Here is a 55,313-nt window from a genome sequence, read left to right on the forward strand (position 1 = left end):
GTGATCGGGGCGGTCGGGTTCGAGCGCAAGGCCGTCGGCGATTACCTCGGGTCGGCGCTCGGGCGGACCGGTACCGACCTCGAAGCGCAGGTCGCTGCACTCGACGAGGCCTGCGAGCACGCCTACGTCCTCGTCGAGGGGACGTGGGCCGATCTGGAGGCCCACTGGCCGGGCGTCGCCGAGGCCTCGATCCGGGGATCGGCCGCCTCGGTCACGGCGCGGTTCGGCGTCCCGGTCGTCCCCTGCGGCGACCTGGAGCGGCTGGTCGACGTGGCGGTCCGGCTGGCGCGCAAGCACGCCGAGGCGCCGTCGGCGCGCCCGCTCCCGACCAGCGCCGTGCCGTCGCGGGCCGAACCGGTCGCAAAGCGGATGTACGGCTGCATCGACGGCGTGGGCCCGACGACCGCACAGGCGCTCTACGAGGCGTTCCCCACCGTCGAGTCGCTCGTCGCCGCCGACGAGTCCGAGTTGCTCGCTATCGAGGGGGTCGGCCCCACGCGTGCGGAGGCGATCCGGGTGGCGTTTCGCGAACCCGAGTGACCACCGCGCTCCGCCGGCCGGCATCGCGCCGGTGGGTGCTTTCGCTTGCAGGCCTCGGCCCCTTTCGGGCCGGTCCCCTATCGGAGATACCACCCGACGGCGGGGCCGGTCGGGACTTCTCTCACCGATGACGACAGCGTACGAACTCGCCGACCGAATCGATGAACTGTCCGGGATCGACGCCTCCGGCGACCGCCTGCTGACGGTCGCCGTGCCGCCCGACGAGCCGGTCGGCGCGGCGCTCGAACGCGTCGAGGAGGCCCACGCCGACGCCGAGTACCTCCACCCTGAGGAGACGGACGACGCCGCTCGCTCGACGCTGGAGCGGGCGCGACACCTGCTCCACCGCTACGAGGAGTCGGGGACGCCCGAGCGCGGCCTCGTCGTGTACGTCGGGACCGTCGATGGCGAAACCCGCGAGTGGGTCTTCGACGACCTCCCGACCCCGGTGGCCGAGTCCGTCTACCGGCTCGACAGGGACTTCGACACCGCGCCGCTGGAGCGGACGACCGGCGACTCGCGGACCGACGGCCTGCTCGTCGTCGAGCGCGGCGGCGCCGTCCTCGGCCGGCTCGACGGCGAGGCGATATCCGTCGTCGAGTCCATCGAGAGCGCGGTGATGGGCAAGACCCGCGCCGGCGGGCAGTCCGCCCAGCGGTTCGCCCGCGAGCGCGAGCGCCAGAAGGAGGAGTTCTTCGACGAGGTCGCCTCCGAGGCCGAACGGGCGTTTCTCGCCGACGCGGGCGGCGGCGACGGCAACGCGGCCGACGCCGCCGCCGACGGCGGAACGGCCACCGAGACCACAGACGGCGACGGTGGCAGCGCACTCGCCGTCGACGGCCTGCTCGTGGGCGGGACGGCCGTCACCGTCGACGACTTCCTGGAGGGCGACCACCTCGACTACCGGCTCGACGACGCGATCGTCGGCGGGCACTACGCCGTCGAGTACGCCGGCGAGCAGGGCCTCCACCAGCTGGTCGACCGCGCGAGCGACGAACTGGAGGCGGCCGCCGAGCGGCCGGCCCGCGAGGCGCTGGAGACGTTCTTCGACGCCCTCGGCGGGGACGACCCGGTCGTCTACGGGCCCGAGGAAACCACGGAGGCGCTCGACTACGGCGCCGTCGAGACGATGCTGTGCTCGGCGGCCCTCCCGGCGGAGGAGATCCGCGAGTGGGAAGCGCGCACCGAGGAAGAAGGCGGCGAGACCGTGGTCGTTCCCGACGAGTCCGACCGGGGAACCCGCTTCCGGGAGGCGTTCGGCGGTATCGGTGCGCTCCTCCGGTTCCCGATCGAGTGAGAACCGGCGAGCGGCGCCAGCGATAAGGGCTGCGGCCGAGAACGACGAGCGATGAGCGACGGCACGCCGGACTCGCCCTCCACGGAGTGGCCGGACTGTGATTCCGAGCAGATCCGCGTGATGCTCCTCGGCGTTTACCACATGGACAACCCGGGACTCGACGAGGTGAACGTCGAAGCCGACGACGTGCTCGCGCCCGACCGACAGGACGAGTTGCGCGACCTCGTCGACGGTCTCGCGGAGTGGCGACCCGACCGTGTTGCGGTCGAGCGCCCGTGGGACCGGACCGACGAAGTGAACGACCGCTACGCCGAGTACCGGTCGGGCGAACGGGAGTACGACTGCGAGGAGACGTTCCCCGCACCGCACCCCGACAGGAACGAGCCGGCCACGGAGTGTCGGAGCGAGGTCGTCCAGGTGGGGTTCCGGCTGGCCGACCGCCTGGACCACGACCGCGTGGCCGCCGTCGACGAGCACCCGCCGGAACCCGACCGCGACCCGTTCGCCGACCGCGAGATCGATTCGACGCGGAAGACCGCCGTCGACCTTCCCGACCCGACCGAGATGGAACGCGAGGAACGCGAACGGCTCGCCGCGTCGACGGTCTCCGAGTTCCTCGCGCGGCTCAACGGCGGGGACCTCTCCCGAGAGAACCACGCCCTCATGTTCGACCGCGGGGTCCGGGCGGCGGACGGGCCCTTCGGGAGCCCGGCCGCGCTCGCTTTCTGGTACGACCGCAACGTCAGGATGGTCCACCACCTCTGGCGGACGGCCGACGCGGACGACGAGCGGGTCCTGTTTCTCGTCGGTAGCGGCCACCTCCGCGCCCTCCGCCACCTGCTGACCGAGGCGCCGATGTTCTGTCCCGTGAGCCCGATCGAGTACCTGTGACCGGACGGCTGATCCGGAGCGGTGCGGTCACCACCCGAGTTTCGACTTGATCGCGTCGACGGGGCCGCCGCGTTCGAAGAGCCGCTCCACCTCGTCGTCGGTCAACTGGAAGTCGAAGACGTCGAAGTTCTCGCGGATGTGCTCCGGCGAGGACGACATCGGGATGGCCGAGACCATCGGCTGCTGGATCAGCCACCGGATGGCGACCTGTGCGGCCGTCTTGCCGACTCTCTCGCCGATCCGTTCGAGCATCGGGTCGTCGGTCAGGTCGCCGACCGCGAGCGGGCTGTAGGCGGTCAGCATCACGCCCTCGTCGACGCAGAGCGAGAGCAGGTCGTCGCGGCGCTTGCGGACGTGATACTCGACCTGGTTTGTCAGGATCGGCGCGTCCGACAGGTCCATCGCCTCGCGCAACTGCTCGACCGAGAAGTTCGAGACGCCGACGTGGCGGACGAACCCGTCGTCGCGGAGCTCGTTCATCGCGTCCAGCGTCTCCCCGTGGGGTACGTCGTCGTTCGGCGAGTGGACGAGCAGCAGGTCGACGTAGTCCGTGTCGAGGCGCTGGAGGCTCTCGCCCGTGGATTCGACGACGTCGTCGTAGGCCCGGTTGTCCCCCGAGAGTTTGGTCGTAACGAACACGTCCTCGCGGTCGACGTCGGAGGCGGCGAGCGCTTCCCCGACGGCGCGCTCGCTGCCGTAGCTCTGGGCGGTGTCGAGGTGCCGATAGCCCACGTCGAGCGCCGTCTCGACGGCGCGCCGGCGCTCCTCGTCGGTGTCCATCCGGGCAGTGCCGAACCCGACCGCCGGCACGTCGACGCCGTCGACTGTGACGTACTCCATGCCGCCGATTCGCCGACAGCACCCGAAAGCGTTCGGCCAGTGCTTGCAGGCCGGGAGAGACGCCCCCGACGGCGAAAAACGCCGTTAAGCGGGGTTCAGCCAGTACCGCAATATCGGAGCGAAGCGTTCAGTCGCGGGGTTCCCAGTCGGGATCGTCGGACAGGCGGGCGCGAGCGGCGTCGAGGCCGCCGGCGACGGTTTCGAAGAACAGTTCCCGGCCGACGGGGGTCCGGACGCGGACGAGGGCGGTGTGGTCGGCCACGTCGAAGACGGTCAGTTCCCACGGCGCGGTCACGCACTCCCACCGACTGGACGCCGTGGCGTCGACGCCCCGGGTGATACGCTCGCCCAGTTCCCAGCTGAGCCGCGTCGTTCGCTCCAGCGAGACGGGGACGGCGTCGGGGAGGCCTCCGTCCCCGCGCCCGACCGCCCCGTCGCGAGAGCACTGTGTGGACATATCACAGGGAACGGCACTCAGTATGAAAAATCATCCGACTTCGGTGCGCCAACCCATGCCGCGTTCGCGGCGGGGCGCGCGACGGCTGTGGCGCCGCAGTCTCGCGGATCTGACGCTCACTCCTCCCCGGACTCGTAGTGTTCGCCCGCGGCCTCGGGGATGCGGGTGCGGCCGACGAGCGCGAGCACGACGATGACCGCGACGAAGGGGATGGTCTGGACGAGCGCGTTGGGAACGCCGAGGATCTGACGGGTCTGGAGGCGAAGCTGGACGGCGTCGAGGCCGGCGAACAGCATCGTCGAGGCGAGCGCGCCGACGGGGTTGTAGTTGCCGAAGAGGTACGCGACGATGGCGATGAACCCCTTCCCGTTGACCATCGTCGGGCCGTTGCCGCTGAACTGGCCGATGTTGAACGCGAGCGCGGCGCCGCCGAACCCCGAGAGCACGCCCGAGAGGAGGACCGCGGCGTAGCGCACGCGGGAGACGGCGATCCCCGCGGTGTCGAGCGCGCGGGGGTTCTCGCCGGCGGCGCGGACCCACCGGCCGAAGGAGGTCCGGTTGAGCGTGTACCACGCGGCGGCGACGGCGACGAACATCAGGTACACCGGCGGCGCGGCGTCGAAGAGCGCGCCCAGCAGCGGGATATCGGCGAGGACCGGGACCGTCCACGTCCCGAACGTGTCGACGTTGTCGGTGTTCGGCCCGCCGTAGACCACCTGCGAGAGGAGCGGCGCCAGCCCGAGCGCGATGAGCCAGACGGCCAGCCCGGCGATGATCTGGTCGGCGCGGAACTCGATGCAGACCACGGCGAACAGCCCCGCGAGCGCCGTCGACGCGAGTACGCCGATCAGAAAGCCCGCCAGCGGCGAGCCGGTGACGTCCGTCCCGTAGATGGCGGCGAACGCCGAGATGATAAGCAGCCCCTCCAGCCCGATGTTGATGACGCCCGACTTCTCGGCGAAGATACCCCCGAGCGCGGCGAAGACGATGGGGACGGAGAGGCGGAGCGTCGCCGACAGCGTCGACGTCGAGACGATCACGCCAAACAGCCGGCCGACGGACGATTCGGGGGCGACCACCGCGGCGACCCCGAGCAGCGCCAGCAGCGCCACCGCCGCGAGCGCGACCAGCATGCGACCGGAGAGGCCGCTGACGCCTCCGGACGCCTCGTCCGCGCGCTCCCCGCTGGTCTCGACGCCGCCGTCAGGCAGGCGCTCGCTCCGGTCAGTCATCGGCGGCACCTCCCGGGGAGGCGGCGACGCCCGGTTCGTCGGGTTCGAGCCGGCGCCCGATCAACCGGAAGAACTCCGGCATGGCGACGAAGAGGATGATCAGCCCGCGGAGGACGCCGACCAGTTGCGGCGGCACGTCGGTCGCGAAGTCGACGACCGACGAGCCCGACTGGAGGACGCCGAACAGCAGCGCCGCGAACACCGCACCGATCGGGTTGTTCCCGGCGAGGATGGAGACGGTGATGCCGTCGAACCCGTAGGAGGGGACGCCGGTCTGGAACCGCCCGAGGATCATCAGCACGTACACCGCGCCGCCGATCCCCCCGAGCGCGCCCGACAGCGTCAGCGACGCGACGACCGTCTTGGCGGAGTCGACGCCGCCGTACTCGGCGGCCGCCGGCTGGAGCCCCGCCGTCCGGAGGTCAAACCCGAACGAGGTGTGTTCGAGCAGGTAGTAGACGCCGCCGACGACCGCCAGCGCCAGCGCCAGCGCGAACAGCGAGAAGTCGAGCCGGGGGTCGAATAGCACGGCGGGGAACCGGGCGTACTCGGGCAGCGACTCCGTCTGGATGGCCTGGCTCCCCGGGTCTTGGAAGTGGTCGCTCACGAGGTAGCGGACGACCAGTGCGGCGACGAAGTTCAGCATGATGGTCGTGATCACCTCGTTGGCGTCGGCGTAGGCCTTCAGCGCGCCGGGGATCGCGCCGTAGAATCCACCGCCGAGGGCGCCGGCCGCCAGCCCGAGCGGGACGAGGACGAGTGTCCCGACGGTCCCCGAGAACGCGGGGGCGGCCCACAGGACGGCGAGCGCGGAGGCGAGCGCGCCGACGACGAGCTGGCCCTGCGTCCCGATGTTGAAGATGCCCGCGCGGAAGGCGAGCGCGACCGACAGCCCGGTGAAGACGAGGATGGTCGTCTCGCGGAGCGTCACCGCGAACTGGGCGTTCAGCGGCGACCACCCGCTCGACAGCGGGTCGCCGAGCGCCCCGAGGAACAGCCGGTTCCAGACGGCGATCGGGTCGTAACAGAGCGTCACCTCACCGACCGCGAACACCGGCGACCGACAGGTCGCGAGCAGGCCGCCGACCAGCACGATGACCGTGCCGACGACGATCGACAGCGCGAGGGCTGCCACCGCGATGAGCGCCCGCTCGCCCGCCGAGGTGCCTGCCATCCCCACGGCGTAGTCCCGAGCGCGCTGGAGGACCGTGTCGGTCCGCGACCCGTCGTCCTCGGTCTCCTCGTCCGGATCGTCGCCGGCGGCGTCGCCGCTCATCGGCTCTCCTCCGCTCGCCGCTCGTCGGTTCGCTCCCCGCCGGCGCTCATCGCGGCCCCTCCCGCTCGACGCTCACGTCCGCGTCGGGACGCTCGCCGGCCATCAGCAGGCCGAGCTGTTCCTCGGTGACGGCGTCTGGGTCGACGACGTCCACGAACGACCCCTCGTAGATCACGGCGAGCCGGTCCGAAAGGGATTGAACCTCGTCGAGCTTCGAGGAGACGAGCAGGACCGCCCGGCCGTCGCTCCGGAGCTCGTTGATGCGATCGTGGATGAACTCGGTCGAGCCGACGTCGACGCCGCGGGTGGGGTGGGACGCGACGACCAGCTGCGGGTCGCGGGCGAACTCGCGGCCGACGACGAACTTCTGCTGGTTGCCGCCCGACAGCGACACCGCCCGGGCGTCCACGTCCGGCGGCCGGACGTCGTAGTCGGCGACGATCTCCTCGGCGTGCTCGCGGGCGGCGTCCCAGTCGATCCGCCCGTTCGACGCGTAGGAACGGGCGTGCTGACTGCCGAGCAGTCCGTTGCTCACCAGGTCGAAGTCCATCACCAGTCCGCTGGCCTGCCGGTCCTCGGGGACGTAGGCCATGCCCGCGTCGATGCGCTGGCGCCGGCTCCAGCCGGTGACGTCGCGCCCGCGGAAGCTGATCTCGCCGGCGTCCGCGGTGTGCAGGCCGGCGACTGCCTCGACGAGTTCGGCCTGTCCGTTGCCGTCGACGCCGGCGATGCCGAACACCTCGCCCTCGCGGACCGCCAGCGAGACGCCGTCGACCGCGCGGACGCCGCGGGCGTCTTCGACGACCAGATCGCGGACGTTGAGGACGGTCTCGCCGGGCGTCGCCGCCGACCGGTCGACGTCGAGCAGGACCTCGCGGCCGACCATCAGTTCGGCCAGCCGCTCGCGGGAGGCGTCGGCCGCGTCGACGGTGCCGACGTTCTCGCCGCCGCGGAGGACCGTGATCTCGTCGGCCGCGGTCATCGCTTCGCGGAGCTTGTGGGTGATGAAAATGATCGTCTTGCCCTGCTCGGTCAGCTCCGCGAACACGCGGAACAGGTCCTCGACCTCCTGCGGGGTGAGCACCGCCGTCGGTTCGTCGAGGATCAGCACGTCCGCGCCGCGGTACAGCGCCTTCAGGATCTCGACGCGCTGACGGACGCCGACGCCGACGTCTTCGATGCGGGCGTCGGGATCGACGTCGAACCCGTAGCGCTCCGAGAGTTCGACGACCTCCTCCCGGGCGCGCTCGCGGTCGACCGCGAGACCGAACCACCGCTCGGGCTCGTTGCCGAGCGTGATGTTCTCGGCGACCGTCATCGGGTCGACCAGCATGAAGTGCTGGTGGATCATCCCGACGCCGGCGTCGATGGCGTTCCGGGGGGAGTCGAACTGCCGGGGCCGGCCGTCGACGACGACGCGGCCCTCGTCGGGTTCGTAGAGGCCGTAGAGGACGTTCATCAGCGTGGTCTTGCCGGCGCCGTTCTCGCCGAGCAGCGCGTGGACGGTCCCGCGCTCGACTCGCAGGTCCACGTCGTCGTTGGCGACGACGCCGGGGAACCGCTTCGTGATCCCGTCGAGGTGGACCGCGTCGTCTGCTCGCTCCTCGTCGGTAGTCGCCGTCCGTTCGTCGGCAGTCGCCGCCCGTTCCTCGTCACTCGCGTCGACGGGGCCAGTCATCGGTGGATGGTGTCAGGGCTCTTCGGGGACGTCGATCTCGCCGTCGACGATGCCCTGGCGCGCCTCGGCGATCGCGTCTTTGACGTCCTGAGGGATCTCCGAGCCGAGTTGCTGGCCGTAGGCGACCTCGATGCCTTCGTCTTCCAGCGCGAGCGCGGTCGTCGACCCGCCCTCGAAGGTGTCGTCGACGACGGCCTCGATGGCCCGGTAGACGGCGGTGTCGACCCGTTTGACCATGCTCGCGAGGATCACGTCGCTGTAGGACTCGCGGGTCACCGACTGGTCGCGGTCGACGCCGATGGCGAACCTGCCCTGCTCCTGGGCGGCCTGGAAGACGCCGGTCCCCGTGTTGCCCGCGGCGTGGTAGACGATGTCGGCGCCGGACTCGTACATCGAGAGCGCCGCTTCCTTCCCGCCGGAGGGGTCGTCGAAGCCGCCGACGTAGGCCGTCTGCACGTCGACGTTCTCGTCTGCATGGGCGACGCCCGCCTCGTACCCCGCTTGGAACCGGCGGATCAGCGGCGACTCGACCCCGCCGACGAACCCGACGGTCGCGGAGTCGGCGGTCGTCGACCCCGCGCCGGCCGAGAGGTCCGTCGTCGTCAGCGCGCCCGCGAGGTGGCCGACGAGGAACGACCCCTCCTCCTCGGCGAAGACGTACGAGGCGACGTTGGTGGCGTCGACCGTCTCGTCGACGATCATGAACCGCTGGTCGGGGTACTCGTTGGCCGTCTCCGGCAGGGAGTCGGCCTGGAGGAAGCCGATGCAGCAGACCAGGTCGTAGTTCGGGTTGGTCTCCCGGGCGAACTGCCGTTGATAGTTCGAGAACTGCGTCGTCTCGTCGGGCTGGGCGTCGTCGTACTCGATGCCGAGTTCGTCGGCCGCCCGCTGGACGCCCGTCTCGGCCTGGTCGTTGAACGATCCGTCCCCGAGCCCGCCGGTCGCGTACACGACGCCGATGTTGGTTGTGCCGTCACCGCCGCCCCCTCCCCCGTCGCCGTCTGTTCCGTCGTCTGCGGTGCCGGCCGTTCCGTCGCCACCGTCACCGGTACACCCCGCGAGCGCGAGCGCTCCGGCAGTACCCACGCCCCTGATGAATCGCCGCCTGTCGAGGGACATGTCACAGCACAGGGCCGCGATAGGGGTAAAAATTGCGACGACCGATAGTTCAGACACACGGTTTTTCAGCGCAAGCGCCGCTCACAGTCCATCTCGCGGCCCGATCGCGGGTCGAGTTTAGGTCGGTCGTCGCTGGGGCTGGCGGACTGCGGGCACCAGACTCAAGCGCTGGGCGGTCGATCCGCCGGGTATGGACGTCATCAACGTCACCGAGGACGCGGACACGTTCACGTGCAACGCCTACCTCGCGCTCGGCGAGACGCCGACGCTCGTCGACGCGGGCGCGATGACCGGCGTCACCGAGGTCGTCGCCGACCACACCGACGACCTCGACCGGGTGGTCCTCACCCACCAGCACGGCGACCACGTCGCCCAGCTGGACGCCGTCCTCGACCGCTTCGACGCCGACCTGTACGCCTACGGCGACCATCCGCGGCGAACGCACGAACTCGCCGCCGGCGACCAGGTCGCCGTGGGCGAGGAGACCTGCGAAGTGGTGTACACGCCCGGCCACGCCGACGACCACGTCTCGCTGGTCTCGGCGTCGTCGCTCTTCTCGGGCGACGTGGTCGTCCACGACGACGGCGCGTTCGACGACGGGAGCTTCGGCCGGACGGACATGGAAGGGCAGTCGCGCGAGCGGCTCATCGAGTCGATCCGGGACCTGCTCGACCGGATGCCCGAGGGGGTCGAACACATGTACAGCGGTCACGGGAGCGTGTTCGACGGCGACGTGCGCGAAGTCATCGAGCGCGCGCTCGAACGCGCCGAGCGCCGGGAGCCGAAGTACCCCGACGAGTAATCCGCGACCGCCGAAGTGGACCGTTTCCGGTCGAACGCGCAGTTACTGACGAATCGTTTTCGGAGAACCGGCGCGGCCGCTCGGCGCGTAGAGAGCAGAGAGAAAGCGAGAGCCGAATCAGGCGTTGCGGCGCTCTTTGCTCTTGCGGCGGAGCTTCTTGTAGCCGCACTTGCGGCAGCGGGTGGCCTCGACGGAGTTGCGGGCGTTACAGCGCATGCAGATCTGCTTCTCGAGTTCTCGGCGTTCCGCGGGATCGAACTTGGGCATACCCGCCTTTCCTCGTCGCCGCGTTTAAGCGTTGCCTCTCCGGTCGGCGGCCGCCGGACCCGGGCCGGTCGGGCGCCGACGCCCGGGGAGTACCCCCGTTATAACTCGCTCGCGTTCGACTTGGGCGACATGAGCGAACTCTACGACCGCGTCGCCGACCTGCCGCTGACCGTCGAGGGCGTCGACTTCGACCGCCACGAGATGGACACCTCCGCCGGGTTCACACGCGTGACGACCGTCGTCGAACTCCGCGGCGACGGCGAGCGCGGCCGCGGCGAGGACGTGACCTACGACACCGAGGACCACGACCGACTACGGGACGCAGCAGCCGACGGCGCGCTCGACTGGGACCTGCCCGGCGAGTACACGTTCGACGAGTTCTCCGCGGCGCTGGACGACGTCGAACTGTTCCCCCAAGCCCCGGAGCGCGAGGCCTCGCGCCACTACCGGCGGTGGGCCGTCGAGAGCGCGGCGCTCGACCTCGCGCTGCGGCAGGCCGACGAGACGTTCGCAGCGGCGCTCGACCGCGAGTACGACCCCGTTCGGTTCGTCGTCTCGACGCGACTGGACACGGGAGGCGAGCCGTCGACCGACCGGATCCACGGGTGGCTCGACGTCGACCCGACGATGGAGTTCAAACTCGACCCGACGGCCGCGTGGACCCGCGACCTGATGGGCGACCTCGCGGCGACCGACAGCGTGCGCATCCTCGACCTCAAGAGCTATTACGAGGGAACCGAGGTGGACACCGACGCCGACCCCGAGCGTTACCGACAGGTGCTGGAGGCGTTCCCCGACGCCGTCGTCGAGGACGCGAAGTTCACCGACGAGACGCGGCCGGTCCTGTCGGGTCACGAGGACCGGCTCTCGTGGGACTACCCGATCACGGACGTCGAGAGCGTCGAAGCGCTGCCGATCGAACCGTCGTGGCTGAACGTCAAGCCCTCGCGGTTCGGGACGGTCGCGGATCTCCTCGACACGATCGAGTACTGCCTCGACCGCGACGTTTCGCTGTACGGCGGCGGGCAGTACGAACTCGGCGTCGGGCGCGAGCACCTCCACGCCGTCGCGTCGGCGTTCTATCCCGACGGGCCGAACGACATCGCGCCGAGCGCCTACCACGCACCGGATCCCCACCCCGACGTGCCCGCGAGCCCGCTGGAACCGCCAGCCGAACCCGCGGGACTGCGGTGGGATCGCGAGTGAGTCCTCTCGACCAGTGATGGGGTCCGTAGCGCCGTCGGCCGGTCACTCGCTGAACCCGTCGACGCGGACGATCTCGGCCTCGATGTCTTCCCAGACGGCGCCCCAGCCGCCGACTTCGACCTCATCGTCGTCGGTGGCGACGACGATGCTGACCGTCCCGCCGAGTTCGTCGTAGGTCGGTTCGGTCACCGGCTCCTCGCGGCCGCCGAACCGGATGTCGACGAGTTCGCCGCGGATTTCGACGGGATCGTTGGTGTCGGTGTCCCGGCCCTGTACGGTGATCGTGAGCGTCACGCCCTCCTCGCGGAGCACCGCGGCGTCGCGGATGAACTCCTCGATGCTGACGTAGACGGCCTCGTCCTCGTCGCCGAGGTGGACCCGCTCGGCGGGGACCCAGTCGCAGGTGAGAAACGTCCAGTGGAAGTGGAAGGTCATCAGGTCGTCGCCGACCTGGACGCCGTACTCCTCGTCGCCGTGGATGTTCGGCGAGAGGAAGCCCTGCCGGCGGTCGACGGCCGTGTGAAACGAGGCGGGCTTGCCCAGCCGCCTGATCTCGGTGATCGGGCTGTCCGAGAGGTCCAGATCCTCGAACTCGACGTCGGTGTCGTCCGTCGGGCCGCCGATCAGGGCGTGGACGACGACGCCGCGCTCGGCCGCCGTCTCCAGCGCCGGGCGCAGGTCGGTGAACTGCTCTGCCGAGCCGCCGAACTCGACGGAGACCGACGCCTCCTCGATGGCGGCGCGGGCGTTCTCGATCACCGTCCGCTGGCGCTTGACGACGCTGACCCGGTGTTCCTCGGGGTCCGGCCGCTCCCAGCGGTCCTCGATCTCGTCGGCGGCGTCGGCCAGCAGCTCCCCGGTCGAGCGGAGCTCGTCGAGCACCTGCCCCGGTTCGTCCGCCCGCGCGTGCAGGCGGTCGCGTTCGACGGTCTCGACGAACCCGCGGTCCTCCAGCGTCCGCACCACGTCGTAGACCTGCGAGGTCGGCACGCCGGCCCGCTCGGCGACGTCGACGACCGGGGCGGTGCCCTGGTCGAGCAACCCCAGATAGACGGCCGCCTGGTACTCCGTCAGGCCGGCGCGTTCCAGCGCCTCGCGGAGTCGATCCGTCTCCATGCCCACTGGTGCTGCCCGGCCGAGTAAAGCGTTACCGTGCCGGACGAATCGACCGCAGGCCAGCGGCCCCCAATATCGGGGTAGAGCCGCGGTCACTCGCGCGAACCGTCCGGTACCAGAATGGTACGCGCTAGTGGAAAGTATTACAAAGGGTGCCTTTCACTCTTGCTGACATGGTTGGGAAAGTCCGAACCAGGGAGATTGGGCACGAACGGGACGTGAACGCCGGGGTGGAAGTGCGATGAGCGACGGACGCTCCGACGACGGCGCGGATTCGACCGGCGACGACCAGCCCGGGGAGACGGGCGACGAATCGACGGTCGAGGAGCGAACGGTCGACGAACGGACCGTCGACGGAACCTCCGAGAGCGGCCAGTCCACGGGCGGCCAGTCCACTGGCGGTCAATCGACTGGTGGCCAGTCTACCGAAAGTCGGTCGGCTGGCGGTCAATCCGGGGGTGGCCAGTCGGCCGGCGGTCAACTGGCCGGCGAACAGCAGTCTTCCTCCGGACAGGCGAACGGTCGAAGTTCGGGCCAGACCGCTGGAGAGACGGGTGGACAGACCTCCGGGCAGACTGGCAGTCCGCGCTCTGGACAGACGGGCGGGCAGAGCGATGAACAGACGGGCGGGCAGAGCGCCGGGGAGACTACCGGCCAGAGTCCGGGACAGACCGCGGGACAGAGTCCCGGGCAGCGGTCCGGACAGGCCAGCGGGCGCGGCGGAACCACGGGGACCAGCAGGCAACCGAGCGATTCGATGACCGGGCCGGCCGCGGGCGGGACCGACCTCGAACCGAACGTGGCGGCGGCGATCGCGTACGCGTTCGCGCCGCTGACCGGCGTCCTCATGCTGCTGCTCGAGGGCGACGAGGACGACTTCGTCCGGTTCCACGCCATCCAGAGCATCGGGTTCGGCGCGGCCGCCATCGGCGCCTACGTCGCCGTGGGCATCGTCATCGGTGTTCTCACCGCGATACCGGTGGTCGGAGACATCTTCGCGTTGCTGGCGCTCCCGATAAACTTCGTCATCGGGTTGCTGGCGTTCGTCGGCTGGGCACTGCTGATCATCAAGGCCTACCAGGGCGAGCGCTACGGCCTACCGGTGCTGGGACCGATCGCCGCGTCGAACTGACCCGTTCCCGAACCCGGGAACGACGCGTTCTCGCCGTAATTTATCGCCGCATCACTCGTCGGCCAGATAGTCGTCCTGCACGGCGAGCACGTCCGCCGAGTCCGCGCAGTCGGCGTAGCGGGCGAGCGGTTCCTCGTTGAGTTCGAGGAAGGTGTGTCCCCACGAGAAGCGGTCGAGGATCTCCTCGGCCTGTTCGCGCTCGCCGAGGATGCACAGGGCACCGGCGAACGCCTCGACGGTGTTCAACTGGAAGGCGGTGCCGTAGTTGACGGGGTTGCCGGCGACGAGGAACGGCAGCGAACGGTGGACCCCTTCCAGGTCGAACGCCTCGCGCTCGGCGGTCTCCCACGAGCAATCGAGGGCGATCAGGCGGTCGCGGCGCGCGCCGGTCCCCTCGCGGTCGGCGGGCGAGAGCGCCTGGTCCGCGAAGGGGTTGAGGACGATGCCCGGCGGGGTCGACCGCGTCGAGCGGTGTAACTCGGCGTGATCGAACTTCGCGAGCCGACGCGCCGAGCACTTCTCGGGGTCGTCGTCGCCCTCGTACCGGACGTGTAACTCCACGGGGCCCGGTACTCGCCGCGGTAGTAAAAGCCGCTCGAAGGTCGCTCAGAGGACGCCTGCCGGCTGCTCGCCGCCTGCTGGCCGCTCGATACGCGTTCGGATGGCGCTCGCGAGCGCCCGTCGGAGGCCGTCCTACCAGTCAGATACCGCACGGTACCGGGGAGCACACGGTAGATACAGCGCGTGAAAACGCTCAGAGCATCTTTATAGGATAGCTCGAATGTTTGGGACAATGCTCTCGGAGGGGGAGAAAGCGCCTGCGGTCAGTCTACCGGCGTACGTCGACGGCGAGCGGCAACGGATCGATCTCGGTGAGTACCTCGGGGAGGGGATCGTGGTTCTGGCGTTCTACCCGGCCGATTTCAACCCGGCCTGCACGATGCAGGCGTCGGACCTCGGCGACCTCGATCTCTTCACGATGCAGAAGGACGTGTCGGTGTTCGGCGTCTCGCCGGACAGCACCTACAGCCACGAGGAGTTCGCCGAGCGCTACAGCCTGCACGTCCCGCTGTTGAGCGACCGCGACGGCGACGCCGCCCAGGCCTACGACGTGGCGATGGAGACCGACCTCGGCGAGCGACTCGTCGAGCGGGCGGTCTTCGTGATCGACCACCGGGGGACCGTCCAGTACGCGTGGGCGACCGACGACCTGGAGGGCGAGATCGACGTGGCGCCGGTCAAACGGGCGGTCGGCGACATCGGCGGCGACGACACCGCCGTCGAGCGCTACCGGGTCGGCCACGACCACTACGTCGAGGGTCGCGGGGCGTTCACGGAAGCGATGGCCGACTACGAGGACCGCGAGTGGATGGACGCCCGGAGCGGGTTCGAGGCGGCCGAGCCGGAGTTCACGGCTGCGGCGGATCACTTCGACACGGCGGTCCGCTTCGCCGAGACCGACGACTTCGAGGCGGTGGTCGACCGGACCGAGGAGAAGGCGGACACGCTCGCCCACGCCGCGAGCTGGCTGGCCGACTCCGCCGACGCGTTCGCCAGCGGCCGCGGCAAGCAGGGCTCGCAGTACCGCGAGGACGCTGAACGCCTCCTCGACGCCGCGTCGGATCTCTCGGAACCGCCCGACACCGGAGCGTTCGAACTCACCGACGACGGCGTCGAACTCGGCGATTCGGTGGTCGTCCATCCGGAAGACGACGACGGCTACGACTGGCAGGCCGACGACGCCGACCCGGTCGACACTGATCTCGGGCTGAACGACGCCGCGCTCGACGACGCTGTCGCCGACAGCGGGTACACCGACGCGAGCGAGCAGCCCGATACCGTCGAAGGCGACCTCGAGATGGACGTCGACGCCGTCGACACCGGTGAGGACGGGGACGAATCCGACGGATCCGGTGTCGAGGGCGACACCGTGGAAGGCGACCTGGAGATGGACCTGGACGCCGTCGAAGAAGCCGACGCCGACGAGTCGGCGGCGGACGGAGGTGGGTCGGGCGCCGACGGAGGCGGGCCGGACAGCGGCGAGGCGTCCGCCTCTACCGATGCAGCCGGCGTCGCCGATCGAGGGACCGCTCCGACCCACGAGGCCGGACCCGACGCCGAGGAGAACGCGCACGGTGGATCGGACGGCGGAGAGGCCGACGCCGAGTCGGACGACGAAGCCATCGAGGAACTGGATCTGGTGGACCCGACGGAAGGCGACGACGAGGAATCGGCCGACGAACGGGCGGACTGGGACATCCCCGGTCGCTAGTTGCGGCCGGACTCGCCGGCAGGCCGACCACCGCGTTCTTGTCGCAACCCGACGAAGCCAGCGTATGACCGACGGTGCCGTCGAGCGGGCGCGAGCGTACTACCGCGCGCTCGACGCCCACGACTACGAAGCGCTCGCCGATCTGCTCGCTCCCGAGTTCGTCCACGAACGCCCCGACCGGACCCTCGACGGACGCGAGCGCTTCGTGGCGTTCATGCGCGACGAGCGACCGCAGACGGACACCGAACACCGCGTCGACACCGTCTACACCGGCGGCGGGTCGGTCGCCGTCGACGGACGACTGCTCGACGCCCGGGGCGACTGCATCGTCGACTTCGTCGACGTGTTCGCGTTCGACGACGGTCGGATCGCGCGACTCCGGACGTTCGCCGCGAACGACTGAGTCGTCGTCAGCCCGTCCGAGCCGGTACTGCGAACCTATCACTTCCCCGTCGCGTGATCACCTTTTCCGCGCGGAACCCGAACGTGAAGCGATGGCGACGATCGAATGCTCCGAAGACCTAATCGAGCGCATCGACAGTCACCGCGAGGAGGACGTGAGCCGCGAGGAGTTCCTCGACGAGGTGCTCGGCCACTACGAGACCGAGGGGCGGTTTCTCCGCGAGGGATACTCGGGCGAGCCCTGAGTCGGCGAGCCGGCCCTGTACTCACCCCTTTTCGCCGGCGCCGAGCGCTGGGTGTCGGCGGCGAGCGCGGCGCGCTCTCGTGCGCGTCACTCCTTTTCGCCGGCACCGACGGCGCTCTCGCCGACGGGTTCGTGACCCTCGATGACTTCCTGGCCGCCCATGTACGGGCGGAGCGGTTCGGGGACGGTGACCGTCCCGTCGTCGTTCTGGTAGTACTCCATGATGGCGACCATCACGCGCGGGACGGCGACGCCGCTGCCGTTGAGCGTGTGGAGGTACTCCGCGCCCTCGTGGCGCTCGGGCCGATAGCGCAGTCCCGCTCGCCGGGCCTGGAAGTCCTCGAAGTTCGAGACGCTGGAGACTTCGAGCCAGCGGCCGCCCACGTCGGGACCGTCTTCCATGTCGTCGCCGGGTGCCCACACCTCGATGTCGTACTTCTTGGCCTGCGTGAAGCCCATGTCGCCGGTGCACATGTCGAGTACGCGGTAGGGGAGCCCGAGCCGCTGGAGTACTTCCTCGGCCTCCGAGAGCAGGCCTTCGAGGCGGTCGTAGCTCTCCTCGGGGCGGACGAAGTTGACGAGTTCGACCTTGTTGAACTGGTGGACGCGGACGTAGCCGCGGGTCTCCGTCCCGTGTTCGCCGGCCTCGCGGCGGAAGTTCGGCGAGAACGCCTGGTGTTTGACGGGGAGGTCGTCGTCCAGCAGGATCTCGTCGCGGTACATGTTCGTCACCGGAACTTCCGCGGTGGGTAGCAGCCACAGGTCGTCGTCGTCGTACTCGTCGTCCTGTCGCGCGCCGACGCGGTAGGCGTCCTCGGCGAACTTCGGGAGCTGGCCCGTCCCGCGCATCGACGCGGAGTTGACCGGGATCGGCGGTGCGACCTCGACGTACTCTTGCTCCTCGTGGACGTCGAGGAAAAACTGGATCAGCGCCCGCTCCAGCTTCGCGCCGTCGCCCTTGACGAACTGGAAGCCGCCGCCGGAGACCTTCGCCCCGCGCTCGAAGTCGAGGATGTCCAGTTCCTCGCCGAGGTCGTAGTGGGGGACCACCTCGTCGGGGTCGACCCGCAGGTCCTCGAAGCCCTCGCGGTAGCGCTCGACGTTGTCGCTCTCGTCTTCTCCCGTCGGCACCGACTCGTGGGGGACGTTGGGGAGTTCGAGCAGGCGCTCTTCGAGTTCCGCTTCCAGCTCGTCAGCGCGGTCCTCGACTTCCTGCAGCTCGTCTTTGAGTTCCTGCGAGCGCTCGATGGCCTCCTGGGCCTCCTCGTCTTTGCCGTCCTGTTTGAGGTCGCCGATGGTCGAGGAGACCTCGTTGCGCTCGTGTCGGAGCCCGTCGCCGCGGGCCTTGAGTTCGCGCCACTCCTCGTCGATCTCGAGGATCTCGTCGACGTCGACGCCCGTGACGCCCTTGCGCTCGACGGCGTCGCGGACCGTCTCGGGGTTCTCCCGGACGAACTGCCTGCTTAACATGGTCGCCGCTTCTCGACGGCCGACCGTAGGCGTGTCGGTCCGATGTGAGTGTGTGTCGGGTGGTATCGCCGGTGTCCCTGTGACCTGTGTGAGTGCCACCGCAACCGCTACTCGAACCGCGACCACTACTCGAACTGGAACCGCGAACAGCGTGAAAGCCCCCGCTGGCTCCGGTCGAGGGCCGCGCTGCGCGCTTCGCTCCCTGTGGTCGCTCCAGTGCTTGCGTCGTCCGTCTTCCCGGAGCCAGCGGCCCCTTTCATTCCCGCCCACACAGACTGACCGATCAGCCGACACGGGTGGGAATGAAAGGGGCGCCCGTCTCGACGAACCCGGACGACGCAAGCACCGCAGGCCGAAGGCCGAGGAGCGCAGCGAGGCCCGGGAGTCGAGGCGGGCGGGGCTTTCACGCTGTTTGCGGTGGATGCAGTCTCGGCCGGAGCGCTCATCTTGCCTCCACACTGGACTACGACAACAACCCACACAGATCGGAGCGACACGCGTTAGTGTCCAGCGTCCAACAACGCATACACATGGACGAGCCGTCGACGATCGAACTCTCGGACGGTCGCGCCCTCTCGTACGCGGAGTACGGCGATCCCGGGGGAACGCCCGTCTGCTGCTTCCACGGCGTCATCGGGTCGCGACTGATGTGGTCGCTGTGTGACGAGGAAGCCGCAGAGCGGGGAATCCGCGTCATCGCGCCCGACCGGCCGGGGTTCGGCGGGTCGGACTTCCAGACTGGTCGCTGCCTGCTCGACTGGCCGCCGGACGTGTGCGCGCTGGCCGACCACCTCGACGTCGGTCGCTTCGGCGTCGTCGGGTTCTCCGGGGGCGGGCCGCACGCGATGGCCTGCGCCCACGCCGTCCCCGAGCGGATCCGTGGCGTCTCGCTCGTGAGCACGGTCACGCCGCCGTCGACGCGGGGGAGCGCGGACCCGTTCAACGAGGCCGTGCTGTCGGCGACGCGGTTCGTGCCCGGGTTCTCGCAGGCAGCGTTCGCCTCCTCGGCGTGGCTGGCCGCGAACGCGTGGCCGCAGTTCAAGACGGCGCTACAGGCCGGATCGCCACCGGAGGACCGGGCAGTCTTCGACGGACCGGCCGGCGAGACGCTGTTCGACGACGGCGCGGAAGCGTTCAGGAACGGGTCGCGCGGCCCCGCCCACGACCTGCCGCTGGTCGGCAACGACTGGGGGTTCGACCCCGGCGAATGTACGCTGCCGGTGGACCTGTGGCACGGCCGGGCGGACCGGACCGTCGGGGTCGACCTCGCGCGGGCGTTCGGCGACCTGCTGCCCGAGGCCGACCTCTATCTCTCCGACGACGCCCACTACTCGACGTACGTCAACAACCGGGGCGCCATCGTCGAGGCGGCCGCCGCGGGCTGAGCCGTCCGTGACGAGCACAGCGCCGCTGCGGTGACGGGAACAGTTTAGTCCGCGCCGTCCGGGGATCGGGTATGGCAATCGGCGACGTGTTCGAGGCGACGGTCGGCGACTGCGCAGACCTCTCGTACGTCGACACCGGGATGTACGACGTGGCCGAGTACGGCGCGGTGTACGTCCTCGACGCCGAGCGACCCGCCCTGATCGACACCGGCATCGGCACCCACTACGAGCGCGTACTCGACGCCGTCGACGCGGCCGGACTCGCCCCCGAGGACGTCGAGGTGATCGCGGTGACGCACGTCCACCTCGACCACGCGGGCGGCGCCGGCTTCCTCGTCGAGGCGTGCCCGAACGCCGAGGTGTACGTCCACGAGATCGGCGCGCCTCACCTCGCCGACCCCGAACGGCTCTGGGAGGGGACGAAACGCGCCGTCGGCGACCAGATCGACGCCTACACCGAACCCGAACCCGTCCCCGAATCGCGGATCACGGAGATCGCAGACGGCGACAGCATCGATCTGGGCGACCACGCGCTGGACGTCCACCACGCGCCCGGTCACGCGCCGCATCAGGTCGTCTTCCACGATCCGACGATGGATGCGGCGTTCGTCGCCGACGCCGCGGGCATCTACTCGCCGACGCGGGAGGAACTGTTCCCCACGAGCCCGCCGCCGAACTTCGACCCCGAGCAGTGCCAGGCCGACGTGGAGCTGCTCCAGTCGCTCGATCCCGCGGTACTCTGTTACCCGCACTTCGGCCCCGCGGAGACGGGAGAGAAACTCGCCCGCTACGCCGACGTGCTCGCCTCGTGGGTCGACGCCGTCACGGAGCGACGGGCGGAACTGGACGGCGACGACGCGGTGGTCAAGTACTTCGTCGCCGAGGCGGACGACGAACGGGAACTCTGGGGTGCGGAGAAAGCGGACGCCGAAGTGGCGATGAACGTCCGCGGCGTGCTGACGGCGCTCGACCGGGCGGAAAGCGAGTAGCTATCGGGGCCGCTCACCCGGTCGCTGACTCGAACAGGGCGCCGAATACCTTGCCCTCGGCCTTGCGGAGGTGCTGGTGGAAGGTGGGCGGCGAGACCTGCAGCGAGTCGGCCACCTCCTCGCCGGAGGCGTCGCGCGGCCACTCGAAGAAGCCGGCGTGGTAAGCCGCTTCGAGCGTCGTCCGCTGGCGCTCGGTGAGTTCCGAGAGGAGCGCGCTCGTCGACCGCGACTCGGCGTCCCCCCTGGTGACCTGCTGGCGGCGCAGCATCGTCGCCGACGGGTACGACTCCTGAACGGTGTCGATGACCTGCCGGACGTCCGCGCTCGGCGAGAGGTGGATGGTCATGCGGTAGTCGCCGTCCTCGACGACGGCGTGTTCGACCGACCCGCCGAGGGACGCGAGCGACGACAGCACCGGCGGCTCGTCCATCCTGAGTTCGAACCGGGTGTCGCCCTCGTCGTCCGAAAAGGAGACCTCCGCCCAGTGGGGGAGCCGCTCGGCCAGCGCCTCGAGCGTCGGGACGGCGTCGGCCGTCGCGTCGCCGTAGACGAGGAACTCGTCGTCGCCGAGCGTGACGACGTGCTCGAAGGTGAATCGACCCGCGGGGTCGGTCCCCACGTCCAGCGCCGCGAAGAGGTTCTGGATGCCGAACTCCAGTTCGACCACCTCGTCGCTCAGCAGGGCCTGCTTGCGCTCGGTCGCGGCGATGGCGTGGCCGATGACCTCCCCGAGCTGGCCCAGCACTTCCCGCTCCTGAGCCTCGAAGGCGTCCGGGCGCGCCGCGTAGACGTTCAACACGCCGTAGGTCGTCCCCTCGTAGACGATCGGGATCGCCGCCGAGGAGGCGACGCCGTACTCGGTCGCCACTTCCTGCCACGGCTCGTAGCCCGCGTCGGTCTCGATCCGCTGGACCGACTGGACCTCCCCGGTGCGGAGGGCGCGGCCGGTCGGGCCTCCACTCCGGTCGTCGTCCCGGTCGATGGAGATCGTCACCTCGTCGAGGTACCCCTCCGCTCCCGCCTCCGTCCGGACGGCGACGGTCTGGGAGGACGCCTCGACGTCGCCGATCCAGGCGAACTCGTAGGAGTCGGTCGCCGCGAGCTGCTCGCAGACGGTCCGCTCGATCTCCGTCCGCGTCGACTGGTCGAGGACCGCGTCGGTGATCTCGCGGACGGCCTCGTTGAGGCTGTTGAGCGCCGCGAGCTGCTCGCGCTGGCGGACCAGCGTGTCCTCGTAGCCGTGGCGATCGATGGCCGTCGCGAGGATGGTCGCCACCGACTGGACGAAGTTGACGTCCTGCTCCGAGAACTCCGTCACGTCGGTGTCATGGGTAGCGAGGACCCCCCACGGGTCCCCGGGCGGTCCGATGACGACGCTGATCCCGCTACGGACGCCGTGGTCGACGAGCAGGTCCGACCCGTCGAACCGGCCTTCGGTCGGCAGGTCCCGGACGACGACGGGATCGCCCGACCGCAGCGTGTAGGCGGCCTGGGAGTCGTCGTCGACCGCGGAGACGGTCGCCTCGCGGACGAGGTCCTCGTCCCAGCCGACGCCCTGCCGGAGCAGCAGGTCGCCCGTCCCGGCGTCCAGGTCGAGCACCTCGCAGTAGTCGGTGGCGAGCGTGGTCGCCACCCGCTGGGCGGCTTCGGCCATCAGCGCGTCGAGGTCGCGGTCTTCGATGGCGCGCTGGCCGAGGTCTGTCACGACCTGCTGCTGGCGGATCCGCCGCTGGAGTTCCCGCTCGCGCTCGATGCGCTCGGAGACGTCACGGACGACGCCGCAGCGACCGTAGCCGTCGCCGTAGGGGAGCGGTTCGTAGCGCGTCTCGACGGGGACGCGGCTGCCGTCCTTCCGGACGAGGTCGAACTCGATCGTCGCCGCTTCACGATCGCCCGCGGCGACCTCCTGGGCCCGCTCCTCGACGATCGGGGTGTACTCCTCGTCGTAGAGTACGTCCGCCTCCGCGCCGAGCAGTTCCTCGCGGTCGTAGCCGACCATCTCGCAGAAGGCGTCGTTGACGAGGACGTACCGGCTGTCGTCGTCGAGCGCGTAGATACCGTCGTCGACCGTCTCGACGATGGCCTCGTACTGCTCGAGTTCGCGCTCGCGGGCCTTGCGCTCGGTCACGTCGCGCACCACGCCGACCCGTTCGTGGCCGCGGTCGGTCTCCATCAGCGAGAAGGTGGACTCGCCGATCCAGGTGTCGCCCGTGGGCGTCGTGATCGTCGTCTCCAGCGTCGCCGTCGCGCGTTCGCCGGCGGCGATCTCGCGTTCGAGTCGGTCGATCTCCGCGAGCGTCTCCTCGTCGTCGACGACCGCCGAGACGTGGGCGCCGAGCAGCTCCTCCCGCGAGCGCCCGACCATCGACGCGTAGGTCCGGTTGACCTCGGTGAAGTAGCCGTCCTCGTCGACCACGTAGATGCCGTCGTCGACGGTCTCGACGATGGTCTCGTAGCGTTCGAGGCCGCGCTCGCGTGCCTTGCGCTCGGTCACGTCCCTGAAGTAGATCGACAGGCCGCTCTCGGATGGGTACGCCGCCACGTCGAACCACGTCTCCAGCGGCGGGAAGTACGCCTCGAAGGAGACCGAGTCGTTGGTCTCGCGGGCCCGTTCGAACTCCCGCTGGAACGGCGAGTCGACGGCTGCGGGGAACTCGTCCCAGACGTTGCGCCCGACGAGCGACCGCTGGCCGCGGTCGAGCAGGTCCGCCGCCTGGTCGTTGACGTACGTGAACCGCCAGCTGTCGTCGAGCGCCATGAACCCGTCGTCGACGCGGTCGAGGACCTCGTTCAGCTCGTGTTCGAGGTCGTCGCGAGTGCGTTCGAGCAGGCGGGCCTGCTCTTTGAGTTGGGTGATGTCCTCGGCGGAGACGACGACGCGCTCGACGTCGCCGTCGGCGTCGGTCAGCGGGACGACGTTGACCGAGAACCACCGCTCGTCGCCGCCGGGCAGGTCGAACTGGCCCACCCAGTCCTCGACGGGTTCGCCGGTCCGGAGGACTCGCTCGTAGGGACGCTCCCCCGGGGGGACGGGCTCGCCGCGCTCGTCGAAGACCCTGTTCTCGGGGAAGGGGTCCCCGTCCAGTCCGTCGGCCGCGCTCAGGTACTGCCTGGCGCGTTCGTTCATCCGGAGCAGGTCGCCACGCGAGTCGAGGACGGCGACGCCCTCGGGGATGGCGTCGAGCGTCCGCTCGAGCAGGTCCCGCTCGCGTTCGAGTTCGCGCTCGAACTCGCGGCGCTCGGTCATGTCGCGGGTGACCTTCGCGAACCCGACGAGTTCGCCGTCGTCGTCTCGGATCGCGGTTACCGTGACCTTCGCCCAGAACCGGCTCCCGTCGGCGCGGACCCGCCACCCCCTGTCCTCGGCCGATCCCGTCTCGGCGGCGGCCCGGAGGTTCGCCTCCGGGACGCCCGCCTCCCTGTCGGACTCCGTGTAAAACGTCGAGACGTGTTCGCCGACGATCGCCTCGGTCTCGTAGCCCTTCAGGCGCCTGGCGCCCGCGTTCCACGTCTGGACGCGGCCGTCGGGGTCGAGGCGGAAGATGGCGTACTCCTCGACGGTGTCGACCAGCGACTCGAACTGGTCGCGCTGGGCGAGGTAGGCCTGCTCCGTCCGCTTGCGATCGGTCACGTCGAAGTAGAGTTCGACCCGTCCGCCCGCGTAGGCGCCCGACTCGATTGGCTTGCTCCGGTGTTCCAGCCAGCGCTCGGCGCGCCCGTCGCCGGCCGTGACGCGGCACTCGAAGCGCTGCTCGCCGACTTCGTCTTCGTACGTCGCCAGCACTCGCTCGGCGAACCGCGACGAGTCGTCGACCGACGGCGCGATCAGTTGCTCGACGACGTTCCGCTTGTCGCGGCCGAGCAACCGCTCGCGCTCGATGCCGAAGTACCGCTCGGTCGCGTCGTTGACCCAGACGATATCGTAGTTCTCGTCGAGGACGAACACGCCCACCTCCGCGCGGCCGAGCACGTCAGAGACGAGCGACTGGGCGGCGTCCGGCCGGCCGGGGTCCCCCGGTCGCTCCGTCCCGTCGGCCGGAGCGCGCCACCACACGCGCGCGCTGGCCCCCACCTTCTTCGTCCGCAGTCGGTCCCGGTCGACCAGCCTGTCGAGCCTGTCGTAGGTGCTCCGTCGGCCGAGGTCGAGCGCGTCGGCCACCTCGCTCGTCGTCCTCGGCTCCGCGTCCCGGCCGAACACCGCCAGCGTCTCCCTGAGGGTGTCGGTCAACCCGTCCGTTGCCATTGTGCCACCCCTCGGCCGGCGGCAACTACAACCTTCCGCCGGCGGAGTCCAAAGCGACGCGTTACTGGGACGGACGTGGCAACTACCTCGTCGGCAAATATGACTACTGTCCGACAGCGAGAGCATACCGCCTCCTCGTCCCGACCGGGATCCGAACCTAATCACTTCTAGCGATCCCTTACTGGCGGGCGGGTTCTCTCTGGAGGTACGGAGAACACGGTGACATCACCAATGCCACGGACGACGCACGACGCTGTCGACGAGGGGAGCCTCGAGGGCGGACTGACCACGGAAGAGCGATTCGACCTGCTGGCCGACGAGCGCCGCCGGCGCGCGCTGGCCGCGCTCGCCGAGCGCTCGGCACCGATCGACCTGGAACCGCTCGCGGAAGCGGTCGCCGACCGCGAGACGGACGGCACTGCCCCGTCCGCGGACGAGATCGAGCGGGTCGCCGTTTCGCTTCACCACGTCCACCTGCCACGAGCGGCCGACCTGGGTGTCCTCGAGTACGACGCCGAGGAGACCCGCGTCGAGCACGTCGAGACCATCCCGACGGGGCTGTCGAACTGACGCGGATGCGGCCACTGTCGGCCGTCCGAACCAACCAGCTGACCGGGGAGCGCTGCCGGGACTCCCGGCGGCTCCCGTCGCCGTGAACGCGCTCTGTCCGGGCTGTCGGGCGGCCGAGGGGGAGATCGAAGACCGGACGCACGACCCCGAGACGGGGCTGCGGATCGAGTTCCGCTGTCCGGATTGCGACCACGAGTGGAGCGTGACGCTGTAGTCGCGACTCCCGACGGACGCGGTGTTTTTTACGTCTCTGCGGCGTACTAGTGATAACCCGAGCGTACGCCGGATGGCGGCGTTTCCCGCGAGGGGGGCTGCTGTCCGGTGCGTCGCCGTACGCGTGACTGCCGACGCCCGGCATCCCGACCGACGTTCGACAGGCACGCGTCCCAGGAGACCCCATGTCAGACCACGATAGATACGATGCAGCACCGAGAAGCGGCGCGACCCCGACGAGCGAGCGGTCCCGAGACGCGGAGCAACCGTTCCCACGAGGTCGAAGTGACTGACGCGGACCCGGTCGTCAAGCGAACGGAGTGTCCGCACGACGGCTGTGACGCTGCCGGCCGCGCCGTCGTGCCGGGCGGCGTCGAGGTCGTCGCGACGGCGGTGACCAGCGACGGCGTCGGCGACCCCTACGACGGGATCGTCTACGGTCACTGTCCGGACCACGAATTCTACGCCTTCTATCGCGTTCGCGAGGATGAGGGCGCCGACTCCGGCGGTCGCCGACCCGCCGACGGGTCCGGCGGCGGATCGATGGCGACGGAGTGACACGACTGTCGCACCGCGCACGGATCCCGGTTCGTGCTGTCGGGGCGGCGAGTAAGTGCGTTTATATCACGGGCTTCCGTGAACTCGACCAGATGGAGGCACACCGTGGCTACCGGCGGTAGTGAACTGCTAATCCCGTTGGTCGCGGGGATCATCGGGTTAGGAATCCTCGCCCAGTTGCTGGCAGCCCGACTGCAAGTGCCGAGTATCATCTTCTACTTGCTCGTCGGCGTGATCATCGGGCGGCCGGGGCTGGGCTGGGTGACCAGCGAGACGTTCGGCGCGGCGCTACCGGCCATCGTCGGACTGGCGGTCGCCGTCATCGTCTTCGAGGGCGCGTTCCACCTCCACCTCGACCGGATCAAGGAGGCGCCCGCGGAGGCGTTCCGGATGGTGACCGTCGGCGCGGTCATCGCGCTCGTGGGAACCGCCGTCGCCGTCAAACTGGCCTTCGCCCAGGCGACCTGGGAACTGTCCTTTCTCATCGGCGCGCTGCTGGTCGCGACCGGCCCGACGGTCGTCACGCCGATCCTGCAGGTCGTGCCCGTCCGCGACCGCGTCGCGGCCGTCCTGGAGACGGAAGGGATCGTCAACGACGTGACGGCGGCGATCATCGCTATCGTCGTCTTCGAGGCGCTCAACCCGGAGACGGACCAGATCGGATTCATCGCCTCGTTCTCCCGGCGACTCGGGATCGGTATCTTCGTCGGCCTCGTCGTCGCGGCGGCGGTCTTCTACCTGCTTCGGTACGTCGACCTCTCGCCCGGCGACGCGCCGCGCAACGCCCGCCTGCTCGTGCTCGCGGGCGCGCTGGTCGCCTACGCCGGCGCGAACTCGATCCCGGGTGCGAGTGAGGCCGGCGTCGCCGCCGTCGCCACCGCGGGGATGGTGCTCGGCAACCTCGACATCCCTTACGAGGAGGACATCACCGACTTCAAGGGCGACGTGACGCTCGTCGTCCTCTCGTTCGTCTTCATCGCGCTGGCGGCCCAGCTCAACCCCAGCACCCTCGTCGAGGTGGGCATCCCCGGACTGGTGGTCGTCGCGGCCGTCGCGCTGGTCATCCGGCCGCTGCTCGTGATGGTCTCGACGGTCGGCGACCGCTTCACCTTCAACGAACGGCTGTTCATCAGCGCCGTCGGCCCGCGCGGGATCATCCCGGCGTCAGTCGCGACGCTGTTCGCCGTCGAACTGCAGCACGTCGCCTCGAACCTCCGGACCGAAGCCGCCGAACTCGTCGGCGGCGGCGCGACGGCGTCGACCGTCTGCGGTCCCGAACTCACCGGCGAGGCCGCCCAGCTGTGTGCGGAGGCGAGCACGCTCGTCGGCCAGTCGGACCTGCTGCTCGGTGTCGTCTTCCTGGCGATCTTCGCGACCGCCCTCATCGAGGGCGGCCTCGCGCGCCACGTCGCACAATACCTGGACGTCATACCAATGAGAGTAATCATCGTCGGAGGCGGGAAGGTGGGCCGCTCGCTCGCCGAACGCCTCGAAGACCGCGGCGAGAACGTCGTGGTCATCGAAGAGAGCGAATCGACCGCCGAACGAGTGCGAAACGAGGGCTTCACCGCCATCATCGGCGACGGGACGGACACGGAGGTCCTCCGCGAAGCCGGCGCCAACAACGCCAAGACGGTCGTCGCCGCCACCGGCGACGACGACGCGAACCTGCTCGTCTCGCAACTGGCGAGCACGAAGTTCGACGTCGAACACGTCATCGCGCGGGCCAACAACCCCGACAACGTCGACGCCTTCGAGGACCTGGGCGTGCGGACCATCTCCTCGGCGATGGCGACGGCCTGGGCCATCGACAACCAGATCGAACGCCCCGCCATCGCCCACTGGATGACCGACGTGGGCCGCTCGGGCGACGTCCAGGAGGTCGAGGTGACCAACGACGAGGTCGTCGGCATCCCCGTCCGTGACCTCGGCCCGATGCTCCCCGACGCCTGCCTCATCGCCCTGCTCAGCAAGGGCGACCCCGAATCCGCGGAGGTGCCGACGGCCGACACCGTCATCGAGCGCGGCGACTACCTCACCCTGCTCGGCCGCACCGAGTCGGTCCGCGAGGGAATGAAGCTCGTCAATCCCGACTGATCGGTCGGGAGCCAGACCACCGTTTTCGTCGGATGTCCTCGCAAGCCGTCGGCTCGCTGCGGACACCACTCCAAAAAGATGGGGCAAAAAGCGCGAGTCGCCCCGCGACTCACGTGAACCGCGCGCCGGATGCGCGCGGACAAGAAATTGACTCTCTGTCTACGGCGCTCGCAGTTCGATGGCGGCGCCCTGGCCGAAGCCGACGCACTCGGTCGCGAGCGCGAGGTCGGCGTCCCGGCGGTTCATCTCGTGGGCGAGCCCCACGGGCAGGCGCGCGCCGGAGGCCCCCAGCGGGTGGCCGAGCGCGATGGCCCCGCCGTTGACGTTGTAGATGTCGTCGTCGAAGCCCAGTTCGCGCTGGCAGTACAGCGCCTGGCTCGCGAACGCCTCGTTGAGTTCGACGAGGTCGTACTCGGAGGGGTCGCGGCCGGTGCGCTCGCAGAGCTTCCGGACCGCGGGGACCGGGCCGACGCCCATGACCGTCGGGTCGACGCCGGCGACCATGTGGTTGCCCACCTCGGCGAGCACGTCGAGGCCGTGGTCGTCGGCGAACTCGCGGGAGGTGATCATCGTCCCCGCGGCGCCGTCGGAGATCTGCGAGGCGTTGCCCGGCGTGACCGTCCCGTCGCTCTTGAAGACGGTCGGGAGCCCGGCGAGCTTTTCGAGCGAGGTGTCCCGGCGGATGCCCTCGTCCTCGTCGACGACGCCGTCGTCGGTCTCGATGGGGACGATCTCGTCGTCGAACCTCCCCGAGTCGGTCGCTTCGGCGGCGCGCTGGTGACTGCGGAAGGCGTACTCGTCTTGCTCCTCGCGGGAGACGCCGTACTCCTCGGCGACCTTCTCGGCGGTCATCCCCATCTGGAGTTCGCCGATGTTGTAGAGTTCGGCGAGCCGCGGGTGGACGTTGTGGGTGTTCTCGCCGAGGGAGATGCGCGTCATCGACTCGACGCCGCCGGCGACGACGCAGTCGCGCTGGCCGGCCGCGATGGCGTCGGCGCCGCGCATGATCGCCTCCGCCGAGGAGGCACACCAGCGGTTGATGGTCGCGGCGGGCACCTCCTCGCCGAGGTCCGAGAGGAGCGCGATCACCCGCGCCACGTTGTTGCCCTGCTCGTCGCGCTGCTGGGCGCAGCCCCACAGCAGGTCGTCGACCTGCTCGCCCGCCAGCCCCGTGTCCGCGAGCATCTCGTTTATCAGCGGGATCGACAGGTCCTCGCTGCGTACGTCCGCGAACGCGCCGTCTTCTTTCCCCTGTGGCGTCCGGCGGGCCTGGACGATGACCGGTGTCGTGTCCGTCATGGGTCGAGGGAGGGTCCGAATCCTGTTAAACCCTCACAAACGACGGACGCGGTGTCCGGAGTTTCTCTACAGCAGGTCGGCGGCCAGAAAGAGCACAGCGGGCGCGACGAGCAGCAGGAGGCCGACGGCCATCAGCGCTGCGGGGAGGACGAGCAGGCCCGCGTCGGTCAGCAGCCACAGGCCCGCGCCGCCCAGCAGCAAGGCGAGCCCGACGAGACCGAGCAGCACCCTGACGACGCCGCCGAGGCCGAAGTCGGCCGCGAGCTCGGCTACTTCGAGGACTTCGTCCATGTCTGTTCGCCGGCTGGTCGCCCGTCCGACATAAGTCTGGTGTGGACGGCTCCGGTATTGCTGCGGATCGACCGGCGGCGCTCGGACTAGTTCGCGAGACTTATACCGTCGAAAGGCGAATCTAGGTGGGAATGAGCGATCCGGAGCTAGCGGTCGTCGAGTTCGTGCTGACGACGCAGGTGTACAGCGAGCACCGCGGCCTCGACGCCGACGATCTACCGCCCGATTACCGGGCGGTTTTCTGGAACGAGGGGGAGATCGAGCGACCGCTGTCGGCGACGACGACGACCGCCCGGCAGGCGACGGGGGTCCAGCAGCCGTGGGAGGCTATCTCCGGGCTGATGTTCACCGACCGCGACGACTTCTCGGGGACGATCACCTTCACGGACGAGGACATGGCCGAGGAGTGGTTCCTCGACCGCGTCGACGCCGACCGCCTGAACGACAATCCCGTCCTCGCGAGCGTCTACGAGGAGGAGATCGACGGCGCCGACTACGAACTCGCCCGCGAGGAGAACCGACCCATTCGAGCGGACCGCGTCTGGATCGACAACCTGCTCGAGGAGTACTTCGACGAGGACGACGAGGACGAACAGGAGATGCTCGACCTCGTCGACATCCGCGCGCCCGAGGAGGTCGAGATGACCATGGACGATCTCGTGCTCACGCCCGACCAGGAAGGCGAGATCCACAAGATCGTCAAGGCCATCGAACACCGCGACTACCTCGCGCAGATCGGCCTCCGCGAGATCGGGAAACTGCTGTTCGTCGGCCCGCCGGGCACCGGGAAAACATCTATCGCCCGCGCGCTGGCGAGCGAACTCGACCTCCCCTTCGTCGAGGTGAAGCTGTCGATGATCACCTCCCAGTACCTCGGCGAGACCGCCAAGAACGTCGAGAAGGTCTTCGAGGTCGCCACGCGCCTCTCGCCGTGTATCCTCTTCATGGACGAGTTCGACTTCGTCGCGAAGACCCGCGCCAGCGACGAACACGCGGCCATCAAGCGCGCCGTCAACACCCTCCTGAAGAGTATCGACGAGGTGAGCCTCATCGAGCACGAAGTGCTGCTCATCGGCGCGACGAACCACCCCGACCAGCTCGACGCCGCGGCGTGGCGCCGCTTCGACGAGATCGTCAACTTCCCGAAGCCGGACGACCAGATGCGGGCGGACATCCTCCAGGTGGTCACCCGCGAGATGGAGATCGTCGACTTCGATCCGATGGAAGTCGCCCGGCAGACGGAGGGGCTGACCGGCAGCGACCTCCGGCTCGTGCTCCGGGAGGCCGTCCTCGACGCGCTGACCGAGGAGCGCACCACGCTCACCCAGCAGGACCTGCTCGACGCCGTCGAGGACTTCGAGGAGCGCGACAACCTCAAAAACATGGACATGATCGAGGGCGACCACGACGCCCTCGTGGCGGGCGGCGACATCTCCGGGACGAGCGATGCGGCCTCGGACGGCGGTCACGACCACAGCCACGACCACTGAATCCGCCGGATTGCTGGCGTTCTCTTACTCGTCGGGCTCGCTCACTTTCACGAGCTGTTTCCCGATGTTCTCGCCCTCGAACAGCCCGAGGAACGCGTCGGGAGCGCTCTCGAGCCCGTCGGTGACGGTCTCGCGGTAGCTGATCTCGCCGGTGGCGACCCACTCGGCCAGCTGCTCGGTCGCCTGCTCGAAGCGGGTCGCGAAGTCGCCGACGAGGAACCCCTCGACGGTGGCGCGCTTGCTGAGCACGGTCGAGAGCTTCCGGGGGCCGGTCGGGCGCTCGGTGGCGTTGTAATGGGCGATCTGCCCGCAGACGGCGACCTGCGCGTCGACGTTCAGGTGGTCGAAGACGGCGTCGGTGATGGGGCCGCCGACGTTGTCGAAGTAGGCGTCGACGCCGTCGGGCGCGGCTTCGGCGAGCGCCGCGTGGTAGTCGTCGGTCTCCTTGTAGTTGATCGCGGCGTCGAAGCCGAGATCGTCTTCGAGGAACTCGACTTTCTCGTCGGAGCCCGCGAAGCCGACGACGCGGGCGCCGGAGAGTCCGGCGATCTGGCCGGCGATGGAGCCCACCGCCCCCGCCGCGCCGGTGACGACGAACGTGTCGCCGGCCGTCGGCTCGGCCACCTCGCGGACGCCGAAGTAGGCGGTCCGACCGGGCATCCCGAGCACGCCCAGTGCCGTCGAGATCGGTCCCAGATCGGGGTCGACCTCGGTGAGTTCGGTCCCGGGCGCGGCGGTGTAGTCGGCCCACTCGAGGTTGCCGACGACCACGTCGCCCGCTTCGAAGCCCGCGCCGTTGGACTCGACGACCTCGCCGACGGCCGCGGCCCGGAGCGGGTCCCCGACTTCCCAGGGGTCGGCGTAGGATTCGGCGGCGCTCATCCGGTCGCGCATGTACGGGTCGACCGAGAGATAGCGGGTGCGGACGAGCACCTCGCCCGGGCCGGGCTCGGGCACGTCCGTCTCGGCCAGTTCGAAGGTGTCGTGGTCGGGTTTCCCCTCGGGGCGCTTCGCCAGGCGGAACTGCCGGTTGGTGTCTCGCATGGTCACCACTATGGGCGGGAGCCCGAAGAGTCCCCCGACTTCGACGCCGAACAAACTGGGAAGAAGTTTCTTCGATCCGGGCCACGTGGGGCCGTCGATATGAGACAAACGTCCTGAATGTTTCGACAGGTCGAGTCGGTCTGGTGACTGGCCGGCGACCGTCAGGGTTTCAGTTCGACGGGTCGAACCGACCCGGTGATGTACATCTCACCGGCGGTTCGGACGATCCGCGACGACCCCGTCGAGGGCGAACCGGTCACGCTCCTGCTGGAAGTCGCCGAGGAGGCGGCCATCGAGGAGGTGGCGGCCGCCGTCGGCGAGGCGGGTGCGACCGTCGAGAAGGAGTTGGAGTTCCGGACGCTCGAGGTGACCGTCGAGCAGGAACAGGTCGGCGATGTCTGCGAGGTCGAGGGCGTCGAAACCGTCGAGACGGGCAACACGCTCGGGATCGACCCGGACGGGGCCGGCGAGGACGTCCGTCCGGACGGGTGAGCGGGGCGCCGGTGGCGGCGTCGCGGCGCTCGGTCGGGGGCCGGCCGATCGCATCTGCCGGGGAGTTTCGGCGTTCGACGGCGCTGCCGGCCAGAGCGCAAGCGTTTAATTCGCCCCAGCGGTACTGCCCTCCATGCCCGACTGTCCACTCGCGGACGACTGCCCCAGTTTCCAGGAACGCATCGAGGGGATGGGCTGTACGCACTACGGCGACCGCGGTGGCGCCGAGTGGTGTAATCACTACAACCAGCCGATCGAGGACCTGAAGAGCCAACCCGTCCAGCCCGGCCAGGAGGTCGAGGTGACCGTGGAGGACATCCACGAGAGCGGCGCCGGCGTCGGCCGCACCGAGGACGGCTTCATCATCATGGTCGACGGCGTCCTGCCGCCGGCCCGCGCGAAGGTGAAGATCACGAAGGTCCGCTCGAACCACGCTCGCGCCGAGGAACTCGAACGCCTCCCCGACGAACCCGACGACGAGGAGGCCGAAGCCGCCGAGGGCGACGGCGACGATGCCGACGCCGCGGAGGCCGACGAGTCGAACGACCGCGAGCGCCTCGGCAGCCGCGACAACTTCTGGGGTTCGTAGCCCGGAACGAGTCCGGCCCTCCCCTCTGGACAGTCTTGACGCCGCCCGTTTCTTCGCGCCGCAGTTTTCGTCCCGACTCTGGGCCGCGACCCCCAGCCGCGCTCGCTGCTTTCAGCGGTTTTATACCGTCCGATCCGGCAACGTAGCTCCGTGGTCTCCGACTCCGCAGCCCCCGACGACGCCGGCTCGGCAGACGCCGGTTCCGACGGCGCCCGTTCGTCAGTCGACCGGCCGGACCGGGATCCCTCGGAGTCGGCCCACGAGCCGTCTGAGGCGACCGGTGATTCGCCCGCCGACCCGGTCGAAGCGCGGCTCGACGACGCGCTGGAACGGGTCGCCCACGGCGCGACGGTGTCGGTCCCGAGCATCCTCGTCCAGCGCGGGCTGACCGTCGCGTTCACCGCGGTGCTGACGAACGGCTTCGCCGCTGGCTCCTACGGCGTCTTCGCCGTCGCGCGCCGCCTCCAGCAGTTCCTCCTGCACGTCGCACTGGGGTTCCGGAGCGGGCTCAGCCGCTTTCTCCCCAACGCCGAGTCGGCGGCCGAGCGGGACGCGCTCGTCACCGTCGCCGGACTACTGCTGGGGACCGTCGCGACCGTGTTCGGGATCGCGCTCTTCCTCGGTGCGCCCGCGGTAACGACAGTTGCGGATCAGCGACCGCTGTTCACGGCGATCCTGCGCGTATTCGCGCTCGGCCTACCGGCGACGGTGTGGCTGTTCACGACGACCGAGATCCTGCGCGGGCTGGAGGAAGTCGTGCCGCTGAACCTCGCCCTCAGAGTCGGGTTCCCGGCGGCGCAACTGGCCGTCGGCGTCGTCGGGACCGTCGTCTACGGCGACCTCGTGGCCGTGGCGGTCGGCGTCGTCGCCGTCTCCGGCCTCGTCGGGCTGGGCGCGACCGCGTGGCTGGTCCGCGAGCGCGGCCTCGGCCTGCGCGTCCGGGGTGTGTTCGGCGGTGTAACCGAGACCGCCGAGAACTTCGATCCGCGGAAGGTCTGGCGGCGCTACGTGGGCTACACGATCCCGCTGTTCGTCGGGGGCATCGCGACGACGATCCAGCGTCTCGGGTTCTACCCGCTCATCGCCGTCTACCTGACGGACGTGGCCGGCGGCGTGTTCGCGGTCGGGATGGTCGTCGGGACGCTCGTGCGCCTGCCGCTCATCGGCCTCAACCAGTTCGTCCCGCCGGTGGCCGCCGCGCTCCACGAGGACGACCACCGGGCGGCGCTGGCGCGCTTTTACCACGTCACCAGCCGACTCGTCCTCGTCGGCGTGGTCGGCCTCGCCATCCCGGTGATCGTCTACCGCGAGACGGTCATGTCGCTGTTCGGCCCCGCCTTCATGCCCTACGCGCCGCTGCTCGTCGGGTTCGTCCTCGCGCAGTTCGGCGCCTGCGCGGTCGGGAGCGTCGGCATCCTCCTGATGATGACCGACAACCAGCGGCCGTACCTCCTCGTCAACGTCTGCATCACGCTGCTGCTGGCCGCGATCGCCGTGCCGCTGACGATCCGGTTCGACCTGCCCGGCCTCGTCGCCAGCTACGTGCTCATGCTGACGCTCAACAACGGGCTGGAGGTCGCCGTGCTGTACCACTTCGAGCGCCTCCAGCCGTTCACGTGGCTCCACGGGAAGCCGCTCGTGGCCGCCGTGCCGCTCGGAGTGATCGCCTGGAGCGCGAAGGCCACGCTTTCGGGGCCGGCAGCGCCGGTCGTCGGCGTGGCGCTCGGACTCGTCGCCTACGCGGCGACGCTGTGGTCCCTCGGGTTCACCCCGGCCGAGCACCGCCTCGCCGCGACCCTGGCCGAGCGGTATCGGACGGTTCTCGCGCGCTGACCGCCAGTGGCCGAGCGCTCACCCGGTGAGGCCGTTCAGAACCGGGATCAGGAGGAACAGCGACAGGAGGCCGATCCAGGCCGCGGCGATGCCGATGAGCCGTTTCGCGTGGCGCAGCTGGCGCGTCGACGCCGCGGCCTCGTCGCGGTCCGTGACGACGAGCGGCTGCCCCAGCCAGCGTCGCAACCCGTCGAGGTCGCGCTTCGAGACGAGTACGTCCGCGTCGACCGCGTCCGGGAGCGCCGCCGCGTCCGGCCTCGCGTACCCGACGACGCGGACGTCCTGCCCGGGTTCGAGCCGCCGCTCGACGAATCGCATCTTCGTCTCGTTCGTCCCCTCCACGGGCCCGACAGCCGCCGACGCCTCCAGTCGGATGTCCTCCCTGTCGTCGACGTACGACAGCATTTCGGGGGGCGCCTCGTCGCGGCCTTCCACCTCGGTCCTGTAGTCCTCCGAGAGTTCCATCTCGAACCCCTCGGCGTCGACTACCGCGTCACCGGTCCACCCGTCGAGGAGGAACCGCGGTCGGACGACCGTCCGGTCGAAGTTCGACCAGTGGTCGTGCCCGTCGGCGTCTCCCCCGAACACTTCGATCTCGAACTCGTAGGCGACGCACTCGGTGCCCGTCACGGGCGCCGCGACCGTTCCCTCGCCGGGGAGCGCCCTCGCGGTGCCCTTCGTCAGCCTGGTGCCCGCCGAGAGCACGCCCGGCTCCGTGGGTTCGAGTCGCTGTAATCGGCGGTAGATCCGGTACTTCCAGACGCCGCTCCAGACCAGTACCAGCGCGGGCGCTCCGAAGACCGCGACGACCAGCGCCGGCAAGACGAACTCCCCGAGCCCCACCATGACCGTCGCTGTACCTGTCTGACACAAAAGGCTATCGTTGCGTGCGACCGGTCGCGTCGCTGCCGCTTCCACGACGCATATTGTCGTCCGGTTCGTCGGCGCCGGTATGGACCTGCAACTCGACGACAGCGTGGCACTGACGACGGCCAGTTCGAGCGGGCTCGGTCTCGCGAGCGCGAAGGCGCTCGCCCGCGAGGGCGCGGACGTGGCTATCTGCGGACGCACCGAATCACATCTCGAATCCGCCGCCGCGGAGCTCGAAGATCTCGGCGACGGCGACGTGCTCTCCGTGCAGGTCGACCTGACGGACCGGGCGGAAGTCGAGGCCTACGTCGAGGAGGTCGCCGACGCGCTCGGCGGCATCGACCAGGTCGTCATGAGCGCCGGCGGGCCGCCCAGCGGCGCGTTTCTGGAGATGGACGACGAGGACTGGTACGGCGCCTACGACACGCTCGTCATGTCCGCGGTGTGGACGACGCGGTTCGCCTACCCCTACCTGAAGGAGTCCGATCAGGGCTCGATCACGGCGATCACCTCCCGCTCGGTCAAGGAGGTCATCGACGACCTCGTCCTCTCGAACGCGGTCCGCCGGGCGGTCATCGGGATGGTCAAGACGCAGGCCCGCGAGTTCGCGCCCGAGGTACGGGTCAACGCGGTCCTGCCGGGCGCTCACGAGACCGCTCGTATCGAGGAACTCATCGAGGACGACGTCGAGCGCGGCGTCTACGACAGCTACGAGGAGGGGCTGGCCGACAAGGGCTCGTCCGTCCCGCTGGGCCGGATCGGCGACCCGCAGGAACTCGGCGACGTGGTGGCGTTCCTCGCCAGTCCGCGGGCGAGTTTCGTCACGGGAACGTCGCTGCCCATCGACGGCGGCTCGATGCGGAGCTAAGCCGGGCGAACGCGGCGCGAGCTTTTTTCACCGTGCGCCCGTCGATCCGCCGGTCGTCCCGTCGCCGTCGGCGCTCAGCGACCAGACGAGCAGGCCGAGCGAGGCGAGCGCGACGAAGATGGAGACGACGTAGCCGATCGTCCCCGCCTCGCCGAGGATCGCCCCGGGGAGGAACGCGGAGACGACGAGCAGGGCCACTCCCGAGAGCGTCCCCGCGGCGGCGAGGATCAGCAGCCAGAATCGGACGACGGGGCCCATCGTGGCCGTCGTTTGATCCCCGTGGCGTATGAGCGTTCCGGCGGTCGCGACGAATCGTGTTCGGTACCGATTCGAGGAGGCAGTTGCTCACGGCAGAGAACACCGACCGCCTCGCCACGTCACCGTTCACTCGCCGTGGCCGTCCGACGCTGGAAGGATGAACGTGGCTGTCGTTCCCTCGCCCGGCTCTCGGGAGGAGGGTTCGAACTGAGACGGGCCGATAGAGTACCGAACAGATCCGACGCTCCGTTGGAGACTGGTGACGAACCTACAGCGAGCGCGCCAATTCTTCGATCTCGTCGGGCTGGAGCGGCTTTTCGAGACACGCGTCGACTTCGTTTTCGAGGTCGTCTAATTTGAGGGCGGCGCCCTGTTGAGACCCCGAGACTGCGATTATCGGTATTTCTCTCATCTCCGCCCCCATCTCCGCTAACACCTCTTCTCCGTCCATTCGCGAGAGATGCAGATCGAGAAAGATAACGTCCGGCCGAGGTACGTCGGCGTACTCGCCTTCCCGTTCGAGAAATTCGAGCGCTTCTTCCCCATCAGAGACGACGTGGATAGCGGGATCGAGTTCGGTCTCCTTCAGCATCTCCTTGGTCAACCGAACGTCTCCCGGATTGTCTTCGACCATAAGAATATCGCCAAAGATGTTTGGACGTTCCATCCTGTAACCGCAGGATACGGCCAGAAATAAGGGTTCCGTCAGATCCCCTCTGCTGGCAGCGTAGCCGGTAAGCGGGCGATATCTATCTGATCTGTACTGGGCGCGTTCGAGTCGGAGTATGTCGTTCAGATCGCTTACAAAAACGCGGTTCAGCGAACCGTTTTGACGGTGGCACTCCGGTGATCGGCCATGTCGAACGAGCGGCCGAGCGGCGGGACGGACTGGCGTACCGCGGGGGAGTGGATACGGCTGACCGACGCTGGCGCGGCGCTGGAGCCGCGGACGACGACGTTCGCGGATGCCCAGGCGGGGGCGAACTTCGTCGTCTTCGAACCGGGGTGGCTCCCCGACGACTGCGAGGTCGGTGAGCCGACGCTCCGGCCCGAGCAGCCACCCGGTCGCCCCGAGGGCGTCGACGCCGAGGAGATGGGGCAGACGCCGTGGAGCGACGGGAATCCGTGCGCGCTCCGCGCCGTCGTCGAGGGCGAGGGGCGCCGGCTACGGCTCAAGGAGTTCCTGTACGACTGGGCACCGCCGGCGGCGAGCGTCGCACCGCTGTGGGGGACCGAGGACCCGACGCCGGTCGACGCGGGCGAGGCGGTGGGATTCCTCGGCACCGACTACAAGGACAACCGCGGCGCCTGCGTCCAGCGGGCGCGGACGCAGGTCGAGGTGTCGGTCCTCGACGGCGAGTTCACCGACGAGGAACTGGAATCGCTGCTGGCCGGCCTCGAACCGGCGACGGACCCGGACGAGACGGCCGTCCGGCAGGTCCCGTTCCACCGACTCAGTTACTGGGCGCGCTACCGACAGGAGTCGGTCGGCGTACCCCACGGGCTGTGGGATCACGGGATCGCGCGGCCGTACCACGAGAGCGTTCCGTGTTCGGAGGTCGCGCTGGGCGAGGCGGAACCGCAGGTACTCGGGCCCGGCGACGACGAGGCTGGTACACAGTTCGCCCTCGATTCCGCTGCGACGTTCCCCGGGGCCGGTGCAGTCGAGGCGGTTTACCGGCACGAGTCAAACGGGAGCGACCACCTCTGGATCACCGCGGCGACCGAAGACAGCGCGCTCGGGCCCGACCTGCCGCCCGAACCGGCCGACCAGCCCGCGACGACGCGCGAGCCCGTCGAGTTACGTGGGACGACCGTCCACTACGCGGCGCTGACCGAGGCCCACGGCGCGTGGGAAGCGGTCTGGGAGGAAAACGGCGTCACGTACGCCGCGGTCGCCGGCGCGTCACAGGCGCTGGACGGCGAGAGCTTCCGCGAGCTGGTCGACGGACTGGAACCCGCGTGAGTTAGAACAGGCCGTCGGATTCCAGTTCGGAGACGACTTCCCGGACGCGCTGGGCCTGGCGCTTCGGGACGACGAGCGTGCGGTCGCCGTAGGAGGCCACCACGAGGTCGTCGACGCCGACGACGCTGGCGTGGCCGTCGGTGGCGACGACGGTGTTCTCGGCGTCGATGGTCAGTGCGTCCCCCAGGACGACGTTGCCGTCCTCGTCGGCGTCGAGGACGCGCTGGATGGCGTCCCACGCGCCCAGGTCGTCCCACTCGAAGGTCGCGGGGACCAGCGCGGCGTTCTCGGTCGCCTCCATGACCGCGTAGTCGACGCTGACTGGGTCGACGGCGTCGAAGCCGCGTTCCGGGGCGCCATCGTCCATCGCCTCGACGAGCGGCGCGAGTTCCGTGTCGGCGGCCTCGCGGAGGAAGGCGTCGGGCGTCCAGGCGAACATCCCGGCGTTCCAGTAGTAGCCGTGGTGGCGGTAGCGCATCGCCGCGCCCTGGTCGGGCTTCTCGGTGAACGTCTCGACGGGGTAGTACGTGCGCCCGCTGTCGGTCGTCGCCTCGTCCCCGGGCTTGACGTAGCCGTAGCCCGTCTCGGGACGGGTCGGCTCGACGCCGATAGTCACCAGCGAGTCGGTCTCGGCGGCGACCGCGGCGGCGTCGGTCATGGTTTCGGCGAAGTCCCCCTCGACGTGGTGGTCGCTGGGGAGGCAGACGAGCGTGCAGTCGCCGACCTGTTCGCGGACGCGGTGGGCCGCGTAGGCCAGCGCCGGACCCGTATCCTTCGGCTGGGGTTCGGTGAGGACGGCGGCGCTCGGGGCGTGCTCGCGGACCTGATCTGCGAGGTCGGGCCGGGTGAGGACGTACACCTCGTCGGCGAAGCCGGCGCGGTCGACCGTCTCGGCGAGCAGCGACTCGTCGCCGCCGAACGAGAGGAACTGCTTCGGGCGGTCGCTGCGGCTCGCGGGGTACAGTCGCGTTCCGGTGCCGCCGGCGAGGACGACGGCGACGATCGGCTCGGTCATGTGCGGGTGGTCGGCCGGGGCGGAAAAATAGCCGTGGGTCGGTCGAGGGATTTGCCGCCACGCCGGTCGAGGCCCCTGCCGCTCCGTCCCTCAGATGGCGTCGCGGAACGCGCGCACCTCGGCGGCCGTCCGCTCGGGGGCTTCGCCCGGTCCGCTGTGGCTGACGCCGTCGAACGCCACCAGCCTGCTGCGGGGGAGCGCGTCGTGGACGTCGCGGGCGCTCTCCCGGAGGAAGTCCGGCCCCTCGGTCCCCGTCAGGACGAGCACGGGGACATCGACGCCGAGGCGGTCGGGGAGTTCGTAGCGCTCGACGGCGCGGTTCATCCGGATCACCTCTTCGAGGAGATCCACGCAGTCGGGCCAGACCGGCCACGAGTCGAGCCAGGCGTCCAGGTCGTCGACCTCGCCGGCGTGGATCACCTGCTCGACGTAGCGCTTCATCGACCCCTCGCGGTCGCCGTCGTCGAGACGAGCCTGCATCCGGTCGGCTAAGTCGGCGTGTTCTGCGAACGCTTCGGGGAGGATCGCGGGCTCGTAGGCGACGACGGACTCGATAGTATCCGATTCGTCGTCGGCCGTGAGCGCCCGCGCGGTCTCGATGGCAGTGAGCGCGCCGAAGGAGTGTCCGAGCAAGAGCGGGGGTTCGTCGTCGGTGCCGTCGGGGCCGTCGCGACTGGCGACGTCGTCGACGAGCGCCCGGACGTACTCGACTTCCCGCTCCAGCACGTCCTCGGGTCCCGTCTCGTCGTGGTCGTCGAGACAGGTCCCGAATCCGGGGCGCTGCGGAACCACGGCGGCGTACTCCTCGAAGTGTGGAAGTACGGGCCGCCAGTACCCCGGCGGGGCCATGCCGCCGTGAAGCAGTATCAGCGGCCGGCCGTCGCCGTGGCGTTCGTACTCGATCGCGGTGTCGTCGGTCGTCACGGTCTCTCTCGTCTGCATGGGTCGTTCCGTTGGACGGTCCCCGGGCTACGTCCTTCTCTCAGTCGTGCGGTCCTTTTTCCGTCGTGGAGCTATTTGCCCGGCGGTCTGGCGGTCCGCCGCGGCCGGTCGGCCTCGCCGACGTGGGCCTCGACGAGGTGAGCCTGTGCGCGGCGGAGCCGCTCGGAACACGACGACGCGGCGATGCCGAGTTCGGCGGCTACGTCTTCGAGCGACGCCGTCCGCGGGATCTCGAAGTAGCCCATCTCGTGCGCGGTCCGGATCGCCGTCCGCTGGGCGTCGGTGAGACCGTCATCGTCGCCGAAGCGATCGCTCGCGTCGCCGCCGACGTGGATGAGTTCGCGGAGGCGAAAGGGAGCGTTTCGCTGCCAGAACGTCCGGAGTTCGTCGAAGGCGGCACGGTCGGCGAAGCGCCCGCGCTGGACCCACCCCGTCGGGGTCACGCGGATGCGATCGATGTGAGTGGGCGTCTCGTAGAGGGCGCGCAGGTCGTCCAGATCGTCGAGGTGGTCGCCCAGTTGCTCTTCCATGCTCGTGCCCGGCCGGATCGTGTACCGGCGCGTGTCGCCCTCGCGGACGACGAGCGTGACGTCACCGACGAAGGGGGTCGACTCGAAGGCGTCTTCGACGGCGGCGACGGTCGAATCGGAACCGGTGACGGTTGCGCTGAATCGCGGGCGCTCGCCCTCGCCGGGGCTGATCGCGACTTCGATGTCGGCCGCGGGGACGGCCGCGGCCACGTCGACCAGTGGGAGGGCGTCGCAGCCGAGTTCGTATTCGGCGCGGAGGGCCATACTCGCGAGTTCGCTGCGACTGTCAAATCTCTGTCGGAGCTACCACGTCTCGATTTCGCGCTCGCGGATGTCCTCGACGCAGCCCTGACAGTCCTGGGACTGCGGGTCGAAACAGTCCGGCCTGTACTCGGCGTCGAGTTCCACCGCGCGGCGCTCTGCATAGCGGCGACAGACGATTCTGGCCCGGCCGTCGTCGTTGAACGGCAGGTCCGCCTGCGTGGCCCGCTTGGCGTGTCTGTACGCCCGCTTGGCCTCGCCGACCTGCTTGCCCGCCGACCGGAGCTTCGACCTGAGGATCCGCTCGATGCGGTCGTCTGCCATCTGTGTGCCGTGTTCGTGTGGGCCCTCCTTAGCACCGTCGCCGTTCGGCGTGTTCGAGTCCCGGATGGTGTTCGAGTCGGATTCCAGTGTGGGTTGTTTTGGAGACTACACGGAACAGTTGAATATCCTCGGTGGGCTCGCTAGGAGTACTCGTCACCACGGGACCACTGGGAGTTGAAAGCCCTCGACGCGCTCGCTAGGAGTGATTGTGACCGCAAGATACAGTGGGAGTTGAAAGCCCTCGACGCGCTCGCGGTCGCTGAGCGGGATATCCGCGCTCTCCGCACAGCCCGCGCGGATAGTCGCCCGCTCAGGCGACTGAAGTGAACGCGAGCCCGCCTCGCCCTTTCAGTCCGCCAGGGAACCGCACCGCGACCGCAGCAGCAACCGCGCAGCACTGCACCGCAGTCGGCCACACGCCTCCCCAGCCGATTGCGTTGCTCGTCGCTGCGCTCCTGCGCGACTCATCCCTCGCACGGTGTCGTCGCGAGATAAAACTCGCGACAGCGCGCGCCAATAGCATCCGGCTGTTTACCGGTCTATACGGTGCTCTTCACTTTCACCGTGCCGTACGAGAGTTTAAATACGGGGGCGACCAAGAGACGAATGTCTCCCACCGAAACAACGCGGAGACAGGAACGAAACAGATGACGGATTTGCGTACACAGGCGACGGAGATACACGAACAGTTCTCGGACCAGCTCGACATTTCGGTCGACGACGTAGAGGAACGTCTCGACACGCTGGTCAACGAGTACAAGGTCCCCCTCTCGGAGGCCCGCCGGAGCGTCACCAACACCTACCTCGACGAGGCCGGGATGGAGCGCGACGAACTCGGCGGCGGAGGCGGCAGCGGCAACGAACGCGTTCAGGTTGCCGATGTCGACTCGCCCGAAGAGTGGGTCGACCTGAAGGGGAAGGTCACCGAACTCTGGGAAGCCAACTCCGACGCGGTCGCGCAGGTCGGCCTGTTCGGCGACGAGACGGGCACGATCAAGTTCACCAAGTGGTCGAAATCCGACCTGCCCGACCTCGAAGAGGGGAAGGTCTACGACCTGCGGAACGTCGTGACCGACGAGTACCAGGGCCGCTTCTCGGTGAAGCTCAATCGGACGACGGTCATCGAGGAACTCGACGAGGAGATTGAGGTCGGCACCGACGACGTCACCGTCGAGGGCGCCTTAGTCGACATCCAGTCCGGGTCCGGGCTGATCAAGCGCTGCCCCGAGGAGGACTGCACGCGCGTCCTCCAGAACGGTCGCTGCAACGAGCACGGCGAGGTCGAGGGCGAGTTCGACCTGCGGATCAAGGGCGTGCTCGACGACGGCGACGAGGTCCACGAGGTCCTGTTCAACCAGGAGTCGACCGAGGAACTCACGGGCATCACCCTGGAGGAAGCCCAGGAGATGGCGATGGACGCGCTGGACACGTCCGTCGTCGCCGACGAGATGCGCGCGGACCTGCTCGGGAAGTACTACCGCGTCACCGGGCCGACGTTCCGCCGCTACGTCCTGGTCGACGAGGTGGAGCGACTCTCCGGACCGACGGATGCAGAGGCCGTGCTGATCAAAGCGAGGTCGATATAATGGCGACGACACCGACTCGCGAGGTCGCCCGCCGCGTGTTCGCGGGCGAGTTCAACGACGCGAGCTACACGTTCAAGGAGAGCGACGACGAGCGAGCCCCGGTCTACCTGCTGCTGCCGACGGGCCAGCGGGCCAACCGCGTGTTCATCGTGGGAACGCTCATGGAGACCGAGGACGTCGGCGACGACAGCGAGTACTGGCAGGGGCAGGTCATCGACCCCAACGGCGACCGCTACTTCATGTACGCCGGCCAGTACCAGCCCGACGCGGCCTCGATGCTGCGCGAACTGGAGCCGCCGGCCTACATCTCGGTCGTCGGCAAGCCCCGCACCTACGAGACCGACGACGGCGACGTGAACGTCTCCATCCGACCGGAGTCGATCACCGAGGTCGACGCGGACACCCGGGACCGCTGGGTCGTCGAGACGGCCGAGCGGACGCTCGAACGGATCCGCCACTACAAGGACCAGACCGGCGACGACGCCGACGGCGCGGCCGTCGACGAGTACGTCGCGATGGCTCAGGAAGAGTACGAGCTCCCGATCGAGAACTACCGCCGACAGGTCGTCGAGGCGCTGGAGAGTCTCGAAGACGAGGAAGCGGTCGCGGCCGAGGCCGGCGACGCCTGAGCGGCGCGCAACCCGATTTTTGCGGCAGTAGCGCGTAACCGACCGGGACATCCGCGGCTGATCGCCGGCTCGACGGCTGTCGAGTCCAGCGAGAGTGATGCGAGCGTGCTGGATACCCGCGATCTGGTCCCGGTTTTGATCGGTTACTCATCAGAACTTATTTCCGTACATTCACCGGGCATACACTCGATGCGGCAGTTGCTGTGGTGGCTCATCGGCGGTTCGCGGGGCGGCGAGAACCGCCTTCGGATCGTCCGCACGCTCGACGAGCGGCCGATGAACACCAACCAGCTGTCCGAGGAACTCGACCTGAACTACAAGACCGTCCAGCATCACCTCGAGGTGCTCGAGGAGAACGGCGTCGTCACCACCGAGGGCGAGGACTACGGAACGATGTACTTCCTGACCGACCGGATGGAGCAGAATCTTGACATCCTGCAAGAGGTGGCCGAGCAAGCGGATCTCGATACCAATGACCAGTAAACGCACTCCCCTACTTCGAACGGCAGCGGTAACCGGCATCGCGATCGTCGTCGGACTCGTTGCGACGGCCCTGTTCCCGACAGTGCTGCGGTCGCCACACGGCCCGCCGCCCGAGTTTCTGCAGGTGCTGGTCCGCGTGCAGCTGTTCGTTACCACGTTCAATCTGGTATTGCTGGTCGCGCTGACGGGGTCGTACGTCTCGGTCTACCGGGAGCTGCCGAACAAGTACACCCAGAGTCTCGTGGTCCTCAGCTTCTCGCTCGTGCTCTACGCGGTGACGTCGAACCCGGTCACCCCGATGCTGTTCGGCTTCCCGCCGCGGCCCGACCTCGGTCCGTTCGTCTTCATCCCGGACGTGTTCGTCGGGGTGGCGATCGTCGTGCTGTTCTACCAGAGCCAGACCTGATCCTCCGGTCGTGATTGTCGCGGTTGGCTGCCCGACGACTGGGTAAATTGTGCCTCTCTCGTCCCCGAAACGTGTGTAATCTCGGGAATAGAATATGTCGGACTCTCCCCAGCGATGACCTGTGAGTTCCAGTCTCGAGTTGCACGCGGCGACCTCGCGTGACCACAGTCAGTCGGATCGAACGCCGGTGCGGGAACCGAGCACCCTCGCAGTCGGACGGGGAGGGAGCGCGACGTGACGCGGTCGCGTCGGATCGCGGTCGTCCTCGTCGCGGCGCTCGCAGTCAGTGCGGTCGCGAGCACGACGGCTACGGCGGCCGTGGCGTCCTCAGTACAGATCTCGTCGGTATCGGTGACGCCGTCTGACCCCGTGCCGGGCGAGAGCACGACGGTCGAGGCGACGATCCAGAACCTGCAGAGCAGTGACTCGAGCGCGCAGGTCACGGAAGTCACGGTTTCGGGGGCGAACGGCGACCTCGGACGGACGCAGGACGCGGGTGCTATCAGTCCGGGAGGGTCGCTGTCGGTTCCCGTCTCGGTGACGTTCGACTCGGCGGGATCGAAGGAATTGACGGTGGAAGCGACGGTGCAGGGCGGGGACGGTGACACCCGGACCTACGAGTACCAGACGACCGTGACGGTCGAGGAGAACCCGCCCGACGTCCAGATCTCGTCGGTGTCGCTGACGCCGAGCGATCCTGAACCAGGTGAAAGCACGACCGTCGAGACGACGATCGAAAACCTACAGAGCAGCTCACAGAGCGTCGAAATAACCGACATCTACGTGCGGACGACCGGGGACGGCGAGGAGTACGGTCGCGTCGAGAACATGGGGACGATCAATCCCGGACAGTCGCTGACCGTCCCGATGTCGCTCACCTTCGACAGCGCGGGCGAGAAGCGGCTGACGGCTCGGGTCGTCGTCCGTGACGACGCAGGTGAGTACCACCAGTACGAGTACCCGATGTACGTGACCGTCGCCGAGTCGGACGGGGCGACCGTCTCGCTTTCGTCGCCGGAGGCCACCGCAGGGGAGACAGCCCTGATCAACGTCTCCGTAGCGAACGGGTACGACGGCGCTATCTCCGCCGTCCAGGCGACGCTCGACGGCGAGGGGATCGACGACGCACGGACGCAGGTGAAAGGGTCCGTCCAGTCGGGCGCCGACCACGTGTTCCGCTACGGCGTCGAGTTCGACGAGGCGGGGACGAAAACTCTGGACGCGACGGTGACCTACCGGACCGCCGACGGCGTGACGCGGACGGTCAACCGGTCGGTTCGGATCGCCGTCGAGTCCGCGAACCACTCCGCCCGCGAACTCGTCTCGATCGAGACCGGCGAAGCCGTCGCAGCGGGCACGACGCCGGTGAACATAACCGTCGCCAACGGTGGCTCCGCCCATATCTCGGCAGTGCAGGTCGAGTTGACCGGAGTCGAGGTAGACGGCGCGCGCGATCGAGCCACGGCGTCGATCCCCGCCGGGACCGAGCAGTCGTTCGGGTACGACGCTACCTTCGAGCAGTCCGGCGCGGCGACCATCGGTGCGACCGTGACATACGTCGACGCGGACGGGGATCGAAACACCGTCGAGCGGTCGGTGTCGGTTTCGGTCGACGAATCGCTCGTCGACGCCGACCTCTCGGCCGAGCAACTCGAAAACCAGTCGGATTCCGTCGAGGTGTCGCTGGCGAACTTCGGGAACGTCGACCTCTCCGAGGTCGAGATCACGGCGACCGCGGACGGGACGACGATCGCCCGACAGAACCTGGCCGACGTAACCCCGGATTCGACCGGGACGGCCGTCTTCGACGTCGACGACCGCGAATCAGTGACGTTTTCGGCGTCCTATACGGCGGCGGGCACCAACCACACCACCTCGACGCCGGCAACGCTCGACCAGACGGTGGCGGGGGACATCCACCTCACGGGCGTCGAGATATCCCGTGCGGGTACCTCCGTGACGCTTCAGGGCGATGCCGCGAACGTCGGGAGCACCGACGCCGAGTCCGTCCTGCTCGGGGTCGGGAGAACGGACGGCGAGGGATCGACGTCCGCGTCGAACGAGTACTTCGTCGGGACCGTCGAGGCCAGCGAGTTCGCCACGTTCGACCTGACCGGACAGGTCAGCCCGGACGCGTCCGCGGTGCCCGTCGAAATCTCGTATCTGGTCGACGGACAACGAGTGACGGAGACCCAGCGGATAGATATCGGGAGCGTGGGCGGAAACGCGTCCGTTTCCGGGGACGGTCAGGCAGCTGCGGCGGGCGATGACGGGCCAGCCGCTGGCGACGGCGAAGTCGCGGGTGGCGCAGGGCAGGCCCCCGCCGGTGGTCCGCCGGGAATGGCCGGAACGGGCAGTTTGGGCGGCCTGCTCGCCGGGCTCCCGACCACGGAGATAGCGATCGCGATCGGCGTGCTGATCGTCGTCGGCGTCGCCGTCGCGATCCGTCGCTGGCGAAACCCATGAGCGTCGTCGAACTCGACGGCGTCGTGAAGCGCTACGAGAGCGGCGAGCAGACGGTCGAGGCGCTGAAAGGCGTCGATTTCCGCGCCGAGCGCGGCGAGATGGTCACCGTGATCGGCCCCTCCGGTTCTGGCAAGAGCACGATGCTCAACGTGATCGGACTGCTCGATACGCCGACCGCTGGCACGGTACGGCTCGACGGTCGGGAGGTGACCGACTTCGGCGTCGACGAACTCACCGAGGAGCGCCGGTCGGAGATCGGGTTCGTGTTCCAGGACTTCCACCTGCTCCCGATGCTCACGGCGGCCGAGAACGTGGAGCTTCCGTCGATGTGGGACACGTCCGCCGACCGGTCGGCCCGGTCGGTTGACCTGCTCGAGCGGGTCGGGCTTGGCGACCGAATCGACCACACGCCCGACCAGCTCTCGGGCGGGCAGCGCCAGCGCGTCGCGCTCGCCCGGGCGCTGGTCAACGAGCCGGATCTCCTCCTGGCGGACGAACCGACGGGGAACCTCGATCAGGACACCGGCCGGACGATCCTCGACGAACTGACGCGGCTCAAAGAGGACGAGAACGTCGCGATCGTCGCGGTGACCCACGACGAACAGATGCTCGACTACACCGACCGGGTGGTCGAGCTCGTCGACGGGGTGATCCAGTGACGGCTATCGCCGACCTGCTGTGGCGGTTCCCGAGCGTACAGATGGCCTGGCGCAACCTCGGTCGGAACCAGATGCGAACCGGGCTCGCGGCGCTCGGGATCGTCATCGGCGTGATCGCGATCGCCTCGCTCGGGATGGCCGGTGCGGCGCTCCAGCAGCAAGCGACGTCGAACCTCGGTGATCTCACGAACGAGGTGACGGTCTCCTCGGGCCAGGACAGCACGACCGAGGGCGTGACTGCCGACCAGGTGTCGACGATCCGTGGAATGGCCGACGACGCCGTCGTCGTCCCCCAGCGGTCCGACCAGACGACCGTCTCCTCGCGCAACGGCGGCGAGACACGCGTCAGCGTGACCGCGGTGACGCAAGCGAGCGAACTGTACAACGTGACGACCGGCGAGGCCCCCGACCGGCTCGAGTCGGGCGCGCTCATCAGCAACAGCACCGCGGTCGCACTCGGACTGGGGATCGGCGACCCGGTCGAGTACGACGGCCACCTCTACCGGATCCAGGGACTCGTCGAATCCGAGGGCGGGTTCGGTCCCGGTGGGGGCAACGAACTCGTCGTCCCGCTGTCCGCGATCGCGGACCGGGAGTACTACGACTCGGTGACGATCGTCGCCGAGGACGGTGAGACGGCCACCGAGATCGCCGACGCGCTCGAATCGCGGTTCAACGAGGGCGACGACGAGATTCTGAGCATCACCAGTTTCGGGGGTGCACAGGAGAACATCGGCTCGTTCCTGGAGACGCTCAACGTCGCGCTGCTCGGGATCGGGTCGATCTCGCTGATCGTCGCCAGCGTCGCCATCCTCAACGTCATGCTGATGAGCACGATCGAGCGCCGCGGCGAGATCGGCGTCCTCCGCGCCGTCGGGATCCGCCGCGGCGAAGTCCTCCGGACGATCCTCGCCGAGGCGGCACTGCTCGGCGTCGTCGGCGGTCTCGTCGGCGCCATTGCCTCCCTGGCGGTCGGCGCAGCGGTGTTTCAGGTCCTGACCGGCGCCCCGGCGGCCGCGCTCAGCTGGGACAGCTCGCAGTACCTCGTGTACGGCTTCGGGTTCGCGGTACTCGCGAGCGTGCTGAGCGGGCTCTACCCCGCGTGGAAGGCGGCCAACGACCCGCCAGTCGAAGCCCTCCGCGGCTGAATCGGGTGATTCCGGGACGGAACCCGGTTCACTCTTTTCGTTTCCTCGGTCCTCGGGAGCGCGACTTTCACGCCACTACGGCCCGGCCTCGAAGGCGAGCGAGAAGCTACGTGATCGTCGGCGGGGCAACTGTGGCCGAAATTGGGTCGAACCCGAACGCTCTCGGCCCCGACTCGGGCGGGAATCGCGCACAGGGCTATACATCGGCGTGCGGACTGTCCGAACGGAGGTGCCGAAGAGAGTCCGTGACGCTCATCGACCCGTCGCCTGATGGCGCTCTCCGCCCGGTCCAGCCGACCCGTTCGACCGGGTTCGCGGCACCTCCTGCTGGTCAAACGCGGGCGCGCCACTTCCCGGCCCAGCCCGGCGCGTCCGTCCCCCGGCGATAGCACTCGCAACAATCGCGCTGTTCGTTCCTGCACCGTTGCACTCGCGCCGTCCCGTCCGGGTGCGGCCGTTTCGGGCCCCGGACGGGCATGCCGTCGAGCACGCGGGGGTCTTCCCTCGTTCCCCGCGTGCGGCGTTCGGCGTCGCTGGTCGTCGCGACCGGCTTTTTGCCACCGGCTGTGCCGAGCGTCTCCCCGATCATTCACATTCTGCCGGTGAGACGGGTCTGCGGGCTTCGTGTGGCAGTTGTGTGTGAATTGTGTCGCAGTTCGGCGAACGCTCTTTCCGGGGCCCTCGGTACGACGAGACGATGACCGACGCAAGTCACACGCAGACCCGACGGGCCTGTCTCGAACTATCGCTGTCCGTGGTAGCCGGCGGACTGCTGGCGGGCTGTACGAACCAGAGCGGCGATGGGGGCTCGACTTCCGGTGAGTCGACACTGGGCGCAGACGGGTCGTCGTCGGCTGGATCGTCGAGGACGAGCGAGTCCCCCGAACAGTCCCCATCGACCGCGGCCGGCACTGACACGGATGAGACAGCGATCCCCGCGCTGTCGGACGAGGCGACGGAGTACCTGAGCGACGCACAGCAGTACGACGGGGAGGGACTGGCCGACTACACTGGCCAGTCGGAAGTTACGGTCGAGAACGGTGCGGGCATGCGAGGCATGGCGTTCGATCCCGCTGCCATCGCCGTCGACGCCGGGACGGCGGTGGTGTGGGAGTGGACGGGTCGCGGCGGCGAACACGACGTGGTCGCGGTCGACGGCTCCTTCGAGAGCGAACTCGTCGAGAGCTCGGAGAAGACCTACTCGCGGACGTTCGACGCGACCGGGGAGTTCCTGTACAATTGCAGTGAACACGAGGACAAGGGCATGAAAGGCGTCGTCGTGGTCGTCTGAGTCAGTCGATGACCGACCTCGAAGCGCGAACGCAGCGACTACTCGCGTACGTCGTCGTCGCCGGAACCGTCGGCTGGGCGGGAACCGCCCTCGTCGACGCGGCGAGTCCGCTCTCTATCGCCGCCGATATCTACCTCGTCGTCGGGCTCTGGGCGGTCCTCGTCGCGATCGGCGTCGCTCTCGCGCGCCCGAATCCAGTGATCCGCCGAGCGAAGGCGTGGCGGATCTGGGGATCCGTCTCGCTCGCGACGCTGGCAGTCAACGCCGTCGCGAACACGCCACAGCTGTTCCCCGATCCGGCGCTGTTCGTCATCGTCCAGGACTACGCCTACTATCACCCGTGGCTCGCTGCGTACGTCCTCGCCTACGCGGCGACGGCGCGAGCCGAGCCCGAGAGCCGACTGATGGGCGAGACCGAACGGCGGATCTACCTCGGTGCCGCGCTCTGTTCGCTCGTCGCTCTCCTCGGGATACTCGCGTTCCCGGTTCCCGACGAGGCAGTGTTGCTCGTCGTGGCACTGCTCACCGTCCTCCCGGCGGCACTCGCACTCCTCGTCCGACGGCGGGCTGGGGCGGGAGCCCCAGCGACGGACGGTCGGCAAGTGCGCGACGGCGAAGCGGGATGAGGCATCTCTGTTGGACGAACGGCCGTCTCGACCGCTGTCTCGGTATGTTTGCTGGAGTCGTGTCGAATTTGGGCCTGAGTTGTGCCCGTTCTGGACGCTAGTTGTTCGCTAGTTCGGCGAACGCTTAACAGCGAACTCGGCCTCGTATTGACCGATCAGACGTGTCACGAACCACTCGGCATCGGCCTCACGAACCCGGACGGCCGCAGGAACAGCACGGGGGACGAGACGGATGACCGTCAACGGAACCGACGCGGCGGTCGGACGGCAGTCGAAACACGAACGGACCACCACGAACCGGCGCGCTCGCGGGTCCGAACAGTCGATGCGACGGGTGCTCTGGTGGCTTATCGGGAGCACCCGGGGCGGGCGCAACCGCTTCCGGATCGTCCGCGCGCTCGACGACCAGCCGATGAACACCAACCAGCTCTCGAAGGAACTCGACCTGAACTACAAGACCGTCGCCCACCACCTCGACCGTCTCGTCGAACACGGCGTCTTGCTGAGTAACAGCGAGGACTATGGAACGCTGTACTTCCTGACCGACCGAATGGAGCACAACCGTGACGTCCTCGACGAGATTGCCGCCGAAATCGGGATCGAGGATGCCTGAAGTGCCGTCCTCACGCCTCGCCGCCGACGAAGACGTCGCTGCACGAGCGGGGCGATCGGTCGAGCGCCACCGACGAGGCCCGTCAGCCGGCGCGTAGCGACGCGGCAGATACCAAGACCACGGAGCACCACGACATGCAGACCGCACGAAGACACAGGCCGTTCGTCGAAACGATCGCCGTCGCGGGGATCGGGGTCGCCGTCGCGCTGGCCGGGACGGCGTTGCTCCCGGTGTTTCTCCCCGACCCGCCGCGGGTTCCAGCCGAGGCGATCCCGCCGCTCCTGTCGGTGTTCGTCCGCGTGGAGCTGTTCGTGACGACGTTCAACCTGGTCGTGTTGCTGGCGCTGACGAAGGCCTACATCGGGATCTATCGCGAGCTGGACAACAAGTACACCCGGAGCCTCATCGCGCTCAGTTCCGCGCTCCTGCTGTACGCGTTCGCGAGTAACCCGCTCGTGCACGTTCTACTGGGCCTCCAACCGACACCGGACTTCGGGCTGTTCCTGTTCTTGCCCGACCTGTTCGTGGGCGTCGCGATCGTCGTGCTCTACTACCAGAGTCAGGCGTGATGCTCGCCCGCAGTTCTCACGAACGCGACCGGCAGGTGAAACCACACTCGGCCGGGGACGCGCCGTCGGCCTCAGGAGTCCGATCGCTCGACGCGCCAGGTCGTCCCCTTCGTGTACGCCCACTTCTCGACGGTGAACTCGGTAGACGCGTTCCGGAGTTTCCGGAAACAGGCGCCGACTTCCTGCGGGGACAGGTCGGTGGACGCGGCGATGTCCCTGCTCTTGAGGTAGTGGTTCCCGTCCGCGACCGCCTCCCGGAGGTAGGCCACGAGCCGCTCGCGTTTCTCCTCGATGTCGGGTTGGGCCTCGGATTCCATGTCTGATGGCACCGCCCGAACGGGTATCAGCCATTTCCGAACTCCGCCACGACTGTTACCCGAGTCCGGCCCAAATCGGAACGGTCCCGCGGCGATCCGGGCCACGCAGTCTGGTTCGATCAGGGGGCGACCGGTCGTGAGTTCCCACAGGTGCCCACCGTCGAAGGCGACCGGTCCAGGTTTCGATCGCGGCGGATCGCTCAGCCGACGAGTCAGCTATTACGGGGCTCGACCCGACCCCGCCTCCGCCTTGCGATTATCATATATGATATTTCTGGATTAGGGAAGATATAGGCTCTCAGGTCTCAGAACGATTTATTTCACGCGGAGGCCATCTCGTGCCAGCGTCTGACAAATGATTAAGTGGGATGCGTTCGGAACGAACCATAATGAGCAAAAACAAGACCATCTCCTTTCGCGTGAGCGAGGACAAGTTCGAGACGCTCCGCGAAATCGCCGACGAGCGGGACCTCTCGCTGTCGGCGGTCTTCCGGGACTACGTCGACATGCTCGTCGCGCACGACGGCCAGGTCGAGGTCGTCCCGGAACACCAGCTGAACGAGTCGAGCGACACGAGCGATACCGAGAGCTTCCCGCCGAAGGTCGAGGTCCCCAAGAGCTTCGTTCGCGAGCACGAACGGCTCGAACTCGAGGCCGAGCACCTCCGCGAACAGCTCGAAGAGCACAAGCGCTACGTCACGAAGCTCCGCCAGCAGCTCGACGAGCACGACCAGGAAGACGTGGTGCAGCTCGAAGACCTCGACGGCGGGGAGGACGACGAGGAAGCCTCCTACCGGCTTGGCAACTTCGAAGAGTCCGTCTGAAGCCAGCGCTGACTGCGACTCTCTGTCTTCTCTCCTACTGAACGCTGCTCTCGATTCTCCTGCGCGCTGGAACTGTTTCGATCCGCTCCGAGAATAGCCCGCTGTCCAGCTAGAGGAGTTCCTCGCGTTTGCGCCGGGCGTCGCTCGCCGTCGCGTCGCGGCCGTCGACGTCGGCCAGCGTCTCGACCGCTTCGAGCGTGCGGACGGCGCCGTCGAGGAACGAGAGCACGTCGCCGGGGTAGGCGTAGAGCATGTAGTCGTCGCCCATCACGTCGACGATGGCGTCGGGTCCGAGTCCCTGCGCGCGCAGTTCGAGGAGGTACTGGACGAACTTCTCCTCGGGGTGGCCACAGTGAGGGTTGGCCTCGCAGTCGCAGTCCATGAAGTCCGTCGCGAAGTCGAGCACGCGGTCCTGGGTCGCGTCGTCGAGCTTCGCGAGGTTCTCGGCCTGGAAGAGCATGTCCATGGTCGCCCCCTTGAACGCGCCCTTGGGGAACGACGTCTCTAGCTGCGAGGCGATCTGCTGGTGATTCTTGACGTAGATCTTGTCCGTGATGGCCACGGCTACCGCAATCGAAGCGCCGTAGGGGCAAAAGCGTCTCGGACGAACACTGATGCTCCCGATGACGGGGAGATCACGCTACTCGGTGACCGTTCGATACCAGTGCGGGGCGACTTCTTCGGCGTCCGGCCCGAGCAGGACGTTCCCCTTCGCGTACGCCTCGGCTTCCGCCGCCGTCAGCGCGCTTGACCACTCCACCCGGTCGTCCGTCGCCGCGCCGGGACCGCTGTTGTCGTATTCAACGAAGTTCGTGATGGTTTCTGTCTCCGGGCGCGACCAGTTGTCCCACCCGTTCGGGTGGATGTGCTCGCCCAGTCGCGACCGGAGGAATGCGACGTGTGCGTGGTCGCGCCACGGTCGACCGAGATACACCTCCGAGACGTCGGGGTCCGCGGTCAGCGTGCAGTCCTCGAAGACGTACCCGAACGGTTCGTGTTCGGGCGTGGAGGCCGCCGTGATGAACGAGTCAGCTTTCGAGTGGAGGTCGCAGTCCACGAAGAACGCGGTGGCGCCGCCGAAGACGAAGTCGGTCGTCCCCTCGATGCGACAGCCGTCGAAGTACTGCCGAGCGCCTTCGCCGTCGACGTAGACCGTGTCCTGGTGGCCGAGAAATCGACAGTTCTCGAACGCCGCGCGGTCGGCTTCGGCATGCAGCGCGACCGCCTGTCCGACGTCTGCGCCGGCGCTATTGCGGACGGTCAGGTTCCGAGCCCGGAAGTCGTTCCCACAGACCTTCAGCGTGTAGGTGAAGAAGGTGCTGTTGCGC

The 55,313-nt window shown here is 68.7% G+C and carries 57 protein-coding genes (2 of these 57 cut by a window edge); 33 read left to right on the forward strand and 24 right to left on the reverse strand.

Annotated features, from left to right (window positions below; all coding sequences use genetic code 11):
• From AB2U09_RS12740 to AB2U09_RS12750, 3 genes are all read left to right on the forward strand, one after another.
• Positions 1-540 carry the 3' portion of a helix-hairpin-helix domain-containing protein gene (locus tag AB2U09_RS12740; protein ID WP_459193101.1) on the forward strand. The gene continues 114 nt to the left of window position 1, outside the view, so only the last 540 of its 654 coding nucleotides appear in the window; its start codon lies off the left edge, out of view; its stop codon occupies positions 538-540.
• Positions 541-667: 127 nt separating this feature from the next.
• On the forward strand, positions 668-1,837 hold the full coding sequence (locus tag AB2U09_RS12745) for a Vms1/Ankzf1 family peptidyl-tRNA hydrolase (RefSeq protein WP_459193102.1): 1,170 nt from the start codon (positions 668-670) through the stop codon (positions 1,835-1,837).
• A 51-nt stretch (positions 1,838-1,888) separates the two neighbouring features.
• Positions 1,889-2,728 carry a DUF5694 domain-containing protein gene (locus tag AB2U09_RS12750; protein ID WP_459193103.1) on the forward strand — a complete coding sequence of 280 codons (840 nt, stop codon included), beginning with the start codon at positions 1,889-1,891 and terminating at the stop codon, positions 2,726-2,728.
• Positions 2,729-2,755: 27 nt separating this feature from the next.
• Here AB2U09_RS12750 and AB2U09_RS12755 read toward each other — a convergent pair whose 3' ends face one another.
• The 6 genes from AB2U09_RS12755 to AB2U09_RS12780 all read right to left on the reverse strand — a co-directional run bounded on the left by AB2U09_RS12755 (position 2,756) and on the right by AB2U09_RS12780 (position 9,330).
• Positions 2,756-3,568 carry an aldo/keto reductase gene (locus AB2U09_RS12755; protein ID WP_459193104.1) on the reverse strand — a complete coding sequence of 271 codons (813 nt, stop codon included), beginning with the start codon at positions 3,566-3,568 and terminating at the stop codon, positions 2,756-2,758.
• 127 nt (positions 3,569-3,695) lie between these two features.
• The gene (locus AB2U09_RS12760; RefSeq protein WP_459193105.1) at positions 3,696-4,025 is read right to left on the reverse strand and encodes a hypothetical protein; all 330 of its coding nucleotides are present in this window, start codon (positions 4,023-4,025) and stop codon (positions 3,696-3,698) included.
• A 116-nt stretch (positions 4,026-4,141) separates the two neighbouring features.
• Positions 4,142-5,158: an ABC transporter permease gene (locus AB2U09_RS12765; RefSeq protein ID WP_459193277.1), complete on the reverse strand. Its 1,017-nt coding sequence runs from the start codon at positions 5,156-5,158 to the stop codon at positions 4,142-4,144.
• A 91-nt stretch (positions 5,159-5,249) separates the two neighbouring features.
• The gene (locus AB2U09_RS12770; RefSeq protein WP_459193106.1) at positions 5,250-6,533 is read right to left on the reverse strand and encodes an ABC transporter permease; all 1,284 of its coding nucleotides are present in this window, start codon (positions 6,531-6,533) and stop codon (positions 5,250-5,252) included.
• 46 nt (positions 6,534-6,579) lie between these two features.
• The gene (locus AB2U09_RS12775) at positions 6,580-8,211 is read right to left on the reverse strand and encodes an ABC transporter ATP-binding protein (protein ID WP_459193107.1); all 1,632 of its coding nucleotides are present in this window, start codon (positions 8,209-8,211) and stop codon (positions 6,580-6,582) included.
• 12 nt (positions 8,212-8,223) lie between these two features.
• Positions 8,224-9,330, reverse strand: coding sequence for a BMP family lipoprotein (locus AB2U09_RS12780; RefSeq protein WP_459193108.1), 1,107 nt, complete (start codon positions 9,328-9,330; stop codon positions 8,224-8,226).
• Positions 9,331-9,520: 190 nt separating this feature from the next.
• Between AB2U09_RS12780 and AB2U09_RS12785 the strand changes: the two genes are divergently transcribed.
• Positions 9,521-10,132, forward strand: coding sequence for an MBL fold metallo-hydrolase (locus tag AB2U09_RS12785; RefSeq protein WP_459193109.1), 612 nt, complete (start codon positions 9,521-9,523; stop codon positions 10,130-10,132).
• 117 nt (positions 10,133-10,249) lie between these two features.
• Here AB2U09_RS12785 and AB2U09_RS12790 read toward each other — a convergent pair whose 3' ends face one another.
• Positions 10,250-10,399: a 50S ribosomal protein L40e gene (locus AB2U09_RS12790; protein WP_459193110.1), complete on the reverse strand. Its 150-nt coding sequence runs from the start codon at positions 10,397-10,399 to the stop codon at positions 10,250-10,252.
• Between the two features lie 129 nt (positions 10,400-10,528).
• Between AB2U09_RS12790 and AB2U09_RS12795 the strand changes: the two genes are divergently transcribed.
• Positions 10,529-11,605, forward strand: coding sequence for a hypothetical protein (locus tag AB2U09_RS12795; RefSeq protein WP_459193111.1), 1,077 nt, complete (start codon positions 10,529-10,531; stop codon positions 11,603-11,605).
• A 42-nt stretch (positions 11,606-11,647) separates the two neighbouring features.
• On the opposite strand, the gene AB2U09_RS12800 is transcribed toward AB2U09_RS12795, so the two are convergent.
• The gene (locus tag AB2U09_RS12800; protein WP_459193112.1) at positions 11,648-12,721 is read right to left on the reverse strand and encodes a TrmB family transcriptional regulator; all 1,074 of its coding nucleotides are present in this window, start codon (positions 12,719-12,721) and stop codon (positions 11,648-11,650) included.
• Positions 12,722-12,962: 241 nt separating this feature from the next.
• Between AB2U09_RS12800 and AB2U09_RS12805 the strand changes: the two genes are divergently transcribed.
• On the forward strand, positions 12,963-13,853 hold the full coding sequence (locus AB2U09_RS12805) for a DUF4870 domain-containing protein (protein WP_459193113.1): 891 nt from the start codon (positions 12,963-12,965) through the stop codon (positions 13,851-13,853).
• A 51-nt stretch (positions 13,854-13,904) separates the two neighbouring features.
• Here the strand turns inward: AB2U09_RS12805 and AB2U09_RS12810 are convergent, their stop codons facing one another.
• A complete protein-coding gene (locus AB2U09_RS12810; RefSeq protein ID WP_459193114.1) occupies positions 13,905-14,414 on the reverse strand; it encodes a DUF367 family protein in 510 nt (169 codons plus the stop codon).
• Positions 14,415-14,646: 232 nt separating this feature from the next.
• On the opposite strand from AB2U09_RS12810, the gene AB2U09_RS12815 reads away from it, so the two are divergent.
• The 3 genes from AB2U09_RS12815 to AB2U09_RS12825 all read left to right on the forward strand — a co-directional run bounded on the left by AB2U09_RS12815 (position 14,647) and on the right by AB2U09_RS12825 (position 16,772).
• On the forward strand, positions 14,647-16,125 hold the full coding sequence (locus AB2U09_RS12815) for a peroxiredoxin (RefSeq protein ID WP_459193115.1): 1,479 nt from the start codon (positions 14,647-14,649) through the stop codon (positions 16,123-16,125).
• A gap of 64 nt (positions 16,126-16,189) precedes the next feature.
• Complete coding sequence (locus AB2U09_RS12820) at positions 16,190-16,528, forward strand: nuclear transport factor 2 family protein (protein WP_459193116.1); 339 nt, start codon at positions 16,190-16,192, stop codon at positions 16,526-16,528.
• 91 nt (positions 16,529-16,619) lie between these two features.
• Entirely contained in the window at positions 16,620-16,772 is a 153-nt protein-coding gene (locus AB2U09_RS12825) for a DUF7557 family protein (RefSeq protein ID WP_459193117.1), read from the forward strand.
• Between the two features lie 86 nt (positions 16,773-16,858).
• Here AB2U09_RS12825 and serS read toward each other — a convergent pair whose 3' ends face one another.
• Complete coding sequence (serS, locus tag AB2U09_RS12830) at positions 16,859-18,241, reverse strand: serine--tRNA ligase (RefSeq protein ID WP_459193118.1); 1,383 nt, start codon at positions 18,239-18,241, stop codon at positions 16,859-16,861.
• A gap of 530 nt (positions 18,242-18,771) precedes the next feature.
• Here serS and AB2U09_RS12835 point away from each other — a divergent pair.
• Positions 18,772-19,626 (forward strand): alpha/beta fold hydrolase, encoded by an 855-nt coding sequence (locus AB2U09_RS12835; protein ID WP_459193119.1) that lies wholly within the window; start codon positions 18,772-18,774, stop codon positions 19,624-19,626.
• A gap of 71 nt (positions 19,627-19,697) precedes the next feature.
• Positions 19,698-20,615, forward strand: coding sequence for an MBL fold metallo-hydrolase (locus AB2U09_RS12840; protein ID WP_459193120.1), 918 nt, complete (start codon positions 19,698-19,700; stop codon positions 20,613-20,615).
• 13 nt (positions 20,616-20,628) lie between these two features.
• Here AB2U09_RS12840 and AB2U09_RS12845 read toward each other — a convergent pair whose 3' ends face one another.
• Positions 20,629-24,858, reverse strand: a complete 4,230-nt coding sequence (locus tag AB2U09_RS12845; protein ID WP_459193121.1) for a PAS domain S-box protein — start codon at positions 24,856-24,858, stop codon at positions 20,629-20,631.
• A gap of 231 nt (positions 24,859-25,089) precedes the next feature.
• Between AB2U09_RS12845 and AB2U09_RS12850 the strand changes: the two genes are divergently transcribed.
• The 4 genes from AB2U09_RS12850 to AB2U09_RS12865 all read left to right on the forward strand — a co-directional run bounded on the left by AB2U09_RS12850 (position 25,090) and on the right by AB2U09_RS12865 (position 28,296).
• Entirely contained in the window at positions 25,090-25,428 is a 339-nt protein-coding gene (locus tag AB2U09_RS12850) for a DUF7344 domain-containing protein (RefSeq protein WP_459193122.1), read from the forward strand.
• An 82-nt stretch (positions 25,429-25,510) separates the two neighbouring features.
• The gene (locus tag AB2U09_RS12855) at positions 25,511-25,642 is read left to right on the forward strand and encodes a hypothetical protein (protein ID WP_459193123.1); all 132 of its coding nucleotides are present in this window, start codon (positions 25,511-25,513) and stop codon (positions 25,640-25,642) included.
• Between the two features lie 284 nt (positions 25,643-25,926).
• Positions 25,927-26,199 carry a hypothetical protein gene (locus AB2U09_RS12860; RefSeq protein ID WP_459193124.1) on the forward strand — a complete coding sequence of 91 codons (273 nt, stop codon included), beginning with the start codon at positions 25,927-25,929 and terminating at the stop codon, positions 26,197-26,199.
• Between the two features lie 105 nt (positions 26,200-26,304).
• Positions 26,305-28,296: a cation:proton antiporter domain-containing protein gene (locus AB2U09_RS12865; RefSeq protein ID WP_459193125.1), complete on the forward strand. Its 1,992-nt coding sequence runs from the start codon at positions 26,305-26,307 to the stop codon at positions 28,294-28,296.
• 159 nt (positions 28,297-28,455) lie between these two features.
• Here AB2U09_RS12865 and AB2U09_RS12870 read toward each other — a convergent pair whose 3' ends face one another.
• Entirely contained in the window at positions 28,456-29,595 is a 1,140-nt protein-coding gene (locus AB2U09_RS12870) for a thiolase family protein (protein WP_459193126.1), read from the reverse strand.
• Between the two features lie 66 nt (positions 29,596-29,661).
• A complete protein-coding gene (locus tag AB2U09_RS12875; RefSeq protein ID WP_459193127.1) occupies positions 29,662-29,886 on the reverse strand; it encodes a hypothetical protein in 225 nt (74 codons plus the stop codon).
• Between the two features lie 131 nt (positions 29,887-30,017).
• Between AB2U09_RS12875 and AB2U09_RS12880 the strand changes: the two genes are divergently transcribed.
• Positions 30,018-31,376 (forward strand): ATP-binding protein, encoded by a 1,359-nt coding sequence (locus AB2U09_RS12880; RefSeq protein WP_459193128.1) that lies wholly within the window; start codon positions 30,018-30,020, stop codon positions 31,374-31,376.
• Positions 31,377-31,400: 24 nt separating this feature from the next.
• Here the strand turns inward: AB2U09_RS12880 and AB2U09_RS12885 are convergent, their stop codons facing one another.
• Complete coding sequence (locus AB2U09_RS12885; RefSeq protein WP_459193129.1) at positions 31,401-32,420, reverse strand: NADP-dependent oxidoreductase; 1,020 nt, start codon at positions 32,418-32,420, stop codon at positions 31,401-31,403.
• Between the two features lie 198 nt (positions 32,421-32,618).
• Here AB2U09_RS12885 and AB2U09_RS12890 point away from each other — a divergent pair, with 198 nt between their 5' ends.
• From AB2U09_RS12890 to AB2U09_RS12900, 3 genes are all read left to right on the forward strand, one after another.
• Positions 32,619-32,912 (forward strand): hypothetical protein, encoded by a 294-nt coding sequence (locus AB2U09_RS12890; protein ID WP_459193130.1) that lies wholly within the window; start codon positions 32,619-32,621, stop codon positions 32,910-32,912.
• 133 nt (positions 32,913-33,045) lie between these two features.
• A complete protein-coding gene (locus AB2U09_RS12895; protein ID WP_459193131.1) occupies positions 33,046-33,501 on the forward strand; it encodes a TRAM domain-containing protein in 456 nt (151 codons plus the stop codon).
• Between the two features lie 150 nt (positions 33,502-33,651).
• Complete coding sequence (locus AB2U09_RS12900) at positions 33,652-35,334, forward strand: lipopolysaccharide biosynthesis protein (protein WP_459193132.1); 1,683 nt, start codon at positions 33,652-33,654, stop codon at positions 35,332-35,334.
• Between the two features lie 18 nt (positions 35,335-35,352).
• Here AB2U09_RS12900 and AB2U09_RS12905 read toward each other — a convergent pair whose 3' ends face one another.
• Entirely contained in the window at positions 35,353-36,180 is an 828-nt protein-coding gene (locus tag AB2U09_RS12905) for a hypothetical protein (RefSeq protein ID WP_459193133.1), read from the reverse strand.
• A 106-nt stretch (positions 36,181-36,286) separates the two neighbouring features.
• Between AB2U09_RS12905 and AB2U09_RS12910 the strand changes: the two genes are divergently transcribed.
• Positions 36,287-37,072, forward strand: coding sequence for an SDR family oxidoreductase (locus AB2U09_RS12910; RefSeq protein WP_459193134.1), 786 nt, complete (start codon positions 36,287-36,289; stop codon positions 37,070-37,072).
• A 27-nt stretch (positions 37,073-37,099) separates the two neighbouring features.
• On the opposite strand, the gene AB2U09_RS12915 is transcribed toward AB2U09_RS12910, so the two are convergent.
• Together AB2U09_RS12915 and AB2U09_RS12920 are read right to left on the reverse strand one after the other, a co-directional pair.
• Complete coding sequence (locus AB2U09_RS12915; RefSeq protein ID WP_459193135.1) at positions 37,100-37,330, reverse strand: hypothetical protein; 231 nt, start codon at positions 37,328-37,330, stop codon at positions 37,100-37,102.
• Between the two features lie 268 nt (positions 37,331-37,598).
• Positions 37,599-37,997, reverse strand: a complete 399-nt coding sequence (locus AB2U09_RS12920) for a response regulator (protein ID WP_459193136.1) — start codon at positions 37,995-37,997, stop codon at positions 37,599-37,601.
• A 189-nt stretch (positions 37,998-38,186) separates the two neighbouring features.
• On the opposite strand from AB2U09_RS12920, the gene AB2U09_RS12925 reads away from it, so the two are divergent.
• Positions 38,187-39,296: a hypothetical protein gene (locus AB2U09_RS12925; RefSeq protein WP_459193137.1), complete on the forward strand. Its 1,110-nt coding sequence runs from the start codon at positions 38,187-38,189 to the stop codon at positions 39,294-39,296.
• A 1-nt stretch (position 39,297) separates the two neighbouring features.
• On the opposite strand, the gene AB2U09_RS12930 is transcribed toward AB2U09_RS12925, so the two are convergent.
• From AB2U09_RS12930 to AB2U09_RS12945, 4 genes are all read right to left on the reverse strand, one after another.
• A complete protein-coding gene (locus tag AB2U09_RS12930; RefSeq protein ID WP_459193138.1) occupies positions 39,298-40,311 on the reverse strand; it encodes a mannose-1-phosphate guanylyltransferase in 1,014 nt (337 codons plus the stop codon).
• Positions 40,312-40,401: 90 nt separating this feature from the next.
• Positions 40,402-41,253, reverse strand: coding sequence for an alpha/beta fold hydrolase (locus AB2U09_RS12935; RefSeq protein ID WP_459193139.1), 852 nt, complete (start codon positions 41,251-41,253; stop codon positions 40,402-40,404).
• A 71-nt stretch (positions 41,254-41,324) separates the two neighbouring features.
• A complete protein-coding gene (locus AB2U09_RS12940) occupies positions 41,325-42,047 on the reverse strand; it encodes a helix-turn-helix domain-containing protein (protein WP_459193140.1) in 723 nt (240 codons plus the stop codon).
• 39 nt (positions 42,048-42,086) lie between these two features.
• A complete protein-coding gene (locus AB2U09_RS12945) occupies positions 42,087-42,368 on the reverse strand; it encodes a DUF7091 family protein (protein WP_459193141.1) in 282 nt (93 codons plus the stop codon).
• A gap of 647 nt (positions 42,369-43,015) precedes the next feature.
• On the opposite strand from AB2U09_RS12945, the gene AB2U09_RS12950 reads away from it, so the two are divergent.
• The 11 genes from AB2U09_RS12950 to AB2U09_RS13000 all read left to right on the forward strand — a co-directional run bounded on the left by AB2U09_RS12950 (position 43,016) and on the right by AB2U09_RS13000 (position 52,844).
• Entirely contained in the window at positions 43,016-43,954 is a 939-nt protein-coding gene (locus AB2U09_RS12950; protein WP_459193142.1) for a replication factor A, read from the forward strand.
• Complete coding sequence (locus AB2U09_RS12955) at positions 43,954-44,583, forward strand: RPA family protein (RefSeq protein ID WP_459193143.1); 630 nt, start codon at positions 43,954-43,956, stop codon at positions 44,581-44,583. The genes AB2U09_RS12950 and AB2U09_RS12955 overlap by 1 nt, the downstream gene beginning before the upstream one ends.
• 189 nt (positions 44,584-44,772) lie before the next feature.
• Positions 44,773-45,066 (forward strand): ArsR/SmtB family transcription factor, encoded by a 294-nt coding sequence (locus tag AB2U09_RS12960; RefSeq protein ID WP_459193144.1) that lies wholly within the window; start codon positions 44,773-44,775, stop codon positions 45,064-45,066.
• Positions 45,056-45,472 (forward strand): DUF8036 family membrane protein, encoded by a 417-nt coding sequence (locus tag AB2U09_RS12965; protein WP_459193145.1) that lies wholly within the window; start codon positions 45,056-45,058, stop codon positions 45,470-45,472. The genes AB2U09_RS12960 and AB2U09_RS12965 overlap by 11 nt, the downstream gene beginning before the upstream one ends.
• Positions 45,473-45,706: 234 nt before the next feature.
• Positions 45,707-47,938, forward strand: a complete 2,232-nt coding sequence (locus AB2U09_RS12970; protein WP_459193146.1) for a CARDB domain-containing protein — start codon at positions 45,707-45,709, stop codon at positions 47,936-47,938.
• The gene (locus tag AB2U09_RS12975; RefSeq protein ID WP_459193147.1) at positions 47,935-48,597 is read left to right on the forward strand and encodes an ABC transporter ATP-binding protein; all 663 of its coding nucleotides are present in this window, start codon (positions 47,935-47,937) and stop codon (positions 48,595-48,597) included. The genes AB2U09_RS12970 and AB2U09_RS12975 overlap by 4 nt, the downstream gene beginning before the upstream one ends.
• A gap of 41 nt (positions 48,598-48,638) precedes the next feature.
• Complete coding sequence (locus tag AB2U09_RS12980) at positions 48,639-49,745, forward strand: ABC transporter permease (protein ID WP_459193278.1); 1,107 nt, start codon at positions 48,639-48,641, stop codon at positions 49,743-49,745.
• 697 nt (positions 49,746-50,442) lie between these two features.
• Entirely contained in the window at positions 50,443-51,036 is a 594-nt protein-coding gene (locus tag AB2U09_RS12985; RefSeq protein WP_459193148.1) for a halocyanin domain-containing protein, read from the forward strand.
• Between the two features lie 8 nt (positions 51,037-51,044).
• Positions 51,045-51,662, forward strand: a complete 618-nt coding sequence (locus AB2U09_RS12990) for a hypothetical protein (protein ID WP_459193149.1) — start codon at positions 51,045-51,047, stop codon at positions 51,660-51,662.
• A gap of 325 nt (positions 51,663-51,987) precedes the next feature.
• Positions 51,988-52,275: a winged helix-turn-helix domain-containing protein gene (locus AB2U09_RS12995; RefSeq protein ID WP_459193279.1), complete on the forward strand. Its 288-nt coding sequence runs from the start codon at positions 51,988-51,990 to the stop codon at positions 52,273-52,275.
• A gap of 134 nt (positions 52,276-52,409) precedes the next feature.
• A complete protein-coding gene (locus AB2U09_RS13000; protein WP_459193150.1) occupies positions 52,410-52,844 on the forward strand; it encodes a DUF8036 family membrane protein in 435 nt (144 codons plus the stop codon).
• A gap of 71 nt (positions 52,845-52,915) precedes the next feature.
• On the opposite strand, the gene AB2U09_RS13005 is transcribed toward AB2U09_RS13000, so the two are convergent.
• Positions 52,916-53,161, reverse strand: a complete 246-nt coding sequence (locus tag AB2U09_RS13005) for a DUF7123 family protein (protein WP_459193151.1) — start codon at positions 53,159-53,161, stop codon at positions 52,916-52,918.
• A gap of 386 nt (positions 53,162-53,547) precedes the next feature.
• On the opposite strand from AB2U09_RS13005, the gene AB2U09_RS13010 reads away from it, so the two are divergent.
• Positions 53,548-53,985 (forward strand): DUF8146 domain-containing protein, encoded by a 438-nt coding sequence (locus AB2U09_RS13010; protein ID WP_459193280.1) that lies wholly within the window; start codon positions 53,548-53,550, stop codon positions 53,983-53,985.
• A 109-nt stretch (positions 53,986-54,094) separates the two neighbouring features.
• Here the strand turns inward: AB2U09_RS13010 and AB2U09_RS13015 are convergent, their stop codons facing one another.
• Both AB2U09_RS13015 and AB2U09_RS13020 read right to left on the reverse strand, forming a co-directional pair.
• On the reverse strand, positions 54,095-54,547 hold the full coding sequence (locus tag AB2U09_RS13015) for a DUF5814 domain-containing protein (RefSeq protein ID WP_459193152.1): 453 nt from the start codon (positions 54,545-54,547) through the stop codon (positions 54,095-54,097).
• A 78-nt stretch (positions 54,548-54,625) separates the two neighbouring features.
• Positions 54,626-55,313, reverse strand: partial view of a pectinesterase family protein gene (locus AB2U09_RS13020; RefSeq protein WP_459193153.1) — the 3' portion only. It continues 251 nt past the right edge of the window; only the last 688 of its 939 coding nucleotides appear in the window; the start codon falls outside the window, past its right edge — the gene reads right to left on this strand; its stop codon occupies positions 54,626-54,628.

The organism is Halosimplex yunnanense (assembly GCF_054504345.1).

Coding starts and splice junctions, on each gene's coding strand:
- AB2U09_RS12975 (WP_459193147.1), top strand. CDS start 47,935: ATGAGCGTCGTCGAACTCGACGGCGTCGTGAAGCGCTACGAGAGCGGC.
- AB2U09_RS12775 (WP_459193107.1), bottom strand. CDS start 8,211: ATGACTGGCCCCGTCGACGCGAGTGACGAGGAACGGGCGGCGACTGCC.
- AB2U09_RS12980 (WP_459193278.1), top strand. CDS start 48,639: ATGGCCTGGCGCAACCTCGGTCGGAACCAGATGCGAACCGGGCTCGCG.
- AB2U09_RS12745 (WP_459193102.1), top strand. CDS start 668: ATGACGACAGCGTACGAACTCGCCGACCGAATCGATGAACTGTCCGGG.
- AB2U09_RS12885 (WP_459193129.1), bottom strand. CDS start 32,420: ATGCGAGACACCAACCGGCAGTTCCGCCTGGCGAAGCGCCCCGAGGGG.
- AB2U09_RS12820 (WP_459193116.1), top strand. CDS start 16,190: ATGACCGACGGTGCCGTCGAGCGGGCGCGAGCGTACTACCGCGCGCTC.
- AB2U09_RS12825 (WP_459193117.1), top strand. CDS start 16,620: ATGGCGACGATCGAATGCTCCGAAGACCTAATCGAGCGCATCGACAGT.
- AB2U09_RS12945 (WP_459193141.1), bottom strand. CDS start 42,368: ATGGCAGACGACCGCATCGAGCGGATCCTCAGGTCGAAGCTCCGGTCG.
- AB2U09_RS12955 (WP_459193143.1), top strand. CDS start 43,954: ATGGCGACGACACCGACTCGCGAGGTCGCCCGCCGCGTGTTCGCGGGC.
- AB2U09_RS13005 (WP_459193151.1), bottom strand. CDS start 53,161: ATGGAATCCGAGGCCCAACCCGACATCGAGGAGAAACGCGAGCGGCTC.
- AB2U09_RS12895 (WP_459193131.1), top strand. CDS start 33,046: ATGCCCGACTGTCCACTCGCGGACGACTGCCCCAGTTTCCAGGAACGC.
- AB2U09_RS12800 (WP_459193112.1), bottom strand. CDS start 12,721: ATGGAGACGGATCGACTCCGCGAGGCGCTGGAACGCGCCGGCCTGACG.
- AB2U09_RS12890 (WP_459193130.1), top strand. CDS start 32,619: ATGTACATCTCACCGGCGGTTCGGACGATCCGCGACGACCCCGTCGAG.
- AB2U09_RS12930 (WP_459193138.1), bottom strand. CDS start 40,311: ATGACCGAGCCGATCGTCGCCGTCGTCCTCGCCGGCGGCACCGGAACG.
- serS (WP_459193118.1), bottom strand. CDS start 18,241: ATGTTAAGCAGGCAGTTCGTCCGGGAGAACCCCGAGACGGTCCGCGAC.
- AB2U09_RS12770 (WP_459193106.1), bottom strand. CDS start 6,533: ATGAGCGGCGACGCCGCCGGCGACGATCCGGACGAGGAGACCGAGGAC.
- AB2U09_RS12790 (WP_459193110.1), bottom strand. CDS start 10,399: ATGCCCAAGTTCGATCCCGCGGAACGCCGAGAACTCGAGAAGCAGATC.
- AB2U09_RS12785 (WP_459193109.1), top strand. CDS start 9,521: ATGGACGTCATCAACGTCACCGAGGACGCGGACACGTTCACGTGCAAC.
- AB2U09_RS12795 (WP_459193111.1), top strand. CDS start 10,529: ATGAGCGAACTCTACGACCGCGTCGCCGACCTGCCGCTGACCGTCGAG.
- AB2U09_RS12950 (WP_459193142.1), top strand. CDS start 43,016: ATGACGGATTTGCGTACACAGGCGACGGAGATACACGAACAGTTCTCG.
- AB2U09_RS12850 (WP_459193122.1), top strand. CDS start 25,090: ATGCCACGGACGACGCACGACGCTGTCGACGAGGGGAGCCTCGAGGGC.
- AB2U09_RS12750 (WP_459193103.1), top strand. CDS start 1,889: ATGAGCGACGGCACGCCGGACTCGCCCTCCACGGAGTGGCCGGACTGT.
- AB2U09_RS12760 (WP_459193105.1), bottom strand. CDS start 4,025: ATGTCCACACAGTGCTCTCGCGACGGGGCGGTCGGGCGCGGGGACGGA.
- AB2U09_RS12985 (WP_459193148.1), top strand. CDS start 50,443: ATGACCGACGCAAGTCACACGCAGACCCGACGGGCCTGTCTCGAACTA.
- AB2U09_RS12920 (WP_459193136.1), bottom strand. CDS start 37,997: ATGGAACGTCCAAACATCTTTGGCGATATTCTTATGGTCGAAGACAAT.
- AB2U09_RS12940 (WP_459193140.1), bottom strand. CDS start 42,047: ATGGCCCTCCGCGCCGAATACGAACTCGGCTGCGACGCCCTCCCACTG.
- AB2U09_RS12960 (WP_459193144.1), top strand. CDS start 44,773: ATGCGGCAGTTGCTGTGGTGGCTCATCGGCGGTTCGCGGGGCGGCGAG.
- AB2U09_RS12870 (WP_459193126.1), bottom strand. CDS start 29,595: ATGACGGACACGACACCGGTCATCGTCCAGGCCCGCCGGACGCCACAG.
- AB2U09_RS12910 (WP_459193134.1), top strand. CDS start 36,287: ATGGACCTGCAACTCGACGACAGCGTGGCACTGACGACGGCCAGTTCG.
- AB2U09_RS12905 (WP_459193133.1), bottom strand. CDS start 36,180: ATGGTGGGGCTCGGGGAGTTCGTCTTGCCGGCGCTGGTCGTCGCGGTC.
- AB2U09_RS12990 (WP_459193149.1), top strand. CDS start 51,045: ATGACCGACCTCGAAGCGCGAACGCAGCGACTACTCGCGTACGTCGTC.
- AB2U09_RS13000 (WP_459193150.1), top strand. CDS start 52,410: ATGCAGACCGCACGAAGACACAGGCCGTTCGTCGAAACGATCGCCGTC.
- AB2U09_RS12835 (WP_459193119.1), top strand. CDS start 18,772: ATGGACGAGCCGTCGACGATCGAACTCTCGGACGGTCGCGCCCTCTCG.
- AB2U09_RS12840 (WP_459193120.1), top strand. CDS start 19,698: ATGGCAATCGGCGACGTGTTCGAGGCGACGGTCGGCGACTGCGCAGAC.
- AB2U09_RS12965 (WP_459193145.1), top strand. CDS start 45,056: ATGACCAGTAAACGCACTCCCCTACTTCGAACGGCAGCGGTAACCGGC.
- AB2U09_RS12915 (WP_459193135.1), bottom strand. CDS start 37,330: ATGGGCCCCGTCGTCCGATTCTGGCTGCTGATCCTCGCCGCCGCGGGG.
- AB2U09_RS12935 (WP_459193139.1), bottom strand. CDS start 41,253: ATGCAGACGAGAGAGACCGTGACGACCGACGACACCGCGATCGAGTAC.
- AB2U09_RS12765 (WP_459193277.1), bottom strand. CDS start 5,158: ATGCTGGTCGCGCTCGCGGCGGTGGCGCTGCTGGCGCTGCTCGGGGTC.
- AB2U09_RS12875 (WP_459193127.1), bottom strand. CDS start 29,886: ATGGACGAAGTCCTCGAAGTAGCCGAGCTCGCGGCCGACTTCGGCCTC.
- AB2U09_RS12755 (WP_459193104.1), bottom strand. CDS start 3,568: ATGGAGTACGTCACAGTCGACGGCGTCGACGTGCCGGCGGTCGGGTTC.
- AB2U09_RS12880 (WP_459193128.1), top strand. CDS start 30,018: ATGAGCGATCCGGAGCTAGCGGTCGTCGAGTTCGTGCTGACGACGCAG.
- AB2U09_RS12925 (WP_459193137.1), top strand. CDS start 38,187: ATGTCGAACGAGCGGCCGAGCGGCGGGACGGACTGGCGTACCGCGGGG.
- AB2U09_RS12780 (WP_459193108.1), bottom strand. CDS start 9,330: ATGTCCCTCGACAGGCGGCGATTCATCAGGGGCGTGGGTACTGCCGGA.
- AB2U09_RS12995 (WP_459193279.1), top strand. CDS start 51,988: ATGCGACGGGTGCTCTGGTGGCTTATCGGGAGCACCCGGGGCGGGCGC.
- AB2U09_RS12805 (WP_459193113.1), top strand. CDS start 12,963: ATGAGCGACGGACGCTCCGACGACGGCGCGGATTCGACCGGCGACGAC.
- AB2U09_RS12815 (WP_459193115.1), top strand. CDS start 14,647: ATGCTCTCGGAGGGGGAGAAAGCGCCTGCGGTCAGTCTACCGGCGTAC.
- AB2U09_RS12845 (WP_459193121.1), bottom strand. CDS start 24,858: ATGGCAACGGACGGGTTGACCGACACCCTCAGGGAGACGCTGGCGGTG.